The sequence below is a fragment of the Caulobacter sp. BK020 genome (assembly GCF_004342605.1).
Lineage (GTDB): Bacteria > Pseudomonadota > Alphaproteobacteria > Caulobacterales > Caulobacteraceae > Caulobacter.
Map to the genome: position 1 here is coordinate 338,554 of NZ_SLZL01000002.1, position 57,671 is coordinate 396,224.

Consider the following 57,671-nt stretch of genomic DNA (forward strand, 5'->3'; position numbering starts at 1 on the left):
TAGAAGGTGTTGGTCTCGCCGACGTCGAGCACGCCCAGCGACATCGCCGTGCCGGGCGCCGCGCCATTCAGGTCGAACACCGAGTCCGTGACCGTGGCGTTGGTCAGGGTGACGTTGCCGGTGTTGGTCACCACGAACTTGAACTGGATGTCCGCGCTTGAGGTGGCGACCGGTCCTTGCGGATTGTCGGCGTCGTCCCAGGTCAGGCCGCCGTCGATCGACACGTACTTTTCGATGTCGAGGCTGGCGCGCTGCTCGACCGGTACGCTGGCGTCGTCGGTGTCGGGCCCGGTTTCGTTGGAGTCGGCCGTGGCCGTATTCTCCAGCGCGCCGTCGCCGCCGCCGTTGGAGTCCAGTTCGCCCTGGGTCACGGTGTGCGCGGCCGTGTAGGCCCAGGTCTCGCCGACCTCCAGCAGGCCGTCGTTGTCGCCGACCAGGTCAGTTCCGCGGACGATCGAGCCGACATCCGCGAACGGGTCGGTGACGGTCACGTCGGTCAGGGTGGTATTGCCGGTGTTGGCGACGGTGATCGTGTAGCTGATCAGTTCGCCGGCCGCATCGGCCGTGCCGCCGGGGACGCTGGCGTCCTTGGTGATGTTGAGGGCCGGGTTGCGGGCGACGGGGACGCTGGCGTCGTCGGTGTCGGGGCCGGTTTCGTTGGAATCGGCCGTGGCCGTGTTTTCCAGTGCGCCGTCGCCGCCGCCGTTGGAGTCGATCTCAGCCTGGGTGACGGTGTGGGCCGCCGTGTAGCCCCAGGTTTCGCCGACCTCCAGCAAGGCGTCGTTGTCGCCGACCACGTCGGCGCCGCGGACGATCGAGCCGACGTCCGCGAACGGATCGGTGACGGTCACGCCAGTCAGGGTGGTATTGCCGGTGTTGGCGACGGTGATCGTGTAGCTGATCAGTTCGCCGGCCGCATCGGCCGTGCCGCCCGGGACGCTGGCGTCCTTGGTGATGTTGAGGGCCGGGTTGCGGGCGACGGGGACGCTGGCGTCGTCGGTGTCGGGGCCGGTTTCGTTGGAGTCGGCCGTAGCCGTGTTCTCCAGCGCTCCGTCGCCGCCGCCGTTGGAGTCGATCTCGGCCTGGGTGACGGTGTGGGCCGCCGTGTAGCCCCAGGTTTCGCCGACCTCCAGCAAGGCGTCGTTGTCGCCGACCACGTCGGCGCCGCGGACGATCGATCCGACATCCGCGAACGGATCGGTGACGGTCACGCCGGTCAGGGTGGTGTTGCCGGTGTTGGCGACGGTGATCGTGTAGCTGATCAGCTCGCCGGCCGCGTCGGCCGTACCGCCGGGGACGCTGGCGTCCTTGGTGATGTTCAGGGCCGGGTTCTGGGCGACGGGGATCGAAGCGTCGTCGGTGTCGGGGCCGGTCTGGTCGCTGTCGGCGGTGGCGGTGTTGTCGATCGTGCCGCCGGCGTCGATCTCGGCCTGGGTGACGGTATGGGTCGCCGTGTAGTGCCAGATTTCGGTCAGATCCAAGGCGTTGTCGTGGTCAAGGTCGCCGCTGTTGAAGCCTGCGACGAGGACCGGCGCCAGGTTCGACACGAACGGATCTGTCACCGTCACGCCCGTCAGTACGACGTTGCCGGTGTTGGCGACGCTGATCGTGTAGCTGATCACCTCGCCCGCCCAGTCGGCCGTGCCGCCCGGGACGCTGGCGTCCTTGGTGATGTTCAGGGCCGGATTGGGCAGGAAGTTGCCGATCTGGACGCTGTAGTTGCCCACGGAGGACACATCGACCGTCTCATAGTCGCCCGTGGTCTGCACCCAGCCGGCCTGCAGCACCTCGTCGATGCGCACCGATTCCAGCGACGTGCCTACGCCGCCGAAGTGGAAGAGGCCGTTGGCGTCTGTGACCGTCGAGCGTTCCCCCGCGTCGAGCAGGCCGTTCGCGTTGCTATCGATGAAGATGGTCCAGCCGGCCAGGCCGACCTCGCCCGCGTCCATGACGCCGTTGCCATTGGTGTCGCCGAACTTGATCCCATTGATGGTCGACACCTTCTCGGTGTTGAACTCCTCGAAGCCGTCATTGGCGGCATAGGCCGTGCCCGGGGTGCCGAAGTCGGCGAACAGGGTGATGTAGTCGGCGCTGAAGTCGGCTCCGGCGAACGCCGACACCGGCACGAAGAAGACGTAGTCGTCATTGCCGCTGCCGGACGAATGGGCGTCGAGCAGCAATCGGGTGTCGCCGCCGCTGTCCAGGTCGAAGACCTTGGTGAAGTCGGAGTCCAGTTCATGCGTCGCCGAGACATAGTTCGCGCCGGTGGCTGGAGCCGATGAATAGTAGAGTTTCAGGCTGGTCAGGGAGATCAGGGTGTTGGCGTTGGTCTGGTTCAGGTCGAGCCGGAACTCGAAATACTCCACGCCATTGATGATTTTGACCGGGATGTCGTTGAACGTCAGGCTGCTGGTCTTGCTCTGGTCGGTGTCCAGGACGCCCGTGGCGTCGGTGTTGAAGCCTTTTTCGTCGCCGTCGTTGTCGTCGATGCCGAGGAAGGGAGAATAGATGCCGGTGCCCGAGCCGATCGGGTCGCCATAGGTTACGATGACGCCGTCGATCGTCGTCGTACTGCCGGGGGAAGTGAGGTCGATGTCGGCCATGACTGGCTCCTGAACATTCCGCGCGCGTGCAGTCCCGCTCGTCCGCGCGATCCAAAGGAAGGCTTCAGTCACGGCGTCGCCGTCGGAGCGTGCTGGGAGGCGCTCCAACATCGACGCCGGAGGCGCGCGCGTCGTCTCTGGAGCGTCGGAGGAGGGGGCTGGGGGAGGGAAGACCCGCGCCCACAGTGTCCGCGACCATCGCCGTTCACGGGGCGCTACGTCTGCCAACGCGAAGCGAAACAGAGGTTAGCGATCGCTCCGGCTTTGGTCTGTGTCAATAGTATTGAAAAGTAAATCTAAACTACAGATGTTATATGGAATATATAAATTCAACTAATTTGAACCAATTATCGTAAAATTGAAAAGCATAGTGCGGCGATGTTGGCGAGCGGAAAAGCTTCGTGGGATTTATTGTATTTTGAGGTGGGCAGTGGGTTTGTAAATTGGGTGCTGGTGTTCCCGCGGTGGAATTTTCACCGCTATCCTGATACTCTGGCGCGCCGACAGGGTGAAGATCCAGGCCTGGCAAAGCGTCTGGATCTGAGGCGCAACGCAGGTTGAACGAGGTCGACCTCGCCAGTCCAGCTCGACCAGAATGCGCCTGGCCCGCTCGTCCCGGCCCGCGAGGGGGCGGCGGCCTGACTGGCCAGTCCCGCGACCTGATTCGCTTGCGCCGCGCCAGGCTCTGCATCGACGCGCCGCATGAGTCCGAACTTGAAATTGCCGCTGGCGTCAACGTTCCCGCGCCTATGGAGGAAATTCACGCCTACAATCCATGTTTGCATATTTGGAAAACTGTTGACTAATAAAAATGAAAACGGCTAGCTTAGGTGAAAATGACGCCGACTGAGCGGCGTCCTTGGGGGAGGGGAACAAACGTGAAGAATCCGATCTGTGCGCGCCGTCTGCTAGTCGCTAGCGCTTCGCTCGGCGTACTGTGCGCGATGACAGCGCTAGCAGCGCCGGCCGCGGCACAGGAAGCCTCGGCGAAGTCCAGCGACGGCAAGTCCGTTGAAACCGTGACGGAAGTGGTCGTCACCGCGCGGCGCAAGGCGCTGCAAACGGCCATCGAGATCAAGAGGAACGCCGACACGATCGTCGACTCGATCGTGGCCGACGAGGCCGGCAAGCTGCCCGACAATTCGATCACCGAAGTGCTTCAGCGCGTGTCGGGCGTGTCGATCTCGCGTTTCACCGGGACCAACGGCGGCAGCACCGCGTTCCAGATCGAAGGCACGGGCATCACCGTGCGCGGCCTTCCGTTCAATTCGAGCACGCTCAACGGGCAGCAGCTGTTCAGCGCCAACGGCGCCAGCGCCATCAGCTGGAACGAAGTCACGCCCGAGCTGATGGCCGGGGTCGACGTCTACAAGGCCACGCGCGCCGACCTGATCGAAGGGGGGGCGTCCTCGATCGATCTGCGCACCCACCTGCCGTTCGATTTCCGCGACACTCAGTTCAACGTCACCGCGGGCGGCAGCTACGGAACCCTGGCGAAAAAGGCTTCGCCCCGCGTTTCGGCCATGTACTCGAAGCGTTTCGACACCAATATCGGCGAATTCGGCGTGTTGTGGGACCTTGCCTACAGCCGTCTGCACCAGCAGAGCAGCGACCTGCAGGTCGGCGCCATGTTCGGCGAATGGGCGACAGACTCCAAGCGCGCCGATCATATGGCCTTCGTTCCCAGCTCGTTCAACTGGAGCAACAACCAGAGCAAGCGCGACCGGTACGGCGCCTATCAGGCCATTCAGTGGAAGCCGTCGTCCAACCTGACGCTGACCAACACCGTATTCTACACGCAGTATGTCGAGGATGGTCGGGGGACCACCGGGGGCGTGGGGTCGAGCCCGTCCGCCGCGTCCGCCGTCATGCCCAAGGTCGGCACTCCAGTCGAATATGACGCCGATGGCGGCTTCCGGAAGGGAAGCCTGACGGTCGGGTCCTCCGGCAATTCGGTGGATTGGTCGAACACGACCGCGAGCGACAGTTTCAAGGCGGCGAACGGCGGCTGGTTCCCCTCCTACTATATGATGGACTGCGGCGGCGTCTTTGGCAGTCCCGCGTCGTCGCTTCAGTGGGACTGGTCGGCCAATTCAAATATCGATCCGTCGAATCCCCCTGCCAATTGGGACGGCAGGCGTCTGGTGCAGTGCGGTCCCGCGGGCACGTTCAACCCCAGCGGCGGGTCGTCGGTGTCGCACAGCAAGAATTCCACGCTGGATATTTCGCAGAGCTTCGTCTGGACCCCTGGGGACCGGGTGGCGGTGCGGGCCGGCGCGCAATATGTCCGTTCCAAGGCGACCGGGCGGAACATGTTTGTCAACATCGCCCAGACCAGCCCGCTGGTGACGTCGATGGACGTCGACCTGACGGGGTCGTTGCCGGTCTTGTCTGGCCTTTCCACCGCCGGCCTGCTGGACAAGAGCAAGGCGTACCTGACCAATTTGGCCTACCATGAACCCGTCAACAAAGGGGAGATGGTGGCCGCCCACATCGACCTTGAATACCGGGTCAGCGACGACGGCTTCCTGCGCAGCGTCAAGGTTGGCGCTCGGACCGCCAACCGCATCGAGAACGACAACAACGTGGGGACCTATTGGGCGCCGCTGGGTCAGTCGTGGCTGGGCGATCCGTGGCCGGCGCACCCCGGAGACCCGACGTACGGCGCGGGAAATATTCAGTATCTCACCAACTCCAATGTCCGGCAGTCGGACTATGAGATCGGCACCTTCGCGAATTTCTTCGGCGGCAAGGCGGCTGTTCCAGCTCAGCTTTTCGTCCCCAGCCAATCGCTCATGCAGAGCTATGACTGGTACCATCTGCTCAAGACCTATAACGGGCAGCCGCGCGACGACGGGCAGCCTCGGACCGCGGATGACTATTGGCGGGAATATATCGATCAGGGGGTGAACAAGACCAGCAGCCACATCGTCAGCCAGGCCGCCTATATCCAGGCCAAGTTCGCGCACGACGGTTTCGGATTCATCCCGGCGTTCTCGGGTAATATCGGCGTTCGTGTGTTCCACGACTCTCTGCGGGCGAGCGATCTGCTGTCGACGCCGAACGCTCAGAACCTTGTCCTGACCGAAGCCGACAGCACCGCGTACTTCAACGCGCAGCAGGCGAACGTACCGACTCCATCGCCCCTGTACCCGACGACCTATGCGTTTGTCAGGCCTGCGGCGGAGGATAATAATGCCTATTTCACGAAGAGCCGCGACTATGACTACACGCGGGTTCTGCCTTCGTTCAACGTCAAGTTCGACGTAACCGACAAGTTCATCGTTCGCGCCGCCGCGTCCAGGTCGTCCGCTCCGCCCAATCTCAACGACATCCGCGCGGGCGGTTCGACCAGCGCCAGGTCGCTTGCCAACGCCAATACGCAGGCGCCCTCGATCCTCACGGGTATCGTCGTCAACGGCGGGGGCGAAAACCAGAAACCGACGATGATCAACAGCGAAGATCTGGCGTTCGAATTCTATCCGTCGTCGTCCAGCTTCTTCTACGTCGATCTGTTCGCCAAGCAGGTCGAGGATCACCCGGTGTTCTATTCGTTCACCGTCGACAATCTTCCCGTTGAGATGGTGGCGTACGCCAATGGTAACACCCGCCCGGCCCAGGCCGGCGATGTGGACCTGGGGACGCCGGTAACCCTTACCCTGCCGTGGCTCTATCTGCAGAACAAGACGGCGGAGCAGAAGGCTCGCATCAAGGGCTTCGAGATCGGCGGTCGCAAGTTCTTCGACCAGCTCCCGGGCGTGTTTAGAGGGTTCGGCCTCGAAGGCAACCTGACTTATATCGACAGCACCAACCCCTCCCAGCAGGCCAACGGCGTGCTGACCCGCCCGCCGGCCGGCGTCCCGGACAGCTTCCGGGGGCTCAATCCGGACGGCACGGTCCCGCACACCTACGACAACCTTCCCTACGCCGGATTGTCGAAGTGGGCCTACAACATCCAGCTGCTGTACAACCGCGACAGGGTCAATTTCCGTCTGGCGTACAACTGGCGCAGCAAGGCGTTGCTGTCGACCAACGTCAATCCGCTGTCCTATGCGACCAGCGGCGGCAATCCCTATACCCTCAACACCAGCCCGACCAACTTCGACAAGGACCATTCCTTCCCTGTGTACAACATGGTCCCCGCCTACATGGCGGCGGCCGGTTACCTGGATCTGGGCTTCGACTACAAGTTGAGCGAGAAGGTTTCGGTTTCGTTCAACGCCAACAACCTTCTCAACACGAAGTCGAAAACCCTTCAGGAGCCCGTGCCCGGCGTGTTCGAGCCGTACGATTACAACGTCAGCGATCGGCGCTACGAACTCACCGCGCGGATGCGCTTCTAACCCTCTGAACGCGGAAGGGCGCTTCATCGAGAAGCGCCCTTCCTTTTTTCGAATACGGTATCGCGACCGGTTAAGCCCGGTCGCCTGCTGCAGGCGCGGCCGGTCGGGGCGCGCCTTGACCGACCTCCCGCCGCCGCATACGCCTGAAGCCCCTTCGGCGGGGCGTTGCGCCGAGTGGGTTCATGGCGAGACATGTTTATGAACGACGGCCCTCAACAGCATATCGTCATTCTGGGCGGCGGCGCGGCGGGATGGATCGCGGCCGCGCTGCTGGCCAAGCAGACGGATCGCCGTCAAACACGGATCACCCTGGTCGAATCCGAGGAGATCGGCATCATCGGCGTCGGCGAGGCGACGGTCCCGTTGCTGGCCCAGTGCAACGCCATGCTTGGCATCGATGAATTCGACTTCATTCGCCGCACCCAGGGCACGTTCAAGCTGGGCATTGAATTTTGCGACTGGGGCGTGGCCGGAAATCGGCATTTCCACGCGTTCAGCGACTATGGCCACCCGGTTCAAGGGGTGTCACCCCACCATTACTGGCTGAGGCTGCGCCAAGCCGGCGACGAGCGGCCTATCGACGACTATTCGTTCGCCTACGCCGTGGCCAAGGACAATCGGTTCGCCCCCAGCGACCCGGAGAATTCGCGCTATCACCACGCCTATCATTTCGACGCGGCCTTGTACGCCCGCTATCTGCGGGACGTGGCGACCGAGCTGGGCGTGCAGCGTATCGAAGGCAAGATGACGCACGTCGACCTGGACGGCGACACCGGCGATATCGCCGGCATCCACCTGGCCAACGGCGTCACGGTTCCCGGCGATCTCTTCCTGGACTGCACTGGTTTCGCGTCCGAGCTGCTGGGCAAGGCGCTGGGCACGCCTTTCGTCGACTGGTCGCGCTGGCTGCTTTGCGACAGCGCCCTGGCCGTCCCCTCCAAACGCGCTGGCCCGCCCATGCCGTTCACGCGATCCACCGCCCACGCCGGGGGCTGGCGCTGGACGATTCCGCTGCAGCACCGCAGCGGCAACGGCATGGTCTATAGTTCGCAGTTCTGGAGCGACGAGGCGGCGCGCGAGGCCTTGCTGGGCGCCATTGACGGCGAGCCGCTGGCCGAGCCGCGGCTGTTTCGCTTCACCTCCGGGCATCGCAAGCAGTTCTGGAACCGCAACTGCATAGGGATCGGGTTCGCCTCCAACTTCCTCGAACCGCTGGAATCGACCGGATTGCAGCTGATCGTCATGGGGATCTTGAAGCTGTTCAAATACTTCCCCCAACGGACCATCGACCCGGCTTTGCGCGACGAATATAACCGCGTCTCCACCCGCGAGATCGAACGCATCCGCGACTTCATCATCGCCCACTACCATCTCTCGCGCCGTCCCGAGCCCTTGTGGGCGGCGTGCCGCGACATCGACATACCCGACAGTCTTCGGCACAAGCTTGAGGTCTGGACCGCCAGCGGGCAGATCGCGCTGGGTGATCTCGAGTCCCATGTGGAGCCGAGCTGGCTCGCCATCCTGCTGGGCAACGGCGCCGTTCCCGCGCGCTACAACGTGTTGGCCGATCTCCATTCCTTGGAACAGATCCGCGAGGGTATGAGACTGCGCCGCGAAGAGATCCTGCGGTCAGCGCAGGCGGTCACGTCGCATCAGGATTTCATCGATCGCTACTGCAAGGCCCCCCAGGCGGCGGCCCGCTAGGCTGCATTTCGGCTAGCGGGGCAAGGAGTTCAAGCGCCTGAACTTCGGTCTCCTAGAGCATCGCGCACGAACGCCGCGAGGGTTTCCGGATACAGCCTGTGCTCCTGCTCCAGCACGCGGTCGCTGAGCCTGTGTTCGGTGTCGCCCGGCAGGATCGGTACGCGGGCCTGGCCCAGGATCGGGCCTTCGTCGACGCCGGCGGTGACCAGGTGGACGGTGCAGCCGGCCTCGACCTCGCCGGCGCTCAGCGCGCGGCCGTGGGTGTCCAGGCCCGGATAGGCGGGCAGCAGGGAGGGGTGGATGTTCAGCATCCGCCCGGCCCAGGCCTCCACCAGGAACGGCGTCAGGATGCGCATGTAGCCGGCCAGGGCCACGACCTGGATCCCGCGCTCGCGCAGGGCGGCGTCGATGGCCCGCTCATGGGCCTCGCGGTCCTTGCCGTAGGGCTTCTGGTCGATGGCCAGGGCCTCGACGCCCGCCGCGGCGGCGGTGAGCAGGCCGCCGGCCTCGGGCTTGTTCGACAGCACCAGGGTGATCTCGAACGGGCAGGCCGGATCCTGGGCGGCCCGGACCAGGGCCTCCATGTTGGAGCCCCGGCCGGAGATCAGGACGGCGACCTTGGTGCGTTGGGCCACGAGAAACCTCTTCGCGCGCCCTGCGTCCTTCGAGGCCCGCGACGCGGGCGCCTCAGGATGAGGGGCTTTGTTGCTCTGAATTCCTCATCCTGAGGCGCTCGCCAAGGGCGAGCCCCGAAGGACGCAGGATTTAGGCCGCCACCAGCTGCCCGCAGATGAAGGCGTCCTCGTCGGCGTTCAGCAGGGCCGCCAGCACCGGCTCGGCGTCGCTGGCGGCGACCACCAGGATGAAGCCGACGCCGCAGTTGAAGGTGCGGCGCAGCTCGTGGTCGCTGATGCCGCCTTCGCGCTGCAGCCAGTCGAAGACCGGGGGCAGGGGCCAGGCGTTCCAGTCGAACTCGGCCTTCAGGCCCTCGGCGATGCAGCGCGGCGGGTTTTCGATCAGGCCGCCGCCGGTGATGTGGGCGCCGCCCTTGACCCGGCCGGACTGCAGCAGGGGCAGGATCGACTTCACATAGATGCGGGTCGGGGCCATCAGGGCCTCGGCCAGGGTCTTACCCTCGGCGAAGGGGGCGGGGGCGTCCCAGGCCAGGCCCGAGCGCTCGACCACCCGGCGCACCAGGCTGTAGCCGTTGGAGTGCGGGCCCGACGAGCCGACGCCGATGATGATGTCGCCGGCCCGCTGCTTGTCGAGCTTGGGCAGCACGCCGTCGCGCTCGACCGCCCCGACCGAAAAGCCGGCCAGGTCGTATTCGCCGTCGCTGTACATGCCCGGCATCTCGGCGGTTTCGCCGCCCACCAGGGCCGAGCCAGCCAGCTTGCAGCCCTCGGCGATGCCGGCCACGACGCTGGTGGCGGTGGCCACGTCGAGCTTGCCGGTGGCGAAATAGTCCAGGAACAGCAGGGGCTCGGCGCCCTGGGCCAGCAGGTCGTTGACGCACATGGCCACCAGGTCGATCCCTACCGTGGCGTGCATGCCGGTGTCGATGGCGATGCGCAGCTTGGTGCCGACGCCGTCGGTGGTGGAGACCAGCAGCGGGTCGTCGTAGCCGGCCGCCTTCAGGTCGAACAGGGCCCCGAAGCCGCCCAGGCCCGCCTCGGCCCCGGGACGCCGGGTGGCCTTGGCCAGGGGCTTGATCGCCTCGACCAGGGCGTTGCCCGCATCGATATCGACGCCGGCCTGGGCGTAGGTGAGGCCGTTCTGTGGGTCGCTCATGCGCTTGCTCTGGCTCGAAGACGGCCCAATGGGCCGTTTTTGAAAGGAAACTTGCCGCTCCCCCTAAGCTTGTGCTTGCAGACTCGGGGGTGCGCGAGGCTATTAGCAGCCGATGACGACGATCACCACTACCGCTGAGCTGGCGGCGTTCTGTAATGAGTTGAAGGGCCAGCCCTTCATCGCCGTGGACACCGAGTTCATGCGCGAAACCACCTACTGGCCCAAGCTGTGCCTGATCCAGGTGGCCTCGCCGGACACCGAAGCCTGTATCGACCCGCTGGCCGACGGCATCGACCTGGCGCCGCTGCTGGACGTGCTGCGCGATCCCTCGATCCTGAAGGTGTTCCACGCCGCCCGCCAGGACGTCGAGATCTTCAACAATCTGGACGCCATGCCCACGCCGCTGTTCGACACCCAGGTGGCCGGCATGGCCGCCGGGTTCGGCGAGCAGATCGCCTACGACGCCCTGGTCCGCCAGATGCTGAAGATCGAGCTGGACAAGTCCAGCCGCTTCACCGACTGGGCCCGCCGCCCGCTGAGCGAGGCGCAGCTGACCTACGCCGTCGCCGACGTCACCCATCTGGCGACCCTGTTCCCCATCCTGCGCGACCGCCTGGACAAGGCCGGCCGCCTGGCCTGGGTGGAAGAGGAGATGAAGGCGCTCAACGACCCGGCCGCCTACGACGTCGATCCGGAAAAGGCCTGGCGCCGCCTGCGCCCGCGCAAGACCGGCGCCAAGTACCTGGCGGTGTTCAAGGCCGTCGCCGCCTGGCGCGAGCGCACAGCCCAGACCCGCGACCAGCCGCGCGGCCGCATCCTCAAGGACGAGGCCATCGACGAACTGGCCACCCAGGCGCCGACCTCGCTGGAGGGCCTCAACACCCTGCGCAGCGTGCCCAAGGGCTTCGGCGGCTCCAAGTTCGGTCCCGACCTGCTGGCCGCCATCAAGGCCGCCCTGGCGGACCCGGAAGGCTATGCGCCGGTGCTGGAGAAGTCCGGCCCGCCGCCGCCCGCCTCGGCCGGCGCGGTGGTCGAGCTGCTGAAGGTCCTGCTCAAGGCCCGGGCCGAGGAGGCCGGCGTGGCCTCCAAGCTGATCGCCACGGTCTCGGACCTGGAGAAGATCGCCGCCGACGACGAGGCCAACACCCCGGCCCTGCAGGGCTGGCGGCTGGAGGCTTTCGGGTCCGACGCCCTGAAGATCAAGCGCGGCGAGCTGGCCTTGGTGCTGGACGGAACCCGGGTTCGTGTGGTGGAAGTGCGCCGCGCGCCCAAGCCGGACTGAGGGCGCGGGAGGGGGCGACCTCTCCTGGTGTCCGGCGGCTGTCGGGGGCGTTGCGTATGCGGGTGGCTTGGGACCAACTGGCGGCCGCCTACAGGCCCGCCGCGATTTCCCACCGGCGCCAGATCCCGCTGCGCGTCTTCGTCATCCTCGTGGTCGTCGTCGTCACGGCCTGGCGGCCGACGTTCCATTTCCTGGTCCCGTGGGCCGCGGCCTGCATCGTCGCCCAGATCGTCGAGCAGCAGGCGCTGCGCCATTTCCTGAGCCGCGCGGAGCCCGGACGGGCGGTGATCTTCAACCTGGCCTCCGACGTGCTGCTGGCCGTGGTGTTCGGCTGGGCCTCCCTGCCGATCTGGGCGCTCGGGACGCCCGTGGCGACGGCTTCGGCCATCATCCTGGTCTCAGGCTCGGTGCTGACCGCGCTGATGGGCGCCGAGGGCTGCGTGGCGGCCTTCCTGGCGGCCGTGACGCCGCACATGACCTACATGCTGATCCTGCCCCTGACGACGGAGACGCGCCAGGATCCGCTGGGGCCCTACTACCTGATGGGCGTGGCCCTGTTCGCCCTGGTGCTGGGGCTGGTGTTCGCCTGGTCGCGGCGGACCTTCGAGGCCGAGCGCTCGGCGCGGCGCCTGGCCGAGGCCCAGACCGCGGCCAAGTCGGCCTTCGTGGCCATGGTCAGCCACGAACTGCGCACCCCGCTGAGCGCCATCCTGGGCGGGGCCGGCGACCTGGCGCGCGAGGCCGGCGACGCCCGCGCCCGCGACAAGGCCGCCCTGATCGCCGACGCCGGGGCGATGATGCGCGCGCTGCTCAACGATCTGCTGGACGTCTCCAAGATCGAGGCCGGCCGGATGAGCGTCGAGATCCTCGATTTTTCGCCGGGGGCGCTGATCGACGAAACCGTGCGCTTCTGGCGCGACGAAGCCAGGGCCAAGGGGCTGGCGCTGGACCTGACGGGCGAGCGGGACTTGCCCCAATGGCTGCGCGGCGATCCGGTGCGCATTCGCCAGGTGCTCAACAACCTGCTGTCCAACGCGATCAAGTTCACCTCGGCGGGCCGGGTCGCGCTGAACGTCATGGCCGAGCGGCGGGGGGACGGCTGGCGGCTGGCCGTCGAGGTTTCCGACACCGGGCCCGGCCTGTCGCCCGAACAGCTGGCGCGGCTGTTCACGGCCTATGACCAACTGGGCCCCGACACGGCGCGCACCTTCGGCGGAACGGGCCTTGGCCTGTCGATCAGCCGGGACCTGGCGCGGTTGATGGGCGGGGACCTGACCGCGCGTTCACCGGCCGAGGGCGGCGCTGTGTTCCAGCTGACCCTGCCGATGGCGACGGGTTCCGCGCCGGCCGTCACCGAAGCGCCGGCGTCCGCGCCTCCGTCCACGCCAAGCGTCTTCGACCGCTCGCCCCTGGCCCTGGTGGTCGACGACCACGAGGTCAACCGGCGGCTCCTGAGCCACATCCTGGACGCCATGGGCGTGCGTGTCGAGTTGGCCGCCGACGGCGAAACGGGTCTGGCCCTGGCGGGCGAGCGACGCTTCGACGTGATCCTGATGGACGTCAACATGCCAGGCCTGGACGGGCTGGAGGCCACGCGCCGCCTGCGCCTCGCCGGGCCTAACAGCACGACGCCCGTAATCGCCGTCACCGCCGGCGTCTCGGACGCGGAGCGCGAAGCCTGCCGCGCCGCCGGAATGGACGACTGGCTCGAAAAGCCGTTCCAGGCCGCGACCTTGCAGCGGGTGCTGTGGCGGGCGCTGGATCCGGATCTGGTCGGGGCTTAGGCCCGATCCGCCTAACCGCCCCAGCGTGCGATGTGCGGGAGAAGGTTGCCGGCCGCCACGGCCAGGGAGCCCAGCACCACGCCGTGGAACACGCAGCCGACGATCACGGTGCGCTTCACCGACCAGCCGGACTCGGCCGCGAAGGCGCGCGCCAGGTCGTTCTGGAGGCGGCGGGCTGGTCCGACCACCGACACGTCGTCGGCGTTGGCGAGCCGTAGCTCGGGCCGCGCGCGCGGCGCCGGAAAGGTGGCGACGTGGTCTTCGTATTCGACTTCGACGATCCGCTGCTTCTGCATGGATGCTCTCCCCGTTTCTGAGGTCGAGCTTGCGATGGCCGTGGATAACAAACCGTGCTCGCCGAGCGCCGTTCGGTTGCGGCGGGGTGTCGCGGCGGCGAACGGCCAAAAGAAAGGGCCGGTCCCTTTCGGAACCGGCCCCGTCCATTTTCCAGGCGAAACGCTTAATAGGTGAAGCGCACGCCCAGCTTGAAGGTCCGGCCGATCAGGCCGGGATAGTGGAAGGTGGTCAGGAAGTTCGGGGCGCTGGCATAGGCGCCCGGCGCGACCGGGGCCTTTTCGTCGAACAGGTTGCCGACGTGGCCATAGACCTGGACCGAGTCGGTGATCTGGGCCGTTCCGTTCAGGTCGACATTGACGAACTTCTTGATGTAGCAGAACTTTTGGCCAAGAGCCGTATTGCCGGTCGCATACTGGTTGGCGGTGACGCAGTCGGTGCTGGTCCGCTGGTCAGCGGCCACCGACTTGATCTTGCCGACATAGTAGGTGGTGGCTGACAGGCTGTAGCGGCCCCATTCGACCGTGTTCTGCCAGTTGCCGCGCCAGTCGGGCGTGCCGTTGCCCGAGGAGAGCTGGTACGGACCCAGCGTGCCGGCGTACTTCTGCACGCCGTTGGACGTGTGCAGGTCGTACTTCAGAACGTGGGTGACTTCGACGCGGCTGGTCAGCTTGGCGTCGAACGGCAGGTTGGCCTTGGCCGTGGCCGAGAAGTCGACGCCCGAAGTTTTCGAGAAGTCGGCGTTCACGAACGGCGCGTTGATGATCAGCACGCGGGGCAGGGCGGTCGGGAACAGCGGGTCGATGGCGTCGACCAGGTTGCACGAATAGCCCGGACCCACGGCCGCCACGGCGGCGCAGGCGCTGGTGACGTTGGTGCCGGTGTAATAGGCGTTGCGAGCGCTCGCCAACAGCGGGCCGGCCACGATCAGGTCGGACTTCTTCACGTCGTAATAGTCGACCGTCAGGCTGAGCCACGGGGTCGGCTCGGCGATCACGCCCAGGGTGAAGCTACGCGACTTTTCCGGCTTCAGGTCCGGATTGCCGACATAGCCGCCGCCCAGCGAATAGGCCTGGGCGTAGGGGTTGGTGTTGCCGGCCGAGGTCAGGCCGCCGTGGGCGTTCTGGAAGCTCGGCGGCGGGGTGAAGGTCGAGAAGCCGGCATATTGGCTGCGCGCGCCCGATTCCGCGAACGTCGGCGCCCGGAAGCCTTTGGAATACGTGCCGCGGAACGCCAGTTGGCGCAGCGGCGTATACTTGGCGCCGATCTTCGGCGAGAAGTGGCTGAAGCCCTCCGAATAGTGGTCGTATCGGCCCGAGGCGTTGATCTCGAGTTGGTTCAGCACCGGCGCCAGCACTTCGAAATAACCCGCCGTGACGGTGTGCTTGCCGAACGCCGACGAGGTGGTCAGCGAATAGGTGTCCAGCTTGGCGTTCTGGTTGTTGTTGACCAGTTCTTCCTTGCGGACCTGGCCGCCGACGGCCAGTTGCATCGTCCCGCCTGGCAGCTCCCACAGCTCCTTCGTGACCGAGGCGTCCAACGAGTACATCGTCGAGTGCGACGGCGTGGTCACGGTCGGCGAGATGAAGTCGCGGACAGCCTGGGTGTTGTTGCCCGGGTTCACGAAGTCATAGCTGCCGGTGTTGATCGACTTCAGCAGGTTGGCGATGTTCAGGAAGCCGTACTGCTCGATCTTCAGGTTGTCGCGGGCGAAGACGCCGTCAACTCGCCAGTTCCAGTCGCCGCCGAAGTCGCCCTTCAGGCCGGCGGTGCCGCGATAGACCTCGTTGGTGCGGTCGCTGCCGGCGGGGATGTCGCCGAACAGGTAGTAGATGCGCGCCGCGTTGTTCGCGGGATCGGCGCCGCCGGCGGCGGTCGCATAGGGGTTGTTCGGGTTCAGGCGACGACCGGCCGCGGCCGGATCGGCGCAGTTGACGCCGGAGGTGCAGATCCAGACCGGCAGCACGATGCCGGGGTTGGTCGACGCCAGGGACGGCGATCCACCGAACGGCTGGGTGTTGCGCAGGGCGCGCGGCTGGTTCTTGATGCTGACGAAGTCGTACGAGTAGCTGCCGGCGACATAGCCCTCGACGTTCTCGCCCAGCTTGAAGCTCAGGCGGCCGTTGAGCGCATAGCGTTCCTGCTTCGGCTGGATCTGGTTGTAGAGGTCGACGAGGTCGTACTTGCAGCCCGTGCCGCGCGCGGCGCCGGTGGTCACGGTGTAGGTGCCGGCAAGGCAGGTGCCCAGGCCCAGAGCGGTGTATTCGCTATAAGCCGAAGAGCCCGTGCCGATGGTGAAGGGCGTGAGGCCGCCGGTCAGCGGATTGTTCAGGTCGCTTTGCGTGGTGCGCACGACAACGGCGGTCGGCGTGGCGGTCGTCAGCGTGCTGTCGGCGGTGTTGTTGTCCAGGCCGCCGATCGGACGCAGGTCCTGGGTGTTGTAGGGGAAGCCCCGGCTGTGGCTGGTGACGCGGCCGTCCTTCTGGTACTCGCCGTTGACGTAGAAGTTCCAGCCCTTCTCGGCGTAGTCGCCGTAGCCGAGGGTCAGGTCGAAGCGCTGGTGGCGCGCGTCGCGCTCCTGGCTTTGGCCGAATTCGGCGCTGCCGGAAATCCCTTCGAACTGCTTCTTCAGGATCAGGTTGACGACACCGCCGATGGCGTCGGCGCCGTAGCTCGACGAGGCGCCGTCCTTCAGCACTTCGATCCGGTCGATCAGGCTGAACGGGATGCTGTTGAGGTCGACATAGGCGTTATGGCCGTCGTCGTTGATCGGGAAGTTGGCCGAGCGCAGGCCGTCGACCAGCACCAGGGTCGAGGACACGCCCAGGCCGCGCAGCGAGACGGCCGAGCCGCCGGCGCTGAAGCCGCTCTGGAAGCCGGTGCCGATCGAGCCGGCGCCGTCGGCCGAGACCGACCGGATGGCGTCGGTGGCCGTGGTCATGCCCGCGCGCTGCAGGGTCTGGGAGGTCATCACCGTGACTGGCGAGGGCGTCTCGGTGTCGGTGCGGCGGAAGAGAGAGCCGGTGACGACGATTTCCTCGACCTCGGTCTGGTCGGCAGGAGCGGCCGGGGCGGCGGTTTGGGCTGCGGCCTGGCTGGCGGCGAACACGGCGACAGCGGCGCCGCAGATCATCGTCGTGGCCATCAGCCGCGCGCGCGTGGGTTTAGTTCTCAAGTCGGTAACCCCCAAAATATGCAGACGCAGTTCGTCGCGCCGCGGTGACCTACGGCTTAGCTTCCCTAAGCGTGGTTGCAGCAGGGCTATCGACGATTGGGACGATCGGTCAAGAGTTGTCGCATTAATGAAATGTAACGTGGTTTTTTTGACACAAAGCGGCACGACTTGACCCCTTTTTTTTCGGGGCTGAAATCCTCGTTTTGATGCGTGATTTGCGCGGATCGCCGATTTTTCCACGGTAGTCAGCCCGCGCAATCCAGAGATGCGCCCCCGAGGGCGTTTTTTCAGAGCGCCGTGATCTTCAGCTTCAGACCCAGCAGGGTCGCCAGGGCGCCCGCTCGCTTGGCGGTCTGCTCGCCCAGCAGCAGGTCGGCGTAGCCTGGCTCGGCGGCCAGCAGCAGGTCGCCCTTGTCGATGGCTAGGCGCGACCGGGCCAGGAGAGGCGCGCTGCGGCCCGACAGGTCGCAGCCCAGGCGGATGGCGGCCCCGATGGCGCGGGCCCGCTTCAGGCGGCCGGGCGACAGCAGGCGCTCCAGCACGTCCAGTTCCGGCGGGGTGAAGGCCGTGGCGTGGCGGGCGAAGGCCGCGGCGGCCAGGAAGGCCCGCTCGGCGTGGGTCTGGCCGGCGATCGGCGCGCGCAGCACCTGCTCGAACACCAGGTCGGCGCGATGGTCCGGGTGCAGGCGCGCCCCCAGGTCGGCCAGGCGGCAGGCGGCCGAGGCCAGGACGGGATCGCGCTGATCGAAGCAGGGCGGCAGCTGGGCCAGGGCGGGGGCCAGCCAGGCGTCCAGCGCCGCGCCCAGCTCGTCGGCCACGCCCTGCCGGGCCCCCAGCGAGGCGCAGCCCTCGACCAGCGGATCCAGCCGGCGCACGCCGGGCGGCATGGCCTCGAACAGCAGCCCCTCGCGCACGCCGAAGGCCGAAATCTCGATGCGCTTGAGGTCCAGGCTTTCGATCAGCTGCTCCAGCACCACGGCGGCGTAGGGCAGGGTCTCCGAGCGCTTCTTGCTCATGCCCTCGATGCGGTCGAGCGAACTCTTCGACTGGTGGGCGACCAGGCGCGCGGCGTCCAGGGCCTCGGCGCGGCTGATGCTGTACTGGTGGACCACGTGCAGCGGGTAGCCGGCCAGGCGCATGTGCAGCAGGGCCAGGTTGCGCCAGGCGCCGCCCACCGCGTGGAAGACGTCGGTCCGGAAGGCCTGGGCCGCCGGGGCCAGGCGCTGGGCGCACAGCCGCCGCACCTTCTCCAGGTCGAAGCCCTCCGACAGGCCCAGGCTGAACGGGCCCAGCGGCAGGGTGACGCCCAGGCCCGCGCCGGTGGTCTCCAGGCGCACCAGCTCCAGGCTGGCCCCGCCCAGGTCGCCGACCACGCCGGTGGCGTCGGGCGCGCCGGCCAGCACGCCCAGGGCGGCGTAGCGGGCCTCTTCCTCGCCCGACAGCACGCGGGTGGAAAAGCCGGTCTCGGCCTTGATCTGCTCGACGAAGGCGGCGCCGTCCTTGGCCTCGCGCACGGCGGCGGTGGCGGCGATGAAGGTCTCGGCCGGCTTGACCGCCTCGAGCACGGCGCGGAAGCGCTTCAGAGCGGCCAGGGTCTGGGCCACGCCCTCGGGATTCAGCCGGCCGCCGTGGCCCAGGTCACGGCCCAGCCCCGCCAGGACCTTCTCGTTGAAGACCGTCCAGATGGCGCGGCCTTCCAGCCGGTACACCACCAGGCGGACCGAGTTCGAGCCGATATCGATAACGGCCGCGTCGCGCGGCGCCGCAAAAGGCATGGGCTTGGTTTAGCGCATTGGGCGGGGAGGGGAAGGCGGCGCGCGCAAAAAGGTTGTCGCTCCACAGCTCAGCGTTTCAGGCCGATCAGCGGCGCGGGCTCGTCCAGCGTCCGCCGGCACGCGCGCAGACGCCAGCCCGCCGAGGCGTTCTCGTAATAGCAGGATCCGAAGCTGACCGGCCGGCCGTGCTCGCGGCGGCCGCCCTTGGTCATGGCGTAGGCCCCGTCGGGGCTGATCAGCAGGCTTTCCACCGCCTTGACCCGAACCCGGCAGCGCCCCCACGAGCGGCCATGGCCCATCACCTGCCAGGCGGGCCCGTAGATCGTCCCGGACTTGAACAGCTGGCGCTCCCGCGCCCTGGCCCAGGCCAGGTCGGCGGCGTCGCCCAGCTGCGTGTCGCCCGGGACGGCGGGCAGGGCGAAGATCGCGCAGATCCGCGCCTGCTCGGCCGGACGCGGTCCGCAGGACGCCAGGCCCAGCGCCGCCAGGACGACGAGCCCCCGCGCCTTCACCGGCGCTTGCGCGGGCCCACGTGGTCGAACGCCTGCGGCAGGTCCTTCACCTTGTGGCCCCGGCCCGACAGGCTGGGATTGGTCATGAAGTATTCGTGGGCCGAGAAGGCGCCCTTGCGGTCCCAGGCCGGGTCGCGGGCGTAGTGGCCCTCGGGGTCGAGGTTCCAGCTCTGGGCTTCGTCGTTGAGGTTGGCGACCATGATCTGGTTCAGCACCTGCTGGTGCACGGTGGGGTTCTCGACCGGGACCAGGCTCTCGACCCGGCGGTCCAGGTTGCGCGGCATCCAGTCGGCCGAGCTGATGAACACCCGGGTCTGGGGGCTGGGCATCGGCCCGCCGTTGGCGAAGGCCACCACCCGGGCGTGCTCCAGGAACCGGCCGACGATCGACTTGACGCGGATGTTCTCCGACAGTCCTGCAATCCCAGGTCTTAAACAACAAATCCCGCGCACCACCAGGTCGATCTGCACCCCGTCCTGGCTGGCCGAGTAGAGGGCGTCGATGACCTGCGGGTCGACCACGGCGTTCATCTTGGCCCAGATCGCCGCCGGCTTGCCCTCGCGGGCGTTGCGCGCCTCGGCCGCGATCATGGTCAGCAGGTCCGGCTTCAGCGTCTCGGGGCTGAACGACAGCTTCTCCAGCCCGTGCGGCTGGGCGTAGCCGGTGATGAAGTTGAACAGCTTGCCGCCGTCCCGGCCCAGGGCCGGATCGCAGGTGAACAGCGACAGGTCGGTATAGACCCGCGCCGTCTGCGGGTGATAGTTCCCGGTGCCGAAGTGGCAATAGGTGCGCAGGGCCTCGCCCTCGCGCCGCACCACCACCGACAGCTTGGCGTGGGTCTTCCAGTCGACGAAGCCGAACACCACGTGCACGCCGGCCCGCTCCAGGTCGCGCGCCCACTTCAGGTTATTTTCCTCGTCGAAGCGCGCCTTGATCTCCACCAGCGCGGTGACGTTCTTGCCGTTGTCGGCCGCCTCGATCAGGGCCGCGACGATCGGGCTGTCCTTGGACGTGCGGTACAGGGTCTGCTTGATCGCCAGCACATTGGGATCGCGCGCCGCCTGGCGGATGAACTGCACCACCACGTCGAAGCTCTCGAACGGGTGGTGGACCAGGATGTCCTTCTCGCGGATAGCCGCGAAGCAGTCGCCGCCGTGGTCGCGGATGCGCTCGGGGAAGCGGGCGTTGAACGGCTTGAACTTCAGGTCCGGACGGTCGGGCGGGATCAGCTCGGCCATCTGGGCCAGGCCCAGCTTGCCGTCGACCAGGATCACGTCGTCGGGCTGGGCGCGCAGGCCCTCGACGATGAACTCGCGCAGGTCGTCGGGCATGGTGGTCTGGATCTTGACCCGCACCACGCGGCCCAGCCGGCGCTTCTTCAGCCGCGCCTCGAACTCGCGCACCAGGTCCTCGGCCTCTTCCTCGATCTCCAGGTCGCTGTCGCGGATCAGGCGGAACAGGCCCCGGCCCTCGACCTCGTAGCCGGGGAACAGGTGGCCCAGGAAGAGGATGATGAAGCTTTCCAGCGCCACGATCCGCCGCTCGCGCTTGCGCGTGCTCTTGGCCGGCGCCTGGCTAAGCTCCCAGAACCGCTGCACCTGGCTGGGCACCGGCACCAGGGCGTACAGGTGCTTGTCGTCGGCGATGCGGCGCAGCTTCAGGGCCAGGCAGAAGCCCAGGTTCGGAATGAACGGGAACGGGTGGGCCGGGTCGATGGCCAGCGGCGTCAGCACCGGGAACATCCGGGTCAGGAAGATCTCCTCGGCCCGCTCGCGGTCGGCCCCGACGATGTCCTTGGCGTCCAGCAGCTTGAGGCCCTCGCCCCACAGCTCGGCCCGCACCTCGCGCCAGATCTTCTGCTGCTCGGCCATCAGCTCGGCGGCCGAGGCGTTGATCCGCGCCAGCTGCTCGCCCGGCGTCAGCCCGTCCTGGCTGACCACCCGCACGCCCTCTCGCACCTGGCCCTTCAGGCCGGCCACCCGCACCATGTAGAATTCGTCCAGGTTGTTGGCGCTGATCGACAGGAACCGCAGCCGCTCCAGCAGCGGGTGGCGCGGATTGGCGCTCTCCTCCAGGACCCGCTGGTTGAAGGCCAGCCACGAGGTCTCGCGGTTGAAGAACCGCTCGGGCGCGGCTAGCAGGTCCTCGTCCAGCCGCAGGCCCGCCAGGTCCGGCGCGGCCGGCGAGGGCGCGGCGGGCAGGTCGAGGGCGGCGGCGTCGTCAGGCATGGGGGTCTCCGGTCTACGGTGTGCAGAGTGACGGAGGGTGGTGACAGGAGCAAGACATTGGGCGCCTGGAGCTCAAGCCCTTGCCCCACCTGACCGCTGCGCAGCCTGTCCGCCCCCACAGGGGGCGGAGCCTCATGCCGGAAGCGCTCTTCCCCCTCTGGGGGAAGACGACCGCGAAGCGGTCCGTAGGGGGCATGCGGTCGCCGCCTCAGTCCTCGTCCTCTTCCGAATCCCCGAAATCCAGCACCGCCAGCGCCAGCGCCTTGTTGACCTCGCGCCCCTGCTGGCTGGCCGCCTCGTCCAGGGCGCTCACCGCCGCCAGGGCGGCCGGGGCCGAGCGGGGCAATCTCGCCATCAGGTAGGGATAGAGGTCGGCCGCCGGCCGGATGCCCGCCGCCTCGAAGCCGCGCCGCAGCACCGCCTCCAGCACCACGTCGTCGGGTTCCTCGATGCGGGCCACGGCCAGGGCGTTGAGCCGCGAGCGCAGGTCGGGCACCGCCGCGTCCCAGGCCACGGGGGCCAGGCGACCGGTCAGCAGCAGCGACCCGCCGTCGACCCCGGCCATGTTGATCAGGTGGAACAGCGTCTCGTCATCGACCAGACCGTCCTCGCAGCGCCGGTCGGCGTCCTCGACCAGCAGCGGCCGGCCGCGCAGGGACGCCAGGTCCAGCGGTTTCGCGTTGGTGGAGGCCGCCTCGATCACCACGGCCCCGGTCCGCGCCGCCCAGTCGCGCGCCAGATGCGTCTTGCCCGTCCCCGCCGGCCCGACCAGGGCCAGCCGCCCCTCGGGCCAGGCCGGCCAGGCGTCCAGCGACTCCAGCGCCTGGACGTTGGTCGGCGACGACGCGAACGACTCCCGGTCCCAGCGGGGCGGAGCGGTCAGCGGCAGTCGGAACTGACGAGGCAAGGCGGCGTCCGGACAGGGTTACTCAGTTACCGGAGATATAGGCTGCGTCGCGGAGGAGGGCGAGATGGGGTGGTGGGGTTGGCTGGGGATGAGGGGCGGGGAGGTGTGGATGGGAAACTTTGAACACAACCTTGACGGCCAAGCTTGCATATGCGTCCGTCGACGCTGCACTACGGATAACGATCATGGCTGACAAGTTAGATATAATTAAGCCAACATCCTTCGCCGAACTCCTCGATGCAATCGAAACTTTTCAAGCTGGATCAAGTGTATCTTGGTACCGGGGATGCAGAAAATCTTCTCACGGGCTTAAGCCGTCAATTTACAGGCATCCAAACATCACAAAAATCGCTGACGTGATCTCCCTTGAAGGGGAGGTGACTACGAGATTTGTCCAGAGATCCTTACCGTTCTTGTCTCGATCCCTAACGAGCGATTGGGACAAGCTATTTCTGATGCAACATTACGGCGTCCCAACCAGATTGTTGGATTGGAGCGAAAACCCTTTTGTGGCCATTTATTTTGCGTTGAACGCCGCATTGGAGCCTAAGGCAACGTCGGCTGCGCTGTGGATGTGCGATCCAGTTGCCTGGAATCGCGCCGCCTTGGCTCACATTTCATTTCGCGGGGGCGTGCTCGACGAAACGAGCCCATCGCTTCGGGCCTACGCCCCCGGTACAAAAGTCGACGAAATCCCCATGCTCCCCATTATGATTTACGGGTCATATAATAGCGCGAGGATCGTCGCGCAGAGGGGCGGGTTTGCGCTTTTTGGGCAAGGAACCACGCCCATGGAAGAGGTCTTTAGGGCGGATCAATTTCCTGTCGAAACGCTGAGAAAGATCGAAATTGGTCATGAATATGTAGACGATATTCGAAATTCCCTATTCAGGAAGGGGTTTACGGAATCTGTAGTTTTCCCAGACTTGGATGGATTGTCCAAGGAAATTAGACGCGTTTTTGGATTCTAAGATGCAACAACGACCAATGCGCATCACTCCCCACCCGAGCAAGCCTCTTATCTGGTGGTACAATCGGCGCGAAATGATCGACATGAGCCCGCCATACCAAAGGAAGGGGCGCCTTTGGTCTCAATCTGATAAAGGCTATTTGATTGATTCCATAATCAATGGGTTTGACGTCCCCAAGCTATATATTGCGGACTTTCAGATGGGTGACAGTCCTTTAAATTCGAGCCGACTCCCATATGCCATTATTGATGGTAAGCAGCGCCTTGAAGCAATATTTGATTTCTTTGACGGAAGGTTAGTCTTAAATCACGATTTCATATGGAAGAGGGATCCAAGGCTTCAGCTTGGCGGCCTTGGTCTAAAGGATCTAAAAGGGTCTCATCAGGAAGTCGCGGAAATATTTGAAACCGAAACCGTCGATATTATGAGTGTGGTCACTTCGAACGAGGCTGATATCAACGAGCTTTTCGTGCGCTTGAATCGCAGCAAACCCCTAACCGGTGCTGAGATCCGTAATGCCATGCTTGGCCCAGTGTCAGACATCATTAGAACTGTGGCAAAGCACGAGTTTTTCAACGAGAATATCAAGTTTAGCGTTGAACGAGCGGGTGATTATAACGCTGCGGCTAAAATTGTGCTTTTTGAGTACGAGAAAAAGCCAACTAACACAAAGAAGAAAGACCTAGATGCCTTTGCTGGTTCGGCGACTATTGATGGCGCCACGCTGGAATTGGCGGGTAGAAGAGCGCTGGATAATCTCGACGCCATGCAAGAAATTTTTCTCCCTCATGATGAACTTTTAAGTTCAGCCGGCGCGTTGCCTGTATATTACTGGTTGGTCAGGGAGCTGAGTGACGATCAGCGGCCGCTTGTGCGCGAGTTTCTGTATACCTTTGAGAAGCGCAGAAAGTTGCATCGCGACAAACATATTGCCGGACACACCACCACCGCCGATACTTCTTTATCACGCTACGATGCGCTTAATCGAAGCACCAACGACGTTGGCAGCCATGTCGGCCGGTTTGAGATATTGAAGGAGGAGTTCTCTCGGTGGCGTAATGAGAAGGCAGCTCAGTCGACATTGTTTCTCAACTTAGTGCTGTAGGCATCTCGATGGTGGAGCGCAGCGCCTCCGACCTCGCCGCCTGGCGCGCCCGCATCACCAAGCCCGCCGGGCCGCTGGGCGCGGCCTCCCGCGCCGTCCAGCGGCGGATCAACCGGGTGATCCCCGAGAAGGTCCACGCCGCGATCACCGCCGCCATGGAGGCGATGACCAAGGCGATCCTGACCGGGGCCGACTTCGCCACGGCCTCGCCGCTGCGCGACGCCACGCTGGAGGAACGGGAGGCCAAGGTCGCCGCCGCCATCCAGGGCTGGAAGGCCGCCGCCGGGGCCGAGGGCGGGGTCGCCGGGGCGGGCGGGTTCCTGCTGGCGGCGGCCGACTTCCCGCTGCTGATGAGCTTCAAGCTGAAGCTGCTGTTCGAGATCGCCGCCCTCTACGGCCACGATGGGAGCGTGCTGAGCGAGCGGCTCTATATCCTGCACATCTTCGAGCTGGCCTTCTCGGACGTCGAACACCGCGTCAAGGTGCTGGAGGCGATGGACGACTGGGACGCGCGCCCGCATCCCGCCGACCTGAAGGGCTTCGACTGGCGCTCGTTCCAGCAGCAGTACCGCGACCACATCGACCTGGCGAAGCTGGCCCAGCTGCTGCCCGTGGTCGGCGCCCCGGTCGGCGCCGTGGTCAACTGGCGCCTGACCGCCCACCTGGGGAAGACGGCGATGATGGCCTACCGGATGCGGTGGGCGGCGGGGGAGGGGCGCTAGCAGGGTTCGCGCGGGGACGCGCACTCACGGCGGGGCGCCGGTCGGTTGGCAGGGCGTCTGGCGTGAGTGCGTGTCCCCAACTTGATCCGCTGAGTCCCGTCTTGGACCCACTATTCAGGACGAACGATCTGGCGCCGTGGACGACGTGGGGGACACGCACTCACACCGATCGTCCGGGATCATCGGTCTCGGCCTTGCCGTGAGTGCGCGTCCCCGGCGCTTATCCTTGGGCTATCGGCAATGAACTCCAGCAAAATCAACGCCCTGAACTTTCTCGACCCCAATCGATCCTCACCCTCCCAGACCGCCTTTATCCTGATCCCACCTCGTCGCGGGGAAAGGGCGCATGGCCAGCGACCGATGCGGCGGCGGGGGGCGATCGAGCGGGAAGCTCTGTCGGCGGTGCTGTCCGCGTGCGTAAGGACGGGACCAAACCTTGCGTCTCTGGTGCCGGTCGGGCCTGTTATACAGATACGACGTGATGCAAGGGCTGACTTAGCAACAGGCGGGCGGTGACGCGCTCGCGGTCCGGGACCGGGTGTCGTTGACCCGGCCCGCCCGTCGGAGGCTTCAAGGCGGCGAGGCCCTAACAGGGCTCGGCGTCGCGCGCTTCCGGATAACGACCGCGCGGAGCGATCGGGCTTCGTCGAAACGGTATTCTTTTTCAAACTCCGGACGATGTCCGGCGCTCCGCGACCCTTTCCATACGCTCAGCGAGAGATCGCGTGAGGTCGCTAACACTTGCCCCCACCTGGCGGCTTCGCCGCCTGTCCGCCCCCATAGGGGGCGGAGCCTTCGCACGGCGCCTACGACAGCGCTCTTCCCCTCCGGGGGAAGACGACCGCGAAGCGGTCCGTAGGGGGCAAGTGACTGGCCCCAGAATCCTTGACATCGCCGCCCCCCCATGCGCCTTTCCGCCCCTCGAAAATCACGCGTTCCAAAGACTTTTCCATGACCTCGACGCACGCCTATCGCACCCATACCTGCGGCGCCCTGCGCGCCTCCGACACCGGCGCGGCCGTGCGCCTGTCGGGCTGGATCCACCGCAAGCGCGACCACGGCGGCCTGGTTTTCATCGACCTGCGCGACCATTACGGCCTGACCCAGCTGGTGCTGCACCCCGAGACCCCGGGCTTCGCCGTGGTCGAGCGCCTGCGGGCCGAGAGCGTGATCCGGGTCGACGGCGAGGTGATCGCCCGCGACGCCAGCGTGGTGAACCCCAACCTGCCGACCGGCGAGATCGAGATCCGCGTCTCGGCCGTGGAAGTGCTCAGCGAAGCCGCCGAGCTGCCGCTGCCGGTGTTCGGCGAGCCGGACTATCCCGAGGAAATCCGCCTCAAGCACCGCTATCTCGACCTGCGCCGCGAGACCCTGCACAGGAACATCGTGCTGCGCTCGCGGGTGATCCAGTCGATCCGTTCGAGGATGTTCGCCCAGGGCTTCAACGAGTTTCAGACCCCGATCCTGACGGCGTCGTCGCCGGAGGGGGCGCGCGACTTCCTGGTGCCCTCGCGCCTGCATCCGGGCAAGTTCTACGCGCTGCCCCAGGCCCCCCAGCAGTTCAAGCAGCTGCTGATGGTCTCGGGCTTCGACCGCTACTTCCAGATCGCCCCGTGCTTCCGCGACGAGGACCTGCGCGCCGACCGCTCGCTGGAGTTCTACCAGCTGGACGTCGAGATGAGCTTCGTCACCCAGGAAGACGTGTTCGCGGCCATCGAGCCGGTGATGCACGGGGTGTTCGAGGAGTTCTCGGGCGGCAAGCCGGTGTCGCCCATTGATGAGACTCATAGTTTCATCAACGATTTCGGCCAGACCCTGGAGCACAAGGGCTTCGAGCGCCTGACCTACGCCCAGTCGATGGCCTGGTACGGCAGCGACAAGCCCGACCTGCGCAACCCGATCAAGATGGCCGACGTCTCGGCGCACTTCCGCGACAGCGGTTTTGGCCTGTTCGCCAGGATCCTGGCCGCCGATCCCAAGAACCAGGTCTGGGCCATTCCGGCCCCGACCGGCGGCAGCCGCGCCTTCTGCGACCGCATGAACAGCTGGGCCCAGGGCGAGGGCCAGCCGGGCCTGGGCTACGTCTTCTGGTCCGAGGACCAGGGCGGCTGGGGCGGTCCGATCGCCAAGAACCTGGGCGAGCCGGTCCAGGCGCTGATGGAAAGCCTGGGCCTCAAGGCGGGCGACGCGGCCTTCTTCGTGGCCGGCGACCCGGCCGTGTTCGCCAAGTTCGCCGGCCTGGCCCGCACCCGGGTCGGGACCGAGCTGAAGCTGGTCGACGAGAACCAGTTCAAGTTCTGCTGGATCGTCGACTTCCCGATGTTCGAATGGAACGAGGACGAGAAGAAGGTCGACTTCTCGCACAACCCGTTCTCGATGCCGCAGGGCGGGCTGGAGGCCCTGGAGACCCAGGATCCGCTGACCATCCGCGCCTACCAGTACGACATCGTCTGCAACGGCTACGAGTTGTGCTCGGGCGCGATCCGCAACCACAAGCCGGAGATCATGCTCAAGGCCTTCGAGATCGCCGGCTACGGGCCGGAGGTGGTCGAGGCCCAGTTCGGCGGCATGCTCAACGCCTTCCGCTTCGGGGCCCCGCCGCACGGCGGCCTGGCGCCCGGCATCGACCGGATCGTCATGCTGCTGGCCGAGCAGCAAGCTATTCGAGAAGTGATCGCCTTCCCGCTGAATCAGCAGGGCCAGGACCTGCTGATGAACGCCCCGGCCGAGGCCCTGGACAAGCAGTACAAGGAACTGCACATCCGCGCGGCCCCGCCGATCAAGGTGTAGGGCTGGCGAGCTCCGCCCCATACGAAAAAGCCCTCCGGTCCAGCGGGATCGGAGGGCTTTTCTGTCTGGCCAGGGCGGGCGGCCTAGTTGGCCGGCTTGGCCGGCTTGGCCGGCGCCGGGGGCCTGGGCGGCGCCGGGGGCCGGGGGACCGCGGCCAGGCGGGCCGCGGCCTCGATCTCGGCGCGATGGGCTTCGACCTGGGCCCGGGCGGCCTCGGCCTGGGCGCGCGCGAAGCTGGGGCTGAGGCGGATGCGGACATTGCCGCCCGAGCAGTTGCGGATGCTCAGCCCGCGCGGCAGCCGGGTGCCGCCGTCGCCGCAGGCCTCGTCCAGCTGGTCCTGGTCCAGGCCCCGGGCGTTCGACAGGTCGGCCCCGGCCAGATTGGCGCCCGACAGGTCGGCCCCGGCGAAATCGGCCCCGTTGAAGATCGCGCCGCGCAGCATAGAGCCGGTGAACTCGGCGTCGCGGAACGAGGCGCGCTCGTAATTGCCGCCGCTCAGGTTGCTGGCGTTCAGCTCCGCCGAGCTGAAATTGGCGCCCCGGGCGTTGACGCCCTGCAGGTTGGCGCCGATCAGCTCGCTGCTCGACAGGTTGGCCCGTTCCAGATTGGCGCCCTGGAAGCTGGCGCCGTGCAGTTCGCTGCTCGACAGGTCGACCCGGCCCAGGTCGGCGCCGATGAAGTTGGCGCCGCTGCTCTCGATGCCCGACAGCCGGGCGTCGGTGAAGATGGCGTGGGAAAAGCCCGCGCCGCGCATCTCGGCGCCACGCAGATCGGCCCGCGACAGGTCCGCGCCGGTGAAGTTGGAGCCGAAGAAGCTGGCGCCGCGCAGGTCGGCCCCGATCAGGTTGGCCTTGGCGTAGTTGGCGCCGGTGAAGCGCGCGCCGGTCAGCTTGCGGCCCGACAGCTCGCAGCTCACGCAGGCGCCGCCCAGCGAGATCATCCTGGCCACGTCCTTGTCCTCGACCCCGGCATAGGCCTGGTGAGCCATGGCTGACAGGGCGAGCGACAGAGCGGCGAGCGTGATCCGCAAGCGGGACATCGAAACCTCCAGACCGGTCAAGATAAGCGACCGAGTGAGTTACGATTTGGGACCGTCGAGCCCCAAGCGCCACTTAAATCGCGGTAATGACGGAAGTTTAACGGCAAGCGGGCACGGAAAGCCCGCGTGGCAAGCGGGTGGACATATCGCCGCAGGCCCGGTTCAGCTGGGCCTGGGTCAGGCCGATGGCGCGGTCCATCTCGGCGCCCGAGAGGTTGGCGCCGGCCAGGGTCGCGCCCCGGAAATTGGCCCCTTCCAGATAGGCGCCGACCAGGCTGGCGTTGGTCAGGTTGGCCCCGGCGAAGCTGGCGCCGCCGAACACCCCGCCATAGAAATTGACGTCGCGCAGGTCGCCGCCGGCGAAGCTGGTGCGGTTCATCTCGGCCAGGCTCAGGTCGGCCTGTCGCAGGCGGGCGCCGGCCAGGTTCCGACCCTTCAGCACCGCGCCGGAGAGATCGGCCTGGAACAGGTTGCAGCGCGGACAGTTGGCGCCGCCGCGGACCTGGGCGATCTGGCTGGCGTTCTGGGCCAGGGCGGGACCGGCCAGGGCCAGCAGGCCGGCGACGGCGAGGATCGGGAGCAGCGGTTTCATTCTGGCACGCGTCTTTCGGCGGGAACGGCGATCAAGCATGGCCACGCAAGCTTAAGGCCAGGCAAACGGCTAGCCGGCGTCGCTCTCGCCGGAAGGGGCGCTGGCCTGGGTTCCGCAGCTGTCGCAGACCACCAAGCCGCCCTTGCGGCTCAAGGCCAGGTCACCGCAGGCCGGACAGACGTCGCCGCTGGCGCCGACCGGTCGGGGTTCCTGGTCCCGACGGCCGCCGAACGGCAGGAACACCAGATTGTCCGGCGCGGCGCCGCGCGAAAAGCCCTTGGAGATGAACTTGCTGGCGGGCAGGGGCTCGGCCTCGACCTCGCCGTCGGGCGCGCCTTCGCCCCGGCCCAGGCCGTCGGCGTTGAACTCGCCCGGATCGGCGTTGGCCAGGTCGTCACGGCCCAGATACGACACGCCCAGCTCGCGGAAGATATAGTCCAGGATCGAAGTCGCCGAACGGATGGAGTCGTTGCCGGTCACCGGTCCGGCCGGCTCGAACTTGGTGAAGACATAGGCGTCGACGAACTCGTCCAGCGGCACGCCGTATTGCAGGCCGATCGAGATGGCGATGGCGAAATTGTTCATCAGGCTGCGGAAGGCGGCGCCCTCCTTGTGCATGTCGATGAAGATCTCGCCGACCTCGCCGTCCTCGTATTCGCCGGTGTGCAGATAGACCTTGTGGCCGCCGACCGCGGCTTTCTGGATATAGCCCTTGCGGCGATCGGGCAGCTTGCGGCGCGCGCGGCCGCCGCGCTCGACAACCCGCTCGACCACGCGTTCGACGATCCGCTCCTTGACCGGCGCGGGCGGGGCGTCCGCCACGAGAGCCTCGGCGCGGGCCGGTTTGGGCGGTTCGGCCTCCTCGGGCAGGGGGAGGGCGAAACCCGCCGGCGGCGCGAGGCGGTTCAGCCGCAGGGCTCTGACGCCGGCTCGGGCGGCGGCGGCTTGCAGGCGGGCGGCGTCCGCTGGGCGAGCGTCGAAGGGCAGGTCCAGCACGGCCGGGCTGGCCAGGCAGGTGAAGGTTTCCACGGCGGCCTGCATCGCCAGCCGATCGGCCAGGACGGGGAGTTCGACTGCCGCGAACAGCGCCCGCAGTTCGCCTTCCAGCGCCTCGCAGTCGGACAGGCGGCGCGCGCCCAGAGCGTGGCGCTCGGCCGCCTCGATCTCGGTCTCGGAGAAGCCAGCGAACGCCAGGGTGTCGAAGTCGGGATCGGCCAGAAGGTCGGCGGGAACGCCCAGAACGTCGCTGAGGAAGCCCGCGCCGATCACCGCCGGGGCGAAGGCGGCGCGCAGGTTGTCGGCCAAGCGCAGGGCGTCCTCGGCCAGCTCGATCTCATGAGCGGTGAAGCCGCGGGCCTGCAGGACCATGTGGTCGATCCCTGGCGCCTCGGCCAGCGAACCGTGGCCGATGGCGTGCCGACGGGCGGCGTCGAAGTCGGCGCCCGCTTCGGTCAGGCAGAGGTGGGCGGCGGCGCTGAAGGTCGGAACCAGCAGGCCGTCGGCGGTCTGGGCGGCCGAGACCGGCGCGGCGGCGGCGGCGGGGCCCAGAGCCTTTCCGCCCAGGCGAAGGGCCGCCTCCGGATCGGCGAAGGCGGCGACTAGGCGCGACGAGCGCAAACCGTGCTTGCGGGCCAGGCCATGGGCGACAGCCAGGGCGGCGGCGGCCTCCGAGGCCAGGGGCGAGCGCAGGGCGGCGGCGCGCACGCGGCGCTCGGCCAAGCCGCGCAACACCGACTGGCGTTCCTGAGCAAAGGCGGGATCGGAACCGAGCGCGGCGGCGGCCTCTGCGCTGGCGCTCAGCGCCGCGCCGACAGCCAGCGCCCAGAGCGCCGACGCCGCGTCTCGCCCAAGGTCGCTAGCAGGCGAAAGACCTTGGGTCAGCAGCCAGTCGCCGACCCCGGCCAGGCCGATCTCGGCTGGGCGGTCGCCGCGTTCGATCTCCAGGGCCGTGGCCCACAGGCCCACCACCTGATTGAAGCCCGCGGTGTCGAAGGTTTCGCCCTGCTGAAAGGCGGTGACGTCGATCGCGGCGCGAACCGGCGCGCCTCGGGCCAGGGCTTCGGCGTCCTCGGGCGAAAAGGCCAGCACCAGGCCGCTGGTCTCCCAGCCGATCCGTGCGGCGAAACTGCCGGCCTCGTCGACCGCCGCCACGCCTTGGCGGGAAGCCGAGGCGACCAACGGAGCTGGGGTCGTCGCCTCTGGTTCGATCAAGCTCGTGCCTGGCGCGCCGGCCAGGGCGATCGCGTCGAAGATCATCCGGTCGTCGGCGCCCAGGTCTCGAGCCCGGCGTGCAGCGCGGCCGAGCGCGCTGTTCTTGGATGGATCAGCGCAGGCCTTGGCGTCGCCATGGCAGCGCTGGACCGCGTCGCCGACCTGGGCCAGGGCGATGTCCAGCCGGGCGGCGGCTTTGGCGGCCAGACGCGCCGACCGCCAGTGCGCCAGATGGCCTTGGGCGGCCCGCTTGAATTCGATCTCGCCGATGTCGGGCAGCCGCTGCGGCGCGATGGCGGCGCTGGCTGGCGAGGCCACGCCTGTCAGCATGGTGGCCAGCAAGGCGTCGCGGAAAGCGTCGGCGTCGGCGGCGTCGCCGAACAGGCCTTCGGACAGGCCGGTCTTGGCCAGCTGATCCGCATAGCGGACGGGACCGCCGCCGAGCGGGGCCTCGGCGTCGATCACGCCGTCATTCCGGTCCCGGACGGCCCAATCCAGCCACGCTTCGACCCGAGCGTCCGGCCAGTCTTCGGGCGCCAGCACCTCGATGACCGTGCTGGGACGCTCGATCTCGCGCAACGCAAGGCGCGGAGCGGAGGCGGGGTGACGAGACTGGATGCGCATGGGCGATTCCGCGGTCTGGGCGCCAGGATGCGCCAAGAATTAGCCATCCTAGATCGTCGAACCACGGCCTTCAATAGATGTGGGGGTCTGTCGCCTTGCGATCCACAAGATGTTGACGTGGCATTGGCGCGTCGGATGCTGGACGCTGAGGAGCCGCCGACCTATAGTCCGGCCGCTTCGCAACGCCTTGGCGTTGCCCGAAATCCTCCCAGTTTGGGACCCTTGCGAGATTGGTGCTGACGCGGTGCTGAAAGCGATCTTTACGTGGTGGAACGGCGCGACCATCGGTCAGCGCTTCCACATTAGCCGTCGTGGCGTGTTCGTCGGCCAGGACGATTACGGCAACCGCTATTTCGAAGCTCGCGACAACCGCGACAGCTATGACGACCGCAAGCGTCGCTGGGTCATCTATGACGGCTATGCCGAGGCGTCCAAGGTGCCGCCCGAATGGAGCGGCTGGCTGCACTACACCTTCGACGAGCCGCCGACCACGGCGCCGCTGAAGCGCCGCGCCTGGGAAAAGGACCACCATCCCAACCTGACCGGCACGATCCACGCCTGGCGGCCGAAGGGCTCGCTGGCCCGCGGCGGCGAACGCGCGGTCGCCACCAGCGACTACAAGCCCTGGTCGCCCGAATAGGATGACGGTCCGGCGGTCCTTGGCGGGCGTGATGGCGCTGGTCGTCGCGGGTTCGCTCGTTGGCGGCGGGGCCTGGGCGCTTCAAAACACGCCGCAGCAGCCGCCGACCGCCCCGACGCCGCCGGCGGCTCCCACGCCGGTCGTCGCGTCCCAGCAGCCGCGGCCTTCGCCCGGACCGCGCCCAGCGACGCAGACCCCTACGCCCACGACGACCGCCTCGCCGCCCGCGAACGAGACGCCCACCCCGGCCGCGGCCAAGCCCGCCGCGACCACGCCGGACAAGCCGGCCGAGCCGCTTAAGCGCGCCCGCTCTTCGGTCGCCATTCTGCAGGCGCTCGACAAGGTGACCACCGAGACCATGCGGTTCGAGGCCCCGGTCGGCCAGCCGATCCGCTACAAGACCCTGATCTTCACGGTCCGCGCCTGCGAAACGACCGCGCCCGACGAGGACGCTCCGGACTCGGTGGCCTATGTCACGGTCGACACCCAGCCCAAGGCCCTGCCAGGGCGCGTGGCGCCGGCCGGACGCCAGATCTACAAGGGTTGGATGTACGCCAATTCACCGGGCCTGAACCCGCTGGAACATCCGGTCTATGACGCCTGGCTGATCGCCTGCAAGACATCAGCCCCCGTGGCGCCGGCCGCCAGCCGGTAGAAATCGGCGGAAGCCGCCCAGGCCCGTCCCAGCCGACGGCGATAGTCGGCGCGCGAGATCTCGATCGTTCCGAACTGTTCGAGATGCTCGGTGATGAACTGGGTGTCCAGCAGGCGATAGTCGCCGACGATCAGGCGGCCCGCCAGGTGGATCAGCGCCACCTTGCTGGCGTCGCGACGGGTGGAAAACATGCTTTCGCCGAAGAAGCAGGCGCCGAACGCCACGCCGTAGAGCCCGCCGACCAGATCCTCCCCGTCCCAGCACTCGACGCTGTGCGCTAGGCCGCGGGCGAACAACTGGCCGTAGAGGCGCTGGATCGGATTGTTGATCCAGGTCTCCAAGCGTCCCGGCCGCGCGGCCGCGCAAGCCTCGACGACAGCGTCAAAGGCCGTGTCGATGCGGACCTCGAACGGTTGGGCCCGAACCGTGCGGGCCAGGCGGCGCGGGACGTGCACGCCGTCCAGCGGCAGCACGCCCCGGCGTTCCGGGTCGATCAGGAAGATGCTCTCGTCGTGGCGGGCGTCCGCCATGGGAAAGACGCCGCGCTCGTAGCAGGCGATGAGATCATCGACCGTGAAGGCGTCGTCCATGGCGCTCCGCCCGACTCCTTGAGCAGGCCTCTAGCCCTGCGCCTTGATCCAGCGCTCCAGCCAGTGGATGTCGTAATCGCCGGCCAGGATGTCGGGTTGCACCAGAAGATCCTGGAACAGCGGGATCGTCGTCTCGATGCCGCCGACCACCATTTCGCCCAGGCAGCGGCGAAGGCGAGCGATGCATTCCTCACGATCGCGGCCGTGGACGATCAGCTTGCCGATCAGGCTGTCGTAATAGGGCGGGATCGCGTAGCCGGTATAGATCGCCGAATCCAGGCGGACGCCCAGGCCGCCGGGAGCGTGGAAGTCGGTGATGGTGCCCGGCGAAGGCGTGAAAGTCCGCGCGTTCTCGGCGTTGATCCGGCACTCGATGGCGTGACCTTCGAAGACAACGTCGTCCTGGGTGAACGACAGCGGCAGGCCGGCGGCGATGCGGATCTGTTCACGGACCAGGTCGATGCCGGTGATGGCTTCGGTGACCGGATGCTCGACCTGCAGGCGGGTGTTCATCTCGATGAAGAAGAACTCGCCGTTCTCCCACAGGAACTCGATCGTGCCGACGCCCAGATAGCCGATGGCCTTGACGGCATCGACGACGATCTTGCCGATCTTGGCGCGGTCCTCGGCGCCCAGGGCGGGCGAGGGGGCTTCTTCCAGCACCTTCTGGTGACGGCGCTGCAGCGAGCAGTCGCGCTCGCCCAGATGAACGACGTTGCCGTGGCTGTCGGCGATGACCTGCAGCTCGATATGGCGCGGCTTCTGGAGGTAGCGCTCCATATAGACCGTGTCGTCGCCGAACGCCGCGCGGGCTTCCGAGCGGGCGGTCGAGACCGCCTCGGCCAGATCCTCGCGAGTCTGGGCCACCTTCATGCCGCGACCGCCACCGCCGGAGGCGGCTTTGATCAACACCGGGAAGCCGATGCGCTCGGCGGCTTCGAAGGCTTCCTCTTCGGTCGACACGCCGCCATCGGAGCCGGGAACGACGGGGATGCCCGCGTCCTTGACGGCCTGCTTGGCGGTGATCTTGTCGCCCATCATCCGGATGTGTTCGGGCTTGGGGCCGATGAAGGTGTAACCGTGAGCGCCGACGATCTCGGCGAAGCGGGCGTTTTCCGACAGGAACCCGTAACCCGGATGGATCGCCTGGGCGCCGGTGATCTCGGCGGCCGCGATGATCGACGGGATGTTCAGATAGCTCTTGGCGGCCGAGGCCGGGCCGATGCAGACGCTTTCGTCGGCCAGTCGCACCCACATGGAATTGGCGTCGGCTTCGGAATGGACCGCCACGGTGGCGATGCCCATTTCCTTGCAGGCGCGGTGAACCCGAAGCGCGATCTCGCCTCGGTTCGCGATGAGGATCTTGTCAAACATGCCGACTACTCGACGATGACGAGCGGCTCGCCGAATTCGACGGGCTGGGCGTCTGCCACGAGAATCTCGACGACCTTGCCGGCCTTGGGCGCCGAGATCGGGTTCATGGTCTTCATGGCTTCGACGATCAGCAGGGTCTGGCCGGCGCTCACCGTGTCGCCCACCTTGATGAAGGCGTCGGCGCCGGGTTGCGGCGACAGGTAGACGGTGCCGACCATCGGCGACTTCACGGCCTCGCCGGCTTGGGCGGCCGGGGCGGGCGCGGCGGCCTCGGCGGCAGGCGCAGCGGCGGCGGGAGCCGGAGCGGGCGCATAGGCCGGCGCGGCCGTCGCCTGGACGTACTGGGCCGGCGCTGCGGCGACGGTCAGTTCACGAGCAACCCGGATCTTCAGGCCCGCATGCTCGACCTCGATCTCCGACAGGCCGGTGTCCTTCAGGATGTCGGCCAGCTTGCGGACCAGGCGGGCGTCGATCGACGGAGTCTCGACCGGATCGGCGGGGGCCTTGGGATTGGACATGGAAGGTTACCTTGCTGTCTTCTGAAGCCGGGATCGCCGGCTAGTTCGCGCCGATCAGGCCGGCAGCGGCCTCGATCGCCAGTTCATAGCTCGCCGCGCCGAAGCCGGAGACGATCCCGGTCGCCGCGAGCGAAACGAAGGTGTGGCGGCGGAATTCCTCCCGCGCCGCCGGGTTGGACAGGTGACACTCGATGACCGGGATATTCAAGGTCTTCAGGGCGTCGAGGAGAGCGATCGACGTATGTCCATAGCCCGCCGGATTGATCACCAACGCGCAAGCCTCCGTCCGGGCTTCCTGAACCCAGTCGATCAGCGCGCCTTCGTGGTTGCTCTGCCGGAAGACGACGGAAAGACCCCGAGCGGCCGCGCGCGCCTCGCAGCGCGTGCGGACATCGTCGAGCGTGTCCTTGCCGTAGATCTCGGGCTCGCGCGTTCCCAACAGGTTGAGGTTGGGTCCGCTCAGCACATGGATCGGTTTTACCATTCGGCTCCGCCGTCGATTCCGGGAGGTCTTGTATAGCCGGTTCCCCCGCGTCACAAGCAGGGCTCGCTTCGGAGGTGACATGAGGCTTCTACTGAACGGCGAAGAGCGGGATATCGCGGGTGTCGCCAGCATCGCGGATCTGGTGTCGACGCTCGGGCTGGACGTCCGCAAGGTGGCGGTCGAGCGCAATCTCGAGATCGCGCCGCGGTCGACCTATGCCGAGACCGCCCTAGCCGACGGCGATCGGATCGAGATCGTCACCTTCATTGGGGGCGGCTAGGTCTCGGCGTTTGAAACCCTGGGCGCGGAGGCGTAAACCCGCCCCATGAACGCGCATGTCCCTCCCGAATCCGCCGTTTCGGCCGTCGACGCCGAAGACACCTGGACCGTTGCCGGCCGCACCTTCCGCTCGCGCCTGATCGTCGGCACCGGCAAGTACAAGGACTACGCCACCAACGCCGCGGCGGCGAAGGCGGCGGGGGCCGAGATCGTCACCGTGGCTGTGCGTCGTGTGAACCTGACCGACCCGTCCCAGCCGCTGCTGGTCGATTACGTCAAGCCCACCGAGTTCACCTTCCTGCCCAACACCGCCGGCTGTTTCACCGGCGAGGATGCGGTGCGCACCCTGCGCCTGGCTCGCGAGGCCGGCGGCTGGGACCTGGTGAAGCTGGAGGTGCTGTCCGATCCCAAGACCCTCTATCCCGACATGGAAGAGACCCTGCGCTCGCTGAAGCTGCTGGTCGCCGAGGGCTTCCAGGTCATGGTCTATTGCTCGGACGACCCGGTCTACGCCCGCAAGCTGGAGGACGCCGGCGCGGTGGCGATCATGCCGCTGGGCGCGCCGATTGGCTCTGGGCTGGGCATCCAGAACCGGGTGAACCTGCGGATCATCGTCGAGAACGCCGGGGTGCCGGTGCTGGTCGACGCCGGGGTGGGCACGGCGTCGGACGCGGCGATCGGCATGGAGCTGGGCTGTGACGCCATCCTGATGAACACCGCCATCGCCGAGGCCAAGGATCCGATCCGCATGGCCCGGGCGATGAAGCACGCGGTGATCGCCGGGCGCGAGGCTTACCTGGCCGGCCGGATGCAGAAGCGGCTCTACGCCGATCCCAGCTCGCCGCTGGCGGGCCTGATCTAGGCCAAAAGCCTAGACCTTCTTGGCCTTGCCGGCGCGGGCCTGGTCGATCGCCAGGTTCAGGGCGTGCATGTCGGCGCCGGGGATCATCGTGTCACCGACCAGGAAAGCCGGTGTTCCTTCGATGGCCAAGGCCTCGGCCAGGGCGTGGGTGTCGGCCAGGTGCTGGGTCGTAGCCTCCGACACGCCCATGGCGCGAGCCTTGGCCACGTCGATCCCAAGCTGCTGGGCGATACGGACGACACCCGTTTCGTCGAGGCTCTTCTCGGCCATCAGGCGCTTGTGCAGTTCGATCGTCTTGCCCTGGTCCTTGGCGCCAAGGACCATCCGGGCCGCGACTTCCGAGTCGTGGCCGAAGATCACGAAGTCCTTGAAGACGAAGCGCACGTCCGGGTTCTTCTGGATCAGCTCGACGACCTGCGGCGCGGCCAGCTTGCAGTAGCCGCAGCGGTAGTCGAAGAACTCGACCACCGTGATCGAGCCGTTCGGATTGGCCACGAAGTCGCGGGGGTCGTTCTCAAGCGCCTGGCGGTATTTGGTGATCGCGCTCTTGGCGTTCTTCGTCTTCTCGGCGACCTGCTTTTCCTGCAGCTTGGCGCTCATCTCGACCAGCACCTCGGGATGCTCGATCAGATAGGCGTGCACCTTCTCGCCGAACGCCTTGTCGGCGTTGGCCTGGCCGCAACCGATCAGGGAGAGGGCTGCGATGGACGCGGCGGCGACCGCCAGCGGACGGAAGGTGAGGGGCATGGAGGTCTCTGGAAGGGGGCGGCCTAGCGGCGCAGGCCCGAGGTGACGGCGCCTTCCTTGGCCAGGTCCTTCAGGTCCTGGTTGGAAGGATTGGAGGTCAGGACGATGTCGGTGGCGCGGCGCCATTCCACGCTGTCCTTCTTGAGCAGTTCGCGAGCTCGCATGGCGAAGACCCGCGCTTCCTGGGTCGCGCCCATGTTGAAATATTGCTCGGCGGTGGCCAGGCGGGCTTGGCCGTCCTCGCCGCGCTTGTCATAGGCCTGGGCCAGCAGGCGCCAGGCGACCGAATTGTCGCTTTCGTCGAGCAGGGAGCGTTTCAGCTCGTTGATGCCTTCCTCGACCTTCTTGGGGTCGTCGAGTCCGATCAGGGTCTGGCCCAGATTGACCCTCAGCAGGGCGGCGTCGGGCTTCAGCGCCACCGAGCGGCGCTGCGGCTCCTCGGCTTCCTTGACCCGGTTGAACTCAAACAGGATCTGGCCTTTCAGCTCCCACAGATAGGGATTGTTCGGATTTTCAGTGATCAGCCCGTCCAGAATCTTCAGGGCCCGGTCGGGCTCCTTCATCTGGTAATAGGCGATGGCGCGCGCGTAGCGGGCGGGGAAGGCGCGGTCGGTTTCCTTGTACTTCACGATCGCCACGCCGGGATTGATGAAGCCCTCCAGCTTGGCCTTCATGATCTCGTGCTCGGCGAGGGACTCCGGATCGTCGACGGCGTTGTAGTGCGGCAGCTTTTCGACACGGCTGCGCAGGGCGTCGATCCGGTCGCCCGACAGCGGGTGGCTACGGAAATAGGCGAAGCGCCGCGACTGGTCGAAGACTTCCTGGTAGCGGAAGTTGTCGAAGAACTCGACCAGACCGCGGCCCGATTGGCCGGTGGCCTCCAGGAAGCCGGCGCCGGCCTGGTCGGCGCGCGATTCCTGATCGCGGCTGTAGCCCAGGGCGCCGAGCTGGCCGAAGTACGAGGCGTTGCCCATCAGCACCGCGCCGGCGTCCGGCGCGCCGGCCAGGGCGGCCAGGACGCCCAGGCCCATGGTCAGGATCATCGGCTTGAGGCCGGCCCGCATCATCTCGCCCGACCGCAGGGGGTGGGCTCCGGCCAGGTGTCCGGTTTCGTGGGCGATGACGCCTTTCAGCTGATTGGGCGTTTCGGTTTGCAGGATCAGGCCGGTATTGAGGCCCATCATCAGGCCCTGGGTCGCGAAGGCGTTCAGTTCCTTGTCGCCCACCAGCAGGATGCGAACCGTCTTGGGATCCAGCCCGGCCGCCGCATAGATCGGATCGGCGTCGCGATGAAGGATTTCCTCGATCTCGGTGTCGCGGATCAGCGAGGGGCCGTCCTGCGCATGAGCCGGGGCGAGGGGCGCCAGGGTGGCCGCCAGCAGGGCCAGCGCCGATAGCGCCGATCCCGTCTTCCTGGCTATTTTTTCGGAAGCCGCCCTTGTCCGGGAGGTCATCGAAACTCTCCTGATCGCGCCCCCGCGCTCAAGCCGGCAGTCTAACGCTGTTCTCGACGACCTGGGAACATTCCGTCGGCCCTATCCCGCGATATAGGCGTGAAGCTCGGCGGGACCAGGGCTCCGCCGAGCTTCATCTCGAGATCATCAGCCGCGGCGCCACCAGCCGCGCTTGGGCTTCTCCGGCGGGGTCGAGATTTCGGCCGGATCGGGTTCGGCGACCAAAGGCGCCGACTCCGCCGCCGCCGCGGGCTCCGGTTCGACGACCGGAGCGGCGACTTCGACGTCGGCTGCGACCAAGGGCGCTTCCTCGATGGCGTCGACAGCGAGAGCCTCAACCACGGGACCCTCAACGGCGACAGTGGTTTCAGTCGAAGCTTCGGCGTCGGCGGCCTTGCGTCCTCGGCTGCGCGGACGGCGGGCCTTCTTGGGCGCCTCGTCCTGCGGCGGCAGTTCGACCCAGACGTCGGCCGGCGGGCCTTCGATCACCGGCGGGGGCAGCGGCGCGACCTCCAGTTCGGCCACATCGACCCGCGGGGCAGGGGTGCGTTCAGCGCGCGTCGTCTCGGGCGCCTCGGTCCGCTCGCCGCGTTCGCCACGACCCCGTCCACGACGACCGCCGCGTTCGCCGCGCTCGGCGCGTTCCGGACGCTCGGCGCGTTCGGCGACCGGCGCTTCGGCCCGTTCCGGACGTTCGCCGCGCTCCGGACGATCATTGGCCGGACGACGACCGTCCAGGGCCTCGGGATCATGCCAGACGAAGGCGTTCTCGCCGAATGGCACTCGCGGACGAGTCCAGGCGAAGACGTCGGCCGGACGATCGCCGTCCTCGCGGCCGCCGCGACGGCCGCCGCGACGGCCCCGGCGACGACGGCGACGACGGGATTCCTCATCCTCGCCCTCGATGTCGCCCTCGGCGCGGTCAACGCCCTCGGCGTCGTCCTCGTCGTCTTCGCCAGCGGCCTCGGCCGGGCTTTCGTCGCGATCGTCACGACGACCGCCGCGACGGCGACGCTTGCGACCGCGACGGCCGCCCTCGTCCTCGGACGCCTCGGCGCGGGCCGGACGGGCGGCGCGGGGCGCGTCGTCCTCTTCGCTCTCGTCTTCGTCCTCGGCGACGATCTCCTCGTCGTCTTCGTCCTCCTCGTCCTCGAACGCCTCGTCGTCATAGACGGGGTCGGGCTCGATCGGCGCGAAGATTTGCGGGGCGGGGCGCTCGCCCAGTTCCGTGCGGTCGATGTCGTGCTCGGCCTGATGCAGGCTGTCGTCGACCAGGACCGTGACGAACAGGGCGTGGGTCTGCTGCAGGCGCAGCAGATAGGCGCGCTTTTCGTTGAGGATATAGATGCCGACCGGGCGGCTGACCTTCAGGGTGACAGCGCCGCCGCCCTTCAGGGCCTCGACCTCGACGGCGCGCAGGGCGGCCAGCGCGCTGGATTCCACCGAGCGGACGCGGCCGGTGCCGTCGCAGTGTTCGCAGACATGGGTGGTGCCTTCCAGCACGCCGGTGCGGCGACGCTGGCGGCTGATTTCCATCAGGCCGAAACCGCTGATCTTGCCCATCTGGATACGGGCGCGATCGTCCTTCAGGGCGTCCTTGAGGACCTTTTCGACGGTGCGGTTGTTCTTGGCTTCATCCATATCGATGAAGTCGATGACGATCAGGCCGGCCAGGTCGCGCAGGCGCAGCTGGCGCGCGGCCTCCTCGGCGGCTTCCACGTTCGTCTTGAGCGCGGTGGCTTCGATGTTGCGCTCGCGCGTCGCCTTGCCCGAGTTGACGTCGATGGCGACCAGGGCCTCGGTCTGGTTAATCACCAGATAGCCGCCGGAGCGCAGCGGCACGACCGGCGAATAGATCTGGGCCAGATGGTCCTCGATCTTGTGCTTGACGAACAGCGGGGCCGGCTCGCGGTACGGGAAGACCTTCTTGGCCTGGCTCGGCATCAGCATGCGCATGAAGTCGCGTGCTTCCTTGTAGCCGGCCTCGCCCTCGACCCAGATGCCTTCCAGATCCTTGTCGTACATGTCGCGGATGGCGCGCTTGACGAGGTCTTCCTCCTCGTAGATTAGCGCCGGCGCGATCGAGTGCAGGGTGTTGTCGCGGATGTTTTCCCACAGCCGCAGCAGGTATTCGTAGTCGCGCTTGATCTCGGCCTTGGTGCGCTTGGCGCCGGCCGTGCGGACGATCAGGCCCATGCCTTGCGGCACGTCCAGGCCCTGCACGACGCTCTTGAGACGCTTGCGGTCAGTGACCGTGGTGATCTTGCGGCTGATGCCGCCGCCGCGGGCGGTGTTGGGCATCAGGACGCCGTAGCGACCCGCCAGCGAGAGGTAGGTGGTCAGGGCCGCGCCCTTGTTGCCGCGCTCTTCCTTGACGACCTGGACCAGCATGATCTGCCGGCGGCGGATCACTTCCTGGATCTTGTACTTGCGCATCAGGCGGCGCTTGCGGCGCGCCAGTTCTTCCTCGACGGCGTCTTCCTCGTCGTCGACCACGTCGCCGTCATCGTCCTCGCGGGCGTGATGATGATCGTCCTCGTCATCGTGCGAGTCGTCGCGCATCAGCGCTTCGCGGTCGGCGACCGGGATCTGGTAGTAGTCCGGATGGATCTCGTTGAAGGCCAGGAAGCCGTGGCGGTTGCCGCCGTATTCGATGAACGCAGCCTGGAGGCTGGGCTCAACGCGGGTCACCTTGGCGAGATAGATATTTCCTCGGAGCTGCTTTCGGGTCTGGCTTTCGAAATCGAATTCTTCAACCCGTGTACCGTCCACGACCACCACACGCGTCTCTTCGGCGTGGGCGGCGTCGATCAACATCTTCTTCGACATAAAGGGTATCTCCACGGCGCGCGGCGAACGCTAGGTCCGGGCGCCGATATGATTGAAAGGCGCGCACGTCACCGCCCGTCGCCCCGCCGAAGCGGTTGCGGAAGGTCGGTCGCCAAAGGCGGTCGGGTGCGGCGCAGCCCATAAGGTTTCTGTGTTCCTTAAACGCGCCGGAGGGCGCGGATCGGATGGAGCGTCGACGCCGGAGCGGCTTAAGGGTCCAACGCGAACCCTGCGGGACGATCCAGGCGAAGGCTTCGCGCCTCACGCTGGTAATCGAGCCCAAACTCGTTTCAGTCCGGCGGTCCGGCCACGAACGCAGATTGCACCCTCAGGGATACAAGCCGGTCCGTGAGATAGGAGCCGCTCACGCTTTCCGCCATGACGATCACGGCGCTCAGCGCGCGGACCATAGTGTAGCAACATCGTATCGTAAAAGAAAAGCGCTCGACTGACGCCATCTGCGCCGCCGTGTCGCGCCTTGGGTTAACGCTTTCTCTACCCGGAAATGCAGATATCAGTTTTGGTTTAGGTTGGGCCCTTGGGGCGATGGATGGCATGAACGGTGTCTTGATCTCGGCGACGAGGACAGGGTGGGCGCGGGCGGCGATGATCGTCGGCGGGTTGGCCCTGGCCGGCGTGGCTGTGGCCATGGCTCACGGTCCCGCGCCCGCCGCCGGCGTCCAGAAGGTTCGTTTCGGTGGAGACCGCAACGAAACCCGCATCGTCATCGACCTCGATCGCGCCGCGACGGGCAAGCTGCTGGCGGACGGCGCCGCCGATCGCCGGGTCGTGATCGCGCTGCTCAATGTCGCGACGGCCGGCGATCTGCAGGGGGCGGGCCAGGGCCTGGTCGAGCGCTGGGCGATCGACGAAGCCGCGGGCGGCGCCCGCCTGCGCCTGGACCTCAAGGCCAACGCCGAGGTTCGCCGGCGCTTCTTGCTGCCGCCGGGCGACGGCGCTTCGGCCTATCGCTATGTCATCGACCTGAAATCCACGGACGCGGCCGGCGCGGCTCAGACGCCGAGCTTGAAGCCGACCCTGGTTTCGGCGCCGACGAGGGCTCCGGCCCTGCGCTTGAAGAAGGTGATTGTCATCGACGCCGGTCACGGCGGCAAGGATCCGGGGTCTTCGGGCTCCGACACCGCCGAGAAGGACGTCACCCTGGCCGCGGCCAAGGCGCTGAAAGCCAGACTGGAGAAGTCGGGCCGCTACACCGTGGTCATGACCCGGCAGTCCGACACCTTCGTGCCGCTGGAAGCCCGGGTCCAGATCGCCCGCCGGGCCGACGCGGACCTGTTCATCTCGCTGCACGCCGACTCGGGCCCCGACGCCACGACCCGCGGCGCCAGCGTGTACACCCTGTCCGAAAAGGGCACCGAGCGCGTGGCTCGGGTGCTCGAAAAGGACGATTGGCTGATGAAGGCCAATCTGCCGGGCCGCGATCGCGCCGTCAGCCAGATCCTTCTGGACCTGTCGCAGCGCGCCACCAAGAACCGCTCCGCCGCCTTCGCCGAGACCCTGCTGCAGTCGGTGGGCGAGGAGACGACCTTGCTGCGCCGCAGCCACCGCGACGCCGGCTTCATCGTGCTGCTGGCGCCGGACGTGCCGGCCGTGCTGCTGGAGATGGGTTTCATCACCAACGCCGATGACGAACGGCTGCTCAAGACCTCGGCCGGTCGGGGCCGGCTGATGGACGCCGTGGCCGGGTCGATCGAATCCTATTTCGCGACCCAGACCCGCCTGGCCGCCCGCTAGGCGGGAAGGCTCACCCGTGAGGACGGCGAGAGCCGTTGGCGCCTCGGCCGATGCGCGCTAGAGGATTCCAACGGAGCGGGCGAAAGTGCGTCGCCCGACGGAGGCGGCGTGGATCTGAAGCCTAGACAACGATGGATCGCCATCGCCGGCGTCACGGTGCTGTCCGCGATCGCCGTGGCCGGATTCGCCATCGCCATCTATGCCGCCTGGCTGTTCCACGACATGCCGGACGCCGGCGAGCTGCAGGACTATCGCCCCCCGACCGCCACGCGCGTCTACGCCTGGGACGGCACCTTGATCGGCGAGTACAGCAAGGAACGCCGGATCTTCGTGCCCTACGACCAGATCCCGCCGCAGCTGGCCCAGGCCTTCCTGGCGGCCGAAGACCACAACTTCTTCAAGCACGGCGGCGTCGATGTCGGCGGCTTCTCGCGGGCCATGCTCAACAATATCGGCAACGCCGCCCGCGGCCGTCGCCTGGAAGGCGGCTCCACGATCACCCAGCAGGTCGCCAAGAACGTCCTGCTGACCAGTGACGCGACGGTGGGGCGCAAGTTCAAGGAAGCGATCCTGGCGCACCGCCTCGAGCAGTCGCTCGACAAGCAGCAGATCCTTGAGCTGTATCTGAACGAGATCTGGCTGGGCTATCGCTCGTACGGGGTCGGCGCGGCCGCCTACAACTATTTCGGCAAGTCGCTGCCGGAGCTGACCCTGGCGGAAAGCGCCTTCCTGGCGGCGCTGCCCAAGGGACCCGACAACTATCATCCGATCCGCAACAAGGCCAAGGCCAAGGCCAGGCGCGACTGGATCCTGGGCCAGATGGCCGACCTGGGCTGGGTCAGCCAGGCCGACGCCAAGAAGGCGATGGCCGAGGACCTGATCGTCCAGCCGGCCCCCAAACGCGCCGCCTATCGCGACGCCGACTATTTCGTCGAGGAGGTGCGCCAGCGCGGCGTCGCCACCCTGGGTCCGCGCCTCAACGAGGGCGGCTATTACATGCGCACGACCCTCGATCCCAGGCTGCAGACCGCGGCGCGTGTGGCGCTGATGGAAGGCCTGGAGAAGTACGATCGCCGCCACGGCTGGCGCGGCGCCTGGGGCCACGTGGAAACCCTGGACGCCGACTGGGAAAAGCAGGCGTTGAAGAAGGCTCCGCCGTCCGAACGTCGCGGCTGGCGGCCAGCAGTCGTCACCTCGACCTCGGGCGGGGTTCGCCTGGCCAAGGGGGAGGGCGAGGGGGCCATCGCCGGCGAGGACATGGCCTGGGCCAACGCCACCAAGGGTCTGAAGGTCGGCGACCTGGTCTTCGTCGAGAAGCCCGATGGCGCCGCCGCCTACCGCCTGCGCCAGATCCCGATCGTCAACGGCGCCCTGGTGGCCATGGAGCCCTATTCGGGCCGCGTCGTGGCCCTGGTCGGCGGCTACAGCTTCTCGCTGTCGAACTTCAACCGCGCGACCCAGGCCATGCGTCAGCCGGGCTCGGCCTTCAAGCCGTTCGTCTACGCCACGGCCCTGGAAAACGGCTACACCCCGGCCAGCGTCGTGGTCGACAGCGCCATCACCCTGAAGGGGGCCAACGGCCAGGACTGGAGCCCGGAGAACTATCACAAGAAGTTCTATGGAGCCCTGCCGCTGCGCAAGGGTCTGGAGCAGTCGATCAACGCCATGACCGTGCGCCTGGCCCAGAGCGTCGGCATGAAGAAGATCGTCGAGACCGCCAAGAAGACCGGAGTCACCCGCGACATGGCCCCCGTTCTGGCCATGGCCCTGGGCGCGGGCGAGACCACGCCGTTCAAGCTGACCACGGCCTATACGCCATTCGTCAACGGCGGCCGCCGGGTCGAGCCGCACCTGATCGAACTGGTGCAGGATCGCGAGGGCAAGGTGATCTTCCGCGCCGACAAGCGCGACTGCGTGCGCTGCAACGCCGGCTTCAACGGCGACGAGAGCCCCCGCATCCCGGCGCTTGGCGAGCAGGTGATGGACCCGATCACCGCCTACCAGATCACCTCGATGCTGCAGGGCGTGGTCCAGCGCGGCACTGCCGCCCAGGCCAGCTCGCTGGGCTACCCGCTGGCCGGCAAGACCGGCACGACCAACGAGTATCGCAGCGCCTGGTTCATGGGCTATTCGCCCAACCTGGTGGTTGGCGTCTTCATCGGCTTTGACGACAATCGCTCGCTGGGCGAGGGCGAAACCGGCGCGACCGGTCCGGTGCCGATCTTCATGGACTTCATGCGAGAGGCGCTGAAGGGCCAGCCGAAGACCGAGTTTAGAGCGCCCGCCAACGCCAAGTTCGCCATGGTCCGCGGCATTCGCGAGGCTTTCCGTCCCGGCACCGAGCCCAAGGTGTTCGTCCCGACCGAGAGCACTGGCCCGCAGCCCTATGGCCAGGTCTGGCCCGACGGCCAGATCGGACCGGCCCCAACCCAGGGTCCGGCCAAGCCGCCGCCCCAGGCGCCGGACATCAGCGGGCTCTATTAATCGTCGATCAATCGGCCGGGGTCATTGCGCCGACTCCGGACGCGGGCTATGTCCCGCGCCCTTCAACACTGTCACGGAGTTACGTGATGAGACCGGATGTCGAGGCCTCCGCGGCCGACATCGAGCAGTCCGTGGGACTGCTCAGGAGGCGTCTTTGACTGGGATGTCGCCCTCCGCAAGCTCGATGAGCTGAACGCCCGGGTCGAGGACCCGACCCTTTGGGACCGCCCGGCGGAAGCCCAGGCTGTTTCCCGCGAACGCGCCGGCCTGGCCGCCCGCGTCGAGGCCGTGCAGGTTCTGGAACAGGGCCTGAAGGACGCGCTGGAATATGCCGAACTGGCCGACATGGAGGGCGACGAAGCCCTGCTGGAAGACGCCCGCGCCCAGCTGAAGGACCTGAAGGAACGCGCCGGCCGCGCCGAACTCGAGGCCCTGCTGTCGGGCGAGGCCGACGGCAACGACTGCTATGTCGAAATCAATTCGGGGGCCGGCGGCACGGAATCCTGCGACTGGGCGGGCATGCTGCTGCGCATGTACAGCCGCTGGGCCAACGCCCATGGCATGAGCGTGGAGCTGGTCGAGGAGACCTCGGGCGACCAGGTCGGCATCAAGTCGGCCACCCTGTTGGTCAAGGGAACCAACGCCTATGGCTGGCTGAAGACCGAGGCCGGCGTCCACCGCCTGGTGCGCATCAGCCCCTATGACGCGGCCGCCAAGCGCCACACCAGCTTCGCCTCGGCCTGGGTCTATCCGGTGGTCGACGACACGATCGAGATCGAGATCAATCCGTCGGACGTGCGCACCGACACCTACCGAGCCTCCGGCGCGGGCGGCCAGCACATCAACAAGACCGACTCGGCCGTGCGCCTGACGCACATCCCGACCGGCATCGCCGTGGCCTGCCAGGCCGGCCGTTCGCAGCACCAGAACCGCGAGGAGGCCTGGAAGATGCTGCGGGCCCGGCTCTACGAGGCCGAGCTGCAGAAGCGGGAAGCGGCCCAGCAGGCCCTGGAAGACCAGAAGACCGACATCGGCTGGGGGCACCAGATCCGCAGCTACGTCCTGCAGCCCTACCAGATGGTCAAGGACCTGCGGACCAATGTCGAGACGTCCGACACCCAAGGCGTGCTGGACGGAGACCTCGACCAGTTCATGGGCGCTTCGCTGGCCCAGCGCGTCGGGGCCACCCGGGACGCCCAGGCTTAGTCCGGCCTGGACCCGAAGTGCAAAACGCCCCGGAGCGATCCGGGGCGTTTTCTGTCTTAGCCGACCGGCTTGGCTTCCAGCATCGGCGGCGGCGCCGGCTGGGCCTGCGGCGCGGCGGGGCGCTGGAACTTCAGGCTGCGGCCCTGGAAGAAGGCCCCGGTTTCCATCGCCAGCTGCTCGTGGGTGATGTCGCCGTCGACGTAGGCTGTGCCGTAGAGGCGGACCTGCTTGGCGGTGATCGCGCCGACGATCCGGCCCCGGACCTCGACCGCCTCGGCGTAGATCGAGCCCTCGACATGGCCGGTTTCGCCGATCGTCAGCCGGCCCACGCGAACGTCGCCCCGCACCACGCCGTCGATCTGCAACTCGCCGTCGCCGGTGACGCCGCCTTCGATGGTGATGTCGGGAGAGACCAGCGAGGCCACCTTGGGCGGAACCTTGCGGGCGGCGTCGGACGCGGCCGGCGCCATGGACGTGGGCAGCGGCTCGATCTGGACCGAGCCCTTGGACGCCTTAGCTTGCTTGCTGAACATACTCACCAGCCTTCAAGAAGCGGTTCGGGTTCTGGGCCCGACCGTTGACCCATACTTCGTAGTGCAGATGCGGACCGGTCGAGCGGCCGGTCGAGCCCATGGCCGCGATGCGCTGGCCGATGGCCACGCGCTGGCCGACCCGGACCGAGGCGGCCTGCAGGTGACCGTAGCGGGTCTTGAAGCCGTTGCCGTGGTCGATTTCCACGACGTTGCCGTAGCCCGAGCGCACGCCGACATAGGAGACCACGCCCGGGGCGGTGGCCATGATCGGCGTGTAGAACGAGCCGGGGAAGTCCAGGCCCGAGTGGAAGGCCGGGCGATGGGTGAAGGGGTCGAAACGGACGCCGTAGCTGCTGCTCAGCGCCGGATTGTTGGTCGGCCGGTAGAAGGGCAGCTGCTGCGAGGCGGCGCTCAGCTGGCGCATGTCCGACATGTCGGTGGCGGCGTGCTGGATGCGGCCGGCGAAGTCCTCGTCGACATCGAGCACGGCGGCCAGGGCGCGGGGGTCCTTGGCCTCGATCAGCGGGCCGCCCAGCGACGAGCCGCCGCCGCGGCTGGTGAAGGCCCCGGCGTCCAGGCCCGCCATCCGCATGGCCAGGCGCAGGCGCTCGGCGCGACTCTTGGCGAAGGTCTCGGCCGCGTCGATCAGGCGTTCCTGGTCCATGCGCGTGGCCTGGATGCGCTCGATCGGCGAGGCGCCCAGCGGGTGCGGCTTGCCGACTTGCAGGGCCTGGGCGGCGCCGGGCACCCCCTTGAAGTCGCTGACCAGCAGGGCCAGGGCGGCGTGACGCTTCTCGACCGAGTTGGCCAGTTCGTCCAGCGAGCCGCTGCTGGCCGACAGCTGGGCCACGGCGCTGTTCAGGCGGGCCTGGCGGTCGGCGTTCAGGCGCTCGTAATAGGCCTTCTGCTTGATGACCACCTGGTCGGTCGAGCTGACCGACAGCACGTTGATCATCATGGCGGCGGTGCACACGCCCATCCACAGGGCGGCGGCGGCGACGCCGGTCGCGCACATCAGCTGCTTGCCGGTGGAGAAGACGTAGCCGCGCATCTCGCCGCCGGAGCGGACATAGAGATGACGCTCGGGGAAGAGCGCTTCCAGGGATTGTCGGATTCGCTTGAAGCGCGTGATCGCCATCGCCCTAGGAAACCCCCGTTTTCAAGGTCCCGGCGATATGCAACGAGAAAGCAGAAACGCGCAAGATACTTCGCGCCGTGTGTGAACACAGGGCGACTTTTTGCCTTAGCGACTCAACCGATAAAAGGTTCCGTGCCCGATGGCCACCACCGGCGCGGGTCGTTGTGGCGATAACCGCACGCCTGAGGCGGGGAAGCCACACCGTTATTTCAGGGTTCCTTCCTTGAGCGCCCGCGTGGCGGTCAGCACCGCCTTGATGTGGTTGGGCACCTTCACCTTGCGCCAGACGGCGCGGATCACGCCCTCGCGGTCGATCAGGAAGGTCGAGCGGTCGATGCCCATGTACTTGCGGCCGTACATGCTCTTCTCGACCCAGGCGCCGTAGGCCTCGACGGTCTCGCCGGTGGGATCGGCGGCCAGCTCGACCGTCAGGTCGTGCTTCTTGCGGAACTTGGCGTGCGAGGCGGCGCTGTCCTTGGACACCCCGACGATCACCGCGCCCAGCTTGGCGAATTCCTCGACCTCGGACGAGAACTGCAGCGCCTCCGACGTGCAGCCGGCCGTGTCGTCCTTCGGGTAGAAGTAGAGCACGACGGCCTTGCCGCTCAGGGCGGAAAGGCTGACGCGGCCGGTGTCGGTGGCCAGGTCGAAGTCGGGGGCCTTGTCGCCGGACTGGAGCTCTTGGGTCATCTTCATGTCCTCAACTTTGAACCGCTCATCCCGGCGAATGCCGGGACCCGGATGGAATGGCGGTGTGGCTGACGCCAGAAGCGTTTGAGCCATTCCAAACAAGCACTCCGCTATCGGATCTGGGTCCCGGCATTCGCCGGGATGAGCGGAAATTAGATAGGCTTCACCAGTACGATCTTCTTCTTGCCTTTCTGAACCTTGAAAGCCCCGAGTTCGGCAATGACTTGATCGCGTTCGTAGAGGTCGCCGACAGCCGGCTTGGCGTCGTTGATCTGGATGCCGCCACCGCCGATGAGATCGCGAGCCTCACGCATGGAAGTCGCGAGCCCCGCTTCCTTGACGAGCGCTTCAGCGGTTCGACGGGTGAGGCCGCCTTCAGGGCCAGCCCAGACCAATTCGACTGTCGGGAGATCGGCGGATGTCTGTCCCTGTTCGAAAGCCTTCTCAGCCGTTTCTCGCGCCGACTTCGCAGCCTCCCCGCCATGCGCCATCCGCGTGGCCTCGTCGGCCAGCACCTTCTTGGCCTCGTTGATCTGGGCGCCCGGCAGGGCCTCCAGCTCGGCGATCCGATCCAGCGGCAGGTCGGTGAACAGCTTCAGGAACCGGCCGACGTCGGCGTCCTCGGTGTTGCGCCAGAACTGCCAGTAGTCGTAGGGGCTCAGCGCGTCGGCGTTCAGCCAGACGGCGCCGGCGGCGGTCTTGCCCATCTTGGCGCCCGAGGCCGTGGTCAGCAGCGGCGTGGTCAGGCCGAACGCCGGTTTCTGGTCGACGCGGCGGATCAGCTCAACGCCGTTGAGGATGTTGCCCCACTGGTCCGAGCCGCCCATCTGCAGCACGCAGCCGCGCTTGCGGTTCAGCTCCAGGAAGTCGGTGGCCTGCATCAGCATGTAGTTGAATTCGAGGAAGGTCAGCGGTTGCTCGCGATCCAGCCGCAGCTTGACCGAGTCGAAGGCCAGCATGCGGTTGACGGTGAAATGCGCGCCATATTCGCGCAGGAACTCGATGTAGCCGAGCTTGCTCAGCCATTCGTCGTTATCGACCATGACTGCGTCGGTCGGCCCGTCGCCGAAGGCCACGAACTTCTCGAAAGCGCGCTTGATGCTGGCGATATTGGCCTTGATGCCGTCCTCGGTCAGCATCTTGCGGCTTTCGTCCTTGCCCGACGGATCGCCCACCTTGGTGGTGCCGCCGCCGATCAGCACGATCGGCTTGTGGCCGGTCTGCTGCAGGCGGCGCAGCATCATGATCGAGATCAGATTGCCCACGTGCAGGCTGGAGGCCGTGGCGTCGAATCCGACATAGGCCGTGACCACGCCCCCGGCCGCCGCGGCGTCCAGCTCGTCCGGATGGGTGATCTGGTGGATGTAGCCGCGCGCCTGCAGGGTCTGGAGGAATTCCGACTTGAACGATGCGGGGGCGGACATGGCTCGACTCTCTGATTTCGGCGCCTGAACTTGAGACGAATGGGCGTCTAGCACGGCGGGGGCGGTCTGTGGCGAGGGTTTCATCGGCAAGGTCTCCTGGGGAATGATCCGGAGACGTTCGCTGGTCTGACGCGTCGCCGGCGGGGCGGGCGCATCGACGTGATCGGTCGGCCTCCCGCTAGGACAGCGGGCGGTAATAGGCGCGGGTGAGGCGGCTTTGATCGATCATGGGGCCTAGCTACCCGGGCCGGGCCATGGCAGTCAACCGAACCATGAAGATCCTGGGATTCATGACCGGCACCTCGCTCGACGCGGTCGACATGGCGGTGCTGGAGACCGACGGCGAGGCGATCCAGGCCTTCGGCCCGGCCGGCGAGCGCAAGCTGCGCGAGGAGACCCGCGACCTGCTGCTGGTCGCCACCGAGGTGGCGCGGGGCTGGCCGCGCGACCGGCCGGCGCCGGACATCTTCGAAGAGGCCGCCCAGGCCGTGGCCGACGAGCACTTCCACGCCGCCGAGAGCTTCCTGGCCGAGCACGGCCTGGCCTGGTCCGACTTCGACCTGCTGGGCGTCCACGGCCAGACCGTGCTGCACGAGCGGCCGCATCCGGGGCGGATCGGCCGGACCGTGCAGCTGCTCGACGCCGAGCGCCTGGCCCGGGCCTGCGGGCGGCCTGTGGCCTTCGACTTCCGCACCGCCGACGTGGCGGCGGGCGGGCAGGGGGCGCCGCTGGCCCCGGTCTATCATGCCGCCCGAGCCCGCGCCTCGGGCCTGGCCGCGCCGGTCGCGGCGCTGAACATCGGCGGGGTGGCCAACATCACCTTGATCGGTCCGGAGGACGACCTGCTGGCCTTCGACACCGGCCCGGGCAACGGCATGATCGACCTGATGCTGCAGGCCCGGGGGCTGGGGCGGTTCGACGAGAACGGCCGGCTGGCGGCGGCCGGCGCGGTCGACCAGGCGGTGCTGGAGACCTTCCTGGCCAGCGACTATTTCTCCGGCCCGGCTCCCAAGTCTCTGGACCGCTACGACTTTCCGCTCGATCTGGTCGATCACCTGTCCTCCGAGGACGCCGCCGCCACCCTGGTGGCCTTCACCGCCGAGGCCGTGGTCAAGGCCTTCGAGCATGGCCAGCGCCCCCAGGCCCTGATCGTCTGCGGCGGCGGTCGCCACAATCCGCAGATCATGAAGGCCCTGGCCGACCGCGCCCCGGTGCCCGTCCGCACCGCCGAGGCCGTCGGCTGGCGCGGCGACGCCATCGAGGCCGAGGCCTTCGCCTTCCTGGCCGCCCGCACCGCGCGGGGCCTGCCGATCAGCTTCCCGGGAACGACCGGGGTGGCGGCGCCGATGACGGGCGGGAGGATCGTGCGGCCTTAGGATCATCACTTGCCCCCTACGGACCGCTTCGCGGTCGTCTTCCCCCGGAGGGGGAAGCGCTGTCGTAGGCGCCGTGCGAAGGCTCCGCCCCTATGGGGGCGGACAGGCGGCGAAGCCGCCAGGTGGGGGCAAGTGGGCGCGATCTCACGCGGCTGGCCGCTGAGCGTATGGAAAGGGTCGCGGAGCGCCGGACATCGTCCGGAGGAATGTAAAGACTAACCGTTTCGACGAAGCCCAGATCGCTCCGCGCGGTCGTTATCCGGAAGCGCGCGACGCCGAGCCCTGTTAGAGCCTCGCCGCCTTGAAGCCTCCGACGGGCGGGCCAGGTCAACGACACCCGGTCCCGGACCGCGAGCGCGTCACCGCCCGCCTGTTGCTAAGTCAGCCCTTGCATCACGTCGTATCTGTATAACAGGCCCGACCGGCACCAGAGACGCAAGGTTTGGTCCTCCGAAGAGGACCGCCGACGGAGCTTCCCGCTCGATCGCCCCTCGCCGCCGCATCGGTCGCTGGCCATGCGCCCTTTCCCTGCGACGAGGTGAGACCAGGATACGGGCGCCCGGACAGGGTGAGGATCAAATCGGGTCGAAAAAGTTCAAGGCCTTGATTTGGCTGGGCTTCATCTCGGAGAGGCCGAGCATAAGCCGCTGGGGACATGCACTCACGCAAGGTCCCAGCCGGTCGATCCTCGGTCATCGGGGGTGAGTGCGTGTCCCCACCGTCGCCCCCGTCGCCCGATCAGCGATCCCAGGCGACTTGCCCTCGGACTCAGCGGACGAAGCAGGGGACACGCACTCATGGCCAGCGCTCCGCCAACCCGGCCAGCGTCGGGGGATGAGTGCATGTCCCCGGCGCAACGCCGTGAGTGCATGTTCCCACCTCAGTGCAGCTTCAGCCGCCCCGCCACGCGCTGTTGCAGCAGGCGCGCCAGGGCCAGGACGATGGTCTTGGGCGTGCCCATGATCGCCCGGTGATGGTCGAGATGCAGCGAGATGTAGGCCCACTTGGCGATCAGGCCCTCGACGAAGAAGTTCGGTCCGCCCAGGCCGCCCATCAAGGCCCCGACGCCCTTGTTCTCGCCCAGCGACAGCAGCGAGCCGAAGTCGCGATAGACGAACGGCGCCTCGATCCGGCGCTGGCCCAGGCGGGCGATCAGGGCCTTGGCCAGGTAGCTGGCCTGCTGGTGGGCGGCCTGGGCGCGGGCCGGGATGATCCGCCCCTCCTTGCCCGCCGTGCCGATCCAGGGGGCGGCGGCGCAGTCGCCCAGGGCCCAGACGTCCGGCGCCGAGGTCTCCAGCCGCTCGTTGACCACGAACTGGTTGGTCTTGTTGATCTCCAGCCCGTAGCCGGCGTTGGTCGGGGCGGCCTTGACGCCGGCGGCCCAGACGATCAGGTCGGCCGGGATGTCGCCCTGGCTGGTCTCCAGCCGGTCGGCGTGGACGGCGACCACCTTGGCCCCGGTGTGGACCCGCACGCCCTTGCGCTCCAGGGCGAGCGTGGCCTGGTCGGAGATCTTCTCGGGCAGGCCGCCCAGGATCCGCGGCGCGGCCTCGACGATGGCGATGTCCAGCCGGAAGCGCTGCTCGCTGCCCAGGCTGCCCAGCAGCTCGCGATGGGCCTCGATCAGCTCGGCCGACAGCTCCACGCCGGTGGCCCCGCCGCCGACGATGGCCACGCTCATGGTCTTCTCGGCCGAGAACGAGGCCTTCATGAAGGCGGCCAGCAGGCGGGTGTGGAAGGCCTCAGCGTCCTCGGTGCGCTCCAGAAGGTGGGCCTGGTCGGCGCCGGGCGTGCCGAACAGGTTGCTGCCGCTGCCGATCGCCAGCACGCCCCAGCTGAAGGTCACCCCGCGCTCGGGGACCAGCACCTTGCCGGCTTCGCCCAGGATCGGCTTGAGGTTCAGGCGCTTGGCGACGGGATCAAAGCTGTCCAGTTCGCCCAGCAGGAAGCTGAAATGGTTGGCGCGGCCCAGGATCGAATAGGACAGGCCCTCCTGGTGGGTGTCCAGCGTGCCGGCCGCCACCTCGTGCAGGGTCGGCTTCCAGATGTGGAAGCTGGAGCGGTCGATCAGCAGCACACGCTCCTTGCCCGCCTTGGGGCCCAGCTTGCGTCCCAGCCGCGCGGCCAGCTCCAGCCCGCCGGCTCCGCCGCCGACGATGACGATGTCGTAGTGCATGCCCGCCATCCAGAAATTCCTCAGATGGTGAATATATAGGAGGTTCGCCGAACCGTGTCAGGTCGCGCTTGTGGAGCGGGATGAGCGTGACGAGGCGCGTCCACCGTCGGCGGGCGTCGGAAACGGGCGCAGGTTGTGGCTCACCGTCATTCTCCCGGAACGCTGTTCGGTCCCAGAATGACGGTGAGTTGCCCCGGATCGCAAGGGTCATGTTACCGGTAACTAACCGATAATCAGGGGATCGGGTTCATTTCCAGGCGCTTGTCCAGGTAGTCGCCGACGCTCTTCTCGACGCTGGGCAGGTGCTCGGCCCAGAAGTGGGTGGCCTTGTCGACGACCTCGTAGTCGATGACGATGCCCTTCTGGGTGCGCAGCTTGCTGACCACGCGCTCGACCTCGACCGGCGGCACGACGGTGTCGGCCGCGCCGGTCAGGATCAGGCCCGAGGCCGGGCAGGGGGCCAGGAAGCTGAAGTCGTACATGTTGGTCGGCGGCGACACCGAGATGAAGCCGTCGGTCTCGGGGCGGCGCATCAGCAGTTGCATGCCGATATAGGCCCCGAAGCTGTAGCCGGCGACCCAGGTCTGGGCGGCGGCGGGGTTGTTGGACTGCAGCCAGTCCAGGGCCGTGGCCGCGTCGGCCAGCTCGCCGATGCCGCTGTCGAACTCGCCCTGGCTGCGGCCCACGCCGCGGAAGTTGAAGCGCAGGGTCGCGAAGCCGCGCTTCATGAACAGGTGGTACAGCTGCACCGAGACCGGATGGTTCATGTGGCCGCCCGCCTTGGGGTGCGGGTGCAGGATCAGCGCGATCGGGGCGTTGTCGGTCTTGCCCGGCGAATAGCGGCCTTCGATGCGGCCCGAAGCTCCGGTCAAAATCACGTCAGGCATTCAAGGTCCCTATCCAAAACGGGGCGACGGGGCCGTCTCCTTCCGCCCTGACGAGCGAAGGAATACTTGACCACTGCGCTTGGTCTTCCTAAATCCGCACCGCGCGCCTGGGTCTTTCGCAAGAGCCTCGGCGCGAAGTCGCGGCTTGTAGCACACGCCTAAGCCGATGCGCGGGGAATCCGCAAGGAGATAAGGCGCATGCGCCTGAGCACCAAGGGACGCTACGCGGTGATGGCCATGACCGACCTGGCCCGCCGCCAGGATCAGGCCGAGGGCCGCGCCGTGGCCCTGGCCGAGATCGCCGCCCGCCAGCAGATCTCGCTGTCCTATCTGGAGCAGTTGTTCGCCCGCCTGCGCCGCAAGGGGTTGGTGGTCAGCGCCCGCGGCCCCGGCGGCGGCTATCGCCTGGCCCGCGAGGCCCGCGACACTGCCATCGCCGACATCGTCCTGGCCGTGGACGAGCCCCTGCGCGCCACCCGCTGCGGCGTCGCCAAGGGCAAGTCCGGCGCCAAGGGCTGCATGGCCGGCGGGGCCCAATGCCTGACCCACGACCTGTGGGAGGAGATGGGCCGCCAGATCCACGGCTACCTGGCCAGCGTGTCGATCGCCGACGTGCTGGACGGCAAGCTGAAGGCGCGGGGCCGGAAGGACCACGCATCGGACAAGGCTACCGAGCAAAAGGCAGGGGAGATGGCGGCGGCGTGACCAAGCCCTCGATCTATCTCGACTACAACGCCACCGCCCCGATCCGTCCCGAGGCGCGGGACGCGGTGCTGCGCGCCTTCGAGACCGCCGGCAATCCCTCGTCGGTGCACGCCAGCGGCCGGGCCGCCCGCGACCTGGTCGAGACCGCCCGCGCCCAGGTCGCCGCCCTGGTCGGGGTCGTGGCCGGCTCGGTCACCTTCGTCAGCGGCGGCACCGAAGCCAACGCCCTGGCCATCGGCAGCGCCGCCTTCGCCGGCTTCAACCGCGTCATCGTCAGCGAGGGCGAGCACGACGCGGTGCTGGAAACCGCCGCCGCCTCGGGCCTGCAGGTGCTGAAAATGCCGCTGGACGCCGATGGCGTCGCGCGGCTGGACTGGCTGGAGGAGGCCCTGAGCGACGAGGGCCGGGCCCT

At 67.3% G+C, this 57,671-nt stretch carries 44 protein-coding genes (2 of these 44 only partly in view); 18 read left to right on the plus strand and 26 right to left on the minus strand.

The features are described from left to right. Nucleotides 1-2,603 carry the 5' portion of a DUF11 domain-containing protein gene (locus EV278_RS03815; RefSeq protein ID WP_165916515.1) on the minus strand. Its footprint begins 760 nt before the window's first position, so the window shows 2,603 of its 3,363 coding nt (coding positions 1-2,603); the start codon lies at nt 2,601-2,603; its stop codon lies off the left edge, out of view. A gap of 878 nt (nt 2,604-3,481) precedes the next feature. On the opposite strand from EV278_RS03815, the gene EV278_RS03820 reads away from it, so the two are divergent. Together EV278_RS03820 and EV278_RS03825 are read left to right on the plus strand one after the other, a co-directional pair. Continuing rightward, a complete protein-coding gene (locus EV278_RS03820) occupies nt 3,482-6,946 on the plus strand; it encodes a TonB-dependent receptor (protein WP_132086815.1) in 3,465 nt (1,154 codons plus the stop codon). 198 nt (nt 6,947-7,144) lie between these two features. Beyond that, the gene (locus tag EV278_RS03825; protein ID WP_132086817.1) at nt 7,145-8,650 is read left to right on the plus strand and encodes a tryptophan halogenase family protein; all 1,506 of its coding nucleotides are present in this window, start codon (nt 7,145-7,147) and stop codon (nt 8,648-8,650) included. A 29-nt stretch (nt 8,651-8,679) separates the two neighbouring features. Here the strand turns inward: EV278_RS03825 and purN are convergent, their stop codons facing one another. Next, nucleotides 8,680-9,285, minus strand: a complete 606-nt coding sequence (gene purN, locus EV278_RS03830) for a phosphoribosylglycinamide formyltransferase (protein ID WP_132086819.1) — start codon at nt 9,283-9,285, stop codon at nt 8,680-8,682. Between the two features lie 130 nt (nt 9,286-9,415). Then, on the minus strand, nt 9,416-10,441 hold the full coding sequence (purM, locus tag EV278_RS03835) for a phosphoribosylformylglycinamidine cyclo-ligase (RefSeq protein ID WP_132086821.1): 1,026 nt from the start codon (nt 10,439-10,441) through the stop codon (nt 9,416-9,418). A 112-nt stretch (nt 10,442-10,553) separates the two neighbouring features. Between purM and rnd the strand changes: the two genes are divergently transcribed. Together rnd and EV278_RS03845 are read left to right on the plus strand one after the other, a co-directional pair. Beyond that, the gene (gene rnd / locus EV278_RS03840; RefSeq protein WP_132086823.1) at nt 10,554-11,723 is read left to right on the plus strand and encodes a ribonuclease D; all 1,170 of its coding nucleotides are present in this window, start codon (nt 10,554-10,556) and stop codon (nt 11,721-11,723) included. 56 nt (nt 11,724-11,779) lie between these two features. After that, nucleotides 11,780-13,507, plus strand: a complete 1,728-nt coding sequence (locus tag EV278_RS03845; RefSeq protein ID WP_132086825.1) for an ATP-binding protein — start codon at nt 11,780-11,782, stop codon at nt 13,505-13,507. Nucleotides 13,508-13,518: 11 nt separating this feature from the next. On the opposite strand, the gene EV278_RS03850 is transcribed toward EV278_RS03845, so the two are convergent. The 6 genes from EV278_RS03850 to EV278_RS03875 form a co-directional block, all read right to left on the minus strand. Next, complete coding sequence (locus EV278_RS03850; protein WP_132086827.1) at nt 13,519-13,803, minus strand: hypothetical protein; 285 nt, start codon at nt 13,801-13,803, stop codon at nt 13,519-13,521. A gap of 164 nt (nt 13,804-13,967) precedes the next feature. Further along, nucleotides 13,968-16,946, minus strand: coding sequence for a TonB-dependent receptor (locus EV278_RS03855; protein WP_243692071.1), 2,979 nt, complete (start codon nt 16,944-16,946; stop codon nt 13,968-13,970). Nucleotides 16,947-17,263: 317 nt separating this feature from the next. Next, the gene (locus EV278_RS03860) at nt 17,264-18,751 is read right to left on the minus strand and encodes a Ppx/GppA phosphatase family protein (RefSeq protein ID WP_132086829.1); all 1,488 of its coding nucleotides are present in this window, start codon (nt 18,749-18,751) and stop codon (nt 17,264-17,266) included. A gap of 68 nt (nt 18,752-18,819) precedes the next feature. Beyond that, entirely contained in the window at nt 18,820-19,263 is a 444-nt protein-coding gene (locus tag EV278_RS03865; protein WP_132086831.1) for a hypothetical protein, read from the minus strand. After that, nucleotides 19,260-21,491 carry an RNA degradosome polyphosphate kinase gene (locus EV278_RS03870; protein ID WP_132086833.1) on the minus strand — a complete coding sequence of 744 codons (2,232 nt, stop codon included), beginning with the start codon at nt 21,489-21,491 and terminating at the stop codon, nt 19,260-19,262. Before EV278_RS03870 ends, EV278_RS03865 begins: the two co-directional genes overlap by 4 nt. 208 nt (nt 21,492-21,699) lie before the next feature. Next, a complete protein-coding gene (locus EV278_RS03875; protein WP_132086834.1) occupies nt 21,700-22,398 on the minus strand; it encodes a chromosomal replication initiator DnaA in 699 nt (232 codons plus the stop codon). Nucleotides 22,399-22,583: 185 nt separating this feature from the next. Between EV278_RS03875 and EV278_RS03880 the strand changes: the two genes are divergently transcribed. From EV278_RS03880 to aspS, 4 genes are all read left to right on the plus strand, one after another. Next, complete coding sequence (locus tag EV278_RS03880; protein WP_132086836.1) at nt 22,584-23,369, plus strand: FRG domain-containing protein; 786 nt, start codon at nt 22,584-22,586, stop codon at nt 23,367-23,369. 1 nt (nt 23,370) lies between these two features. Beyond that, nucleotides 23,371-24,474, plus strand: coding sequence for a DUF262 domain-containing protein (locus EV278_RS03885; protein WP_165916516.1), 1,104 nt, complete (start codon nt 23,371-23,373; stop codon nt 24,472-24,474). 8 nt (nt 24,475-24,482) lie between these two features. Then, nucleotides 24,483-25,196, plus strand: coding sequence for an EcsC family protein (locus tag EV278_RS03890; protein ID WP_132086840.1), 714 nt, complete (start codon nt 24,483-24,485; stop codon nt 25,194-25,196). A gap of 951 nt (nt 25,197-26,147) precedes the next feature. Next, nucleotides 26,148-27,986 (plus strand): aspartate--tRNA ligase, encoded by a 1,839-nt coding sequence (aspS, locus tag EV278_RS03895; protein ID WP_132086842.1) that lies wholly within the window; start codon nt 26,148-26,150, stop codon nt 27,984-27,986. 83 nt (nt 27,987-28,069) lie between these two features. Here the strand turns inward: aspS and EV278_RS03900 are convergent, their stop codons facing one another. The 3 genes from EV278_RS03900 to EV278_RS03910 form a co-directional block, all read right to left on the minus strand. Then, nucleotides 28,070-29,026, minus strand: a complete 957-nt coding sequence (locus tag EV278_RS03900) for a pentapeptide repeat-containing protein (protein ID WP_132086844.1) — start codon at nt 29,024-29,026, stop codon at nt 28,070-28,072. Nucleotides 29,027-29,123: 97 nt separating this feature from the next. Continuing rightward, a complete protein-coding gene (locus EV278_RS03905) occupies nt 29,124-29,618 on the minus strand; it encodes a pentapeptide repeat-containing protein (RefSeq protein ID WP_132086846.1) in 495 nt (164 codons plus the stop codon). A 69-nt stretch (nt 29,619-29,687) separates the two neighbouring features. Then, nucleotides 29,688-32,453 carry a ribonucleotide reductase gene (locus EV278_RS03910; protein WP_132086848.1) on the minus strand — a complete coding sequence of 922 codons (2,766 nt, stop codon included), beginning with the start codon at nt 32,451-32,453 and terminating at the stop codon, nt 29,688-29,690. Between the two features lie 244 nt (nt 32,454-32,697). Here EV278_RS03910 and EV278_RS03915 point away from each other — a divergent pair, with 244 nt between their 5' ends. Together EV278_RS03915 and EV278_RS03920 are read left to right on the plus strand one after the other, a co-directional pair. Continuing rightward, on the plus strand, nt 32,698-33,093 hold the full coding sequence (locus EV278_RS03915) for an NADH:ubiquinone oxidoreductase subunit NDUFA12 (RefSeq protein ID WP_132086850.1): 396 nt from the start codon (nt 32,698-32,700) through the stop codon (nt 33,091-33,093). 1 nt (nt 33,094) lies between these two features. Further along, nucleotides 33,095-33,748: a DUF2155 domain-containing protein gene (locus EV278_RS03920; RefSeq protein ID WP_132086852.1), complete on the plus strand. Its 654-nt coding sequence runs from the start codon at nt 33,095-33,097 to the stop codon at nt 33,746-33,748. Here the strand turns inward: EV278_RS03920 and aat are convergent. The 4 genes from aat to EV278_RS03940 are packed head-to-tail and all read right to left on the minus strand — an operon-like array spanning nt 33,685 to nt 36,714. Next, nucleotides 33,685-34,338 carry a leucyl/phenylalanyl-tRNA--protein transferase gene (gene aat / locus EV278_RS03925; RefSeq protein WP_132086854.1) on the minus strand — a complete coding sequence of 218 codons (654 nt, stop codon included), beginning with the start codon at nt 34,336-34,338 and terminating at the stop codon, nt 33,685-33,687. The genes EV278_RS03920 and aat overlap by 64 nt on opposite strands. A 30-nt stretch (nt 34,339-34,368) precedes the next feature. Continuing rightward, nucleotides 34,369-35,712 (minus strand): acetyl-CoA carboxylase biotin carboxylase subunit, encoded by a 1,344-nt coding sequence (accC, locus tag EV278_RS03930; protein WP_132086856.1) that lies wholly within the window; start codon nt 35,710-35,712, stop codon nt 34,369-34,371. A 5-nt stretch (nt 35,713-35,717) separates the two neighbouring features. Next, entirely contained in the window at nt 35,718-36,230 is a 513-nt protein-coding gene (gene accB, locus EV278_RS03935) for an acetyl-CoA carboxylase biotin carboxyl carrier protein (RefSeq protein ID WP_132086858.1), read from the minus strand. A gap of 40 nt (nt 36,231-36,270) precedes the next feature. Further along, a complete protein-coding gene (locus tag EV278_RS03940; RefSeq protein WP_057186734.1) occupies nt 36,271-36,714 on the minus strand; it encodes a type II 3-dehydroquinate dehydratase in 444 nt (147 codons plus the stop codon). A gap of 79 nt (nt 36,715-36,793) precedes the next feature. Here EV278_RS03940 and thiS point away from each other — a divergent pair, with 79 nt between their 5' ends. After that, nucleotides 36,794-36,994 (plus strand): sulfur carrier protein ThiS, encoded by a 201-nt coding sequence (gene thiS / locus EV278_RS03945; protein ID WP_132086860.1) that lies wholly within the window; start codon nt 36,794-36,796, stop codon nt 36,992-36,994. 45 nt (nt 36,995-37,039) lie between these two features. Beyond that, the gene (locus tag EV278_RS03950; protein ID WP_132086862.1) at nt 37,040-37,855 is read left to right on the plus strand and encodes a thiazole synthase; all 816 of its coding nucleotides are present in this window, start codon (nt 37,040-37,042) and stop codon (nt 37,853-37,855) included. Between the two features lie 9 nt (nt 37,856-37,864). On the opposite strand, the gene EV278_RS03955 is transcribed toward EV278_RS03950, so the two are convergent. The 4 genes from EV278_RS03955 to EV278_RS03970 all read right to left on the minus strand — a co-directional run bounded on the left by EV278_RS03955 (nt 37,865) and on the right by EV278_RS03970 (nt 43,027). Then, entirely contained in the window at nt 37,865-38,602 is a 738-nt protein-coding gene (locus tag EV278_RS03955; RefSeq protein WP_132086864.1) for a DsbA family protein, read from the minus strand. Nucleotides 38,603-38,625: 23 nt separating this feature from the next. Then, nucleotides 38,626-40,056, minus strand: coding sequence for a M48 family metalloprotease (locus EV278_RS03960; RefSeq protein ID WP_132086866.1), 1,431 nt, complete (start codon nt 40,054-40,056; stop codon nt 38,626-38,628). 147 nt (nt 40,057-40,203) lie between these two features. Continuing rightward, nucleotides 40,204-42,885, minus strand: a complete 2,682-nt coding sequence (locus tag EV278_RS03965; RefSeq protein WP_132086868.1) for a ribonuclease E/G — start codon at nt 42,883-42,885, stop codon at nt 40,204-40,206. Beyond that, nucleotides 42,809-43,027, minus strand: coding sequence for a hypothetical protein (locus tag EV278_RS03970; RefSeq protein WP_132086941.1), 219 nt, complete (start codon nt 43,025-43,027; stop codon nt 42,809-42,811). The genes EV278_RS03965 and EV278_RS03970 overlap by 77 nt, the downstream gene beginning before the upstream one ends. A gap of 413 nt (nt 43,028-43,440) precedes the next feature. Here EV278_RS03970 and EV278_RS03975 point away from each other — a divergent pair, with 413 nt between their 5' ends. From EV278_RS03975 to prfB, 3 genes are all read left to right on the plus strand, one after another. Next, nucleotides 43,441-44,640, plus strand: a complete 1,200-nt coding sequence (locus EV278_RS03975) for an N-acetylmuramoyl-L-alanine amidase (protein ID WP_132086870.1) — start codon at nt 43,441-43,443, stop codon at nt 44,638-44,640. Between the two features lie 108 nt (nt 44,641-44,748). Then, nucleotides 44,749-47,124, plus strand: a complete 2,376-nt coding sequence (locus EV278_RS03980) for a penicillin-binding protein 1A (protein ID WP_132086872.1) — start codon at nt 44,749-44,751, stop codon at nt 47,122-47,124. 86 nt (nt 47,125-47,210) lie between these two features. Further along, nucleotides 47,211-48,330, plus strand: a protein-coding gene (gene prfB, locus EV278_RS03985; RefSeq protein WP_132086874.1) for a peptide chain release factor 2 whose coding sequence is annotated in 2 segments (ribosomal slippage) — nt 47,211-47,279 and nt 47,281-48,330 — 1,119 coding nt in all. Because the reading frame shifts where the segments join, the coding sequence is not laid out codon by codon here. Nucleotides 48,331-48,386: 56 nt separating this feature from the next. On the opposite strand, the gene EV278_RS03990 is transcribed toward prfB, so the two are convergent. The 4 genes from EV278_RS03990 to tyrS form a co-directional block, all read right to left on the minus strand. Continuing rightward, the gene (locus tag EV278_RS03990; protein ID WP_132086943.1) at nt 48,387-48,863 is read right to left on the minus strand and encodes a polymer-forming cytoskeletal protein; all 477 of its coding nucleotides are present in this window, start codon (nt 48,861-48,863) and stop codon (nt 48,387-48,389) included. After that, nucleotides 48,844-50,001 (minus strand): peptidoglycan DD-metalloendopeptidase family protein, encoded by a 1,158-nt coding sequence (locus tag EV278_RS03995; RefSeq protein WP_132086876.1) that lies wholly within the window; start codon nt 49,999-50,001, stop codon nt 48,844-48,846. The genes EV278_RS03990 and EV278_RS03995 overlap by 20 nt, the downstream gene beginning before the upstream one ends. 204 nt (nt 50,002-50,205) lie before the next feature. After that, complete coding sequence (locus EV278_RS04000; protein WP_132086878.1) at nt 50,206-50,691, minus strand: peroxiredoxin; 486 nt, start codon at nt 50,689-50,691, stop codon at nt 50,206-50,208. Nucleotides 50,692-50,843: 152 nt separating this feature from the next. Next, nucleotides 50,844-52,115 carry a tyrosine--tRNA ligase gene (gene tyrS, locus EV278_RS04005; RefSeq protein ID WP_132086880.1) on the minus strand — a complete coding sequence of 424 codons (1,272 nt, stop codon included), beginning with the start codon at nt 52,113-52,115 and terminating at the stop codon, nt 50,844-50,846. A 272-nt stretch (nt 52,116-52,387) separates the two neighbouring features. Here tyrS and EV278_RS04010 point away from each other — a divergent pair, with 272 nt between their 5' ends. Further along, nucleotides 52,388-53,491, plus strand: coding sequence for an anhydro-N-acetylmuramic acid kinase (locus tag EV278_RS04010; RefSeq protein WP_165916517.1), 1,104 nt, complete (start codon nt 52,388-52,390; stop codon nt 53,489-53,491). Nucleotides 53,492-54,371: 880 nt separating this feature from the next. On the opposite strand, the gene EV278_RS04015 is transcribed toward EV278_RS04010, so the two are convergent. Continuing rightward, nucleotides 54,372-55,667: an FAD-dependent oxidoreductase gene (locus tag EV278_RS04015; RefSeq protein ID WP_132086945.1), complete on the minus strand. Its 1,296-nt coding sequence runs from the start codon at nt 55,665-55,667 to the stop codon at nt 54,372-54,374. Between the two features lie 233 nt (nt 55,668-55,900). Continuing rightward, entirely contained in the window at nt 55,901-56,554 is a 654-nt protein-coding gene (locus tag EV278_RS04020) for an alpha/beta hydrolase (RefSeq protein ID WP_035076568.1), read from the minus strand. Nucleotides 56,555-56,752: 198 nt separating this feature from the next. Between EV278_RS04020 and EV278_RS04025 the strand changes: the two genes are divergently transcribed. Next, on the plus strand, nt 56,753-57,259 hold the full coding sequence (locus EV278_RS04025) for an Rrf2 family transcriptional regulator (RefSeq protein ID WP_132086884.1): 507 nt from the start codon (nt 56,753-56,755) through the stop codon (nt 57,257-57,259). Continuing rightward, nucleotides 57,256-57,671, plus strand: the 5' end (the start) of a protein-coding gene (locus EV278_RS04030) for a cysteine desulfurase family protein (RefSeq protein ID WP_132086886.1). 718 nt of this gene lie beyond the right edge of the window; 416 of the gene's 1,134 nt are visible here — the first part of the coding sequence; the start codon lies at nt 57,256-57,258; its stop codon lies beyond the right edge, outside the window. Before EV278_RS04025 ends, EV278_RS04030 begins: the two co-directional genes overlap by 4 nt.

What these genes read in the sequence shown, in the direction of transcription:
- EV278_RS03825 (WP_132086817.1), top strand. Translation starts at nt 7,145, where the DNA reads ATGAACGACGGCCCTCAACAGCATATCGTCATTCTGGGCGGCGGCGCG.
- purM (WP_132086821.1), bottom strand. Translation starts at nt 10,441, where the DNA reads ATGAGCGACCCACAGAACGGCCTCACCTACGCCCAGGCCGGCGTCGAT.
- rnd (WP_132086823.1), top strand. Translation starts at nt 10,554, where the DNA reads ATGACGACGATCACCACTACCGCTGAGCTGGCGGCGTTCTGTAATGAG.
- EV278_RS03845 (WP_132086825.1), top strand. Translation starts at nt 11,780, where the DNA reads ATGCGGGTGGCTTGGGACCAACTGGCGGCCGCCTACAGGCCCGCCGCG.
- EV278_RS03850 (WP_132086827.1), bottom strand. Translation starts at nt 13,803, where the DNA reads ATGCAGAAGCAGCGGATCGTCGAAGTCGAATACGAAGACCACGTCGCC.
- EV278_RS03855 (WP_243692071.1), bottom strand. Translation starts at nt 16,946, where the DNA reads ATGGCCACGACGATGATCTGCGGCGCCGCTGTCGCCGTGTTCGCCGCC.
- EV278_RS03860 (WP_132086829.1), bottom strand. Translation starts at nt 18,751, where the DNA reads ATGCCTTTTGCGGCGCCGCGCGACGCGGCCGTTATCGATATCGGCTCG.
- EV278_RS03870 (WP_132086833.1), bottom strand. Translation starts at nt 21,491, where the DNA reads ATGCCTGACGACGCCGCCGCCCTCGACCTGCCCGCCGCGCCCTCGCCG.
- EV278_RS03880 (WP_132086836.1), top strand. Translation starts at nt 22,584, where the DNA reads ATGGCTGACAAGTTAGATATAATTAAGCCAACATCCTTCGCCGAACTC.
- EV278_RS03885 (WP_165916516.1), top strand. Translation starts at nt 23,371, where the DNA reads ATGCAACAACGACCAATGCGCATCACTCCCCACCCGAGCAAGCCTCTT.
- EV278_RS03890 (WP_132086840.1), top strand. Translation starts at nt 24,483, where the DNA reads ATGGTGGAGCGCAGCGCCTCCGACCTCGCCGCCTGGCGCGCCCGCATC.
- aspS (WP_132086842.1), top strand. Translation starts at nt 26,148, where the DNA reads ATGACCTCGACGCACGCCTATCGCACCCATACCTGCGGCGCCCTGCGC.
- EV278_RS03900 (WP_132086844.1), bottom strand. Translation starts at nt 29,026, where the DNA reads ATGTCCCGCTTGCGGATCACGCTCGCCGCTCTGTCGCTCGCCCTGTCA.
- EV278_RS03905 (WP_132086846.1), bottom strand. Translation starts at nt 29,618, where the DNA reads ATGAAACCGCTGCTCCCGATCCTCGCCGTCGCCGGCCTGCTGGCCCTG.
- EV278_RS03910 (WP_132086848.1), bottom strand. Translation starts at nt 32,453, where the DNA reads ATGCGCATCCAGTCTCGTCACCCCGCCTCCGCTCCGCGCCTTGCGTTG.
- EV278_RS03920 (WP_132086852.1), top strand. Translation starts at nt 33,095, where the DNA reads ATGACGGTCCGGCGGTCCTTGGCGGGCGTGATGGCGCTGGTCGTCGCG.
- aat (WP_132086854.1), bottom strand. Translation starts at nt 34,338, where the DNA reads ATGGACGACGCCTTCACGGTCGATGATCTCATCGCCTGCTACGAGCGC.
- accC (WP_132086856.1), bottom strand. Translation starts at nt 35,712, where the DNA reads ATGTTTGACAAGATCCTCATCGCGAACCGAGGCGAGATCGCGCTTCGG.
- accB (WP_132086858.1), bottom strand. Translation starts at nt 36,230, where the DNA reads ATGTCCAATCCCAAGGCCCCCGCCGATCCGGTCGAGACTCCGTCGATC.
- EV278_RS03940 (WP_057186734.1), bottom strand. Translation starts at nt 36,714, where the DNA reads ATGGTAAAACCGATCCATGTGCTGAGCGGACCCAACCTCAACCTGTTG.
- thiS (WP_132086860.1), top strand. Translation starts at nt 36,794, where the DNA reads ATGAGGCTTCTACTGAACGGCGAAGAGCGGGATATCGCGGGTGTCGCC.
- EV278_RS03950 (WP_132086862.1), top strand. Translation starts at nt 37,040, where the DNA reads ATGAACGCGCATGTCCCTCCCGAATCCGCCGTTTCGGCCGTCGACGCC.
- EV278_RS03955 (WP_132086864.1), bottom strand. Translation starts at nt 38,602, where the DNA reads ATGCCCCTCACCTTCCGTCCGCTGGCGGTCGCCGCCGCGTCCATCGCA.
- EV278_RS03960 (WP_132086866.1), bottom strand. Translation starts at nt 40,056, where the DNA reads ATGACCTCCCGGACAAGGGCGGCTTCCGAAAAAATAGCCAGGAAGACG.
- EV278_RS03965 (WP_132086868.1), bottom strand. Translation starts at nt 42,885, where the DNA reads ATGTCGAAGAAGATGTTGATCGACGCCGCCCACGCCGAAGAGACGCGT.
- EV278_RS03970 (WP_132086941.1), bottom strand. Translation starts at nt 43,027, where the DNA reads ATGGGCTGCGCCGCACCCGACCGCCTTTGGCGACCGACCTTCCGCAAC.
- EV278_RS03975 (WP_132086870.1), top strand. Translation starts at nt 43,441, where the DNA reads ATGAACGGTGTCTTGATCTCGGCGACGAGGACAGGGTGGGCGCGGGCG.
- EV278_RS03990 (WP_132086943.1), bottom strand. Translation starts at nt 48,863, where the DNA reads ATGTTCAGCAAGCAAGCTAAGGCGTCCAAGGGCTCGGTCCAGATCGAG.
- EV278_RS03995 (WP_132086876.1), bottom strand. Translation starts at nt 50,001, where the DNA reads ATGGCGATCACGCGCTTCAAGCGAATCCGACAATCCCTGGAAGCGCTC.
- EV278_RS04000 (WP_132086878.1), bottom strand. Translation starts at nt 50,691, where the DNA reads ATGACCCAAGAGCTCCAGTCCGGCGACAAGGCCCCCGACTTCGACCTG.
- tyrS (WP_132086880.1), bottom strand. Translation starts at nt 52,115, where the DNA reads ATGTCCGCCCCCGCATCGTTCAAGTCGGAATTCCTCCAGACCCTGCAG.
- EV278_RS04010 (WP_165916517.1), top strand. Translation starts at nt 52,388, where the DNA reads ATGAAGATCCTGGGATTCATGACCGGCACCTCGCTCGACGCGGTCGAC.
- EV278_RS04015 (WP_132086945.1), bottom strand. Translation starts at nt 55,667, where the DNA reads ATGCACTACGACATCGTCATCGTCGGCGGCGGAGCCGGCGGGCTGGAG.
- EV278_RS04020 (WP_035076568.1), bottom strand. Translation starts at nt 56,554, where the DNA reads ATGCCTGACGTGATTTTGACCGGAGCTTCGGGCCGCATCGAAGGCCGC.
- EV278_RS04025 (WP_132086884.1), top strand. Translation starts at nt 56,753, where the DNA reads ATGCGCCTGAGCACCAAGGGACGCTACGCGGTGATGGCCATGACCGAC.